53 protein-coding genes (2 of these 53 running past the window's edge) are annotated in these 56,263 nt (G+C 64.9%); 29 read left to right on the forward strand and 24 right to left on the reverse strand.

Annotation, left to right across the window (positions count from 1 at the left end; all coding sequences use genetic code 11):
* Positions 1 to 674 carry the 5' portion of a FecR family protein gene (locus ACSVDO_RS18690; protein ID WP_489593965.1) on the reverse strand. Its footprint begins 613 nt before the window's first position, so the window shows 674 of its 1,287 coding nt (coding positions 1–674); its start codon is at positions 672 to 674; the stop codon falls past the left edge of the window.
* Between the two features lie 509 nt (positions 675 to 1,183).
* Here ACSVDO_RS18690 and ACSVDO_RS18695 point away from each other — a divergent pair.
* Genes ACSVDO_RS18695 through ACSVDO_RS18740 form a run of 10 tightly spaced genes read left to right on the forward strand, consistent with a single transcriptional unit; the run spans position 1,184 to position 10,371 of the window.
* Positions 1,184 to 1,792 carry a Crp/Fnr family transcriptional regulator gene (locus ACSVDO_RS18695; protein ID WP_489593967.1) on the forward strand — a complete coding sequence of 203 codons (609 nt, stop codon included), beginning with the start codon at positions 1,184 to 1,186 and terminating at the stop codon, positions 1,790 to 1,792.
* A 20-nt stretch (positions 1,793 to 1,812) separates the two neighbouring features.
* A complete protein-coding gene (locus tag ACSVDO_RS18700) occupies positions 1,813 to 2,616 on the forward strand; it encodes an ABC transporter permease (protein ID WP_489593970.1) in 804 nt (267 codons plus the stop codon).
* Positions 2,606 to 3,823: an ABC transporter ATP-binding protein gene (locus ACSVDO_RS18705; RefSeq protein ID WP_489593972.1), complete on the forward strand. Its 1,218-nt coding sequence runs from the start codon at positions 2,606 to 2,608 to the stop codon at positions 3,821 to 3,823. The genes ACSVDO_RS18700 and ACSVDO_RS18705 overlap by 11 nt, the downstream gene beginning before the upstream one ends.
* A 6-nt stretch (positions 3,824 to 3,829) precedes the next feature.
* On the forward strand, positions 3,830 to 4,831 hold the full coding sequence (locus ACSVDO_RS18710; protein WP_489593974.1) for a GNAT family protein: 1,002 nt from the start codon (positions 3,830 to 3,832) through the stop codon (positions 4,829 to 4,831).
* 57 nt (positions 4,832 to 4,888) lie between these two features.
* On the forward strand, positions 4,889 to 5,635 hold the full coding sequence (locus ACSVDO_RS18715; protein WP_332549651.1) for a hypothetical protein: 747 nt from the start codon (positions 4,889 to 4,891) through the stop codon (positions 5,633 to 5,635).
* The gene (locus tag ACSVDO_RS18720; RefSeq protein ID WP_489593976.1) at positions 5,632 to 6,585 is read left to right on the forward strand and encodes an LpxL/LpxP family acyltransferase; all 954 of its coding nucleotides are present in this window, start codon (positions 5,632 to 5,634) and stop codon (positions 6,583 to 6,585) included. Before ACSVDO_RS18715 ends, ACSVDO_RS18720 begins: the two co-directional genes overlap by 4 nt.
* Positions 6,582 to 7,526, forward strand: a complete 945-nt coding sequence (locus ACSVDO_RS18725; RefSeq protein WP_489593978.1) for a glycosyltransferase family 2 protein — start codon at positions 6,582 to 6,584, stop codon at positions 7,524 to 7,526. Before ACSVDO_RS18720 ends, ACSVDO_RS18725 begins: the two co-directional genes overlap by 4 nt.
* A gap of 46 nt (positions 7,527 to 7,572) precedes the next feature.
* On the forward strand, positions 7,573 to 7,932 hold the full coding sequence (locus ACSVDO_RS18730) for a DMT family transporter (RefSeq protein WP_489593979.1): 360 nt from the start codon (positions 7,573 to 7,575) through the stop codon (positions 7,930 to 7,932).
* A gap of 2 nt (positions 7,933 to 7,934) precedes the next feature.
* Positions 7,935 to 9,290 carry a DUF2142 domain-containing protein gene (locus ACSVDO_RS18735; RefSeq protein ID WP_489593980.1) on the forward strand — a complete coding sequence of 452 codons (1,356 nt, stop codon included), beginning with the start codon at positions 7,935 to 7,937 and terminating at the stop codon, positions 9,288 to 9,290.
* Positions 9,291 to 9,294: 4 nt separating this feature from the next.
* Positions 9,295 to 10,371, forward strand: coding sequence for a glycosyltransferase family 2 protein (locus ACSVDO_RS18740; RefSeq protein ID WP_489593982.1), 1,077 nt, complete (start codon positions 9,295 to 9,297; stop codon positions 10,369 to 10,371).
* Positions 10,372 to 10,374: 3 nt separating this feature from the next.
* Here ACSVDO_RS18740 and ACSVDO_RS18745 read toward each other — a convergent pair whose 3' ends face one another.
* The 9 genes from ACSVDO_RS18745 to ACSVDO_RS18785 form a co-directional block, all read right to left on the reverse strand.
* Entirely contained in the window at positions 10,375 to 11,562 is a 1,188-nt protein-coding gene (locus ACSVDO_RS18745; RefSeq protein ID WP_489593983.1) for a PIG-L deacetylase family protein, read from the reverse strand.
* A gap of 21 nt (positions 11,563 to 11,583) precedes the next feature.
* Complete coding sequence (locus tag ACSVDO_RS18750; RefSeq protein ID WP_489593985.1) at positions 11,584 to 13,461, reverse strand: glycosyltransferase family 2 protein; 1,878 nt, start codon at positions 13,459 to 13,461, stop codon at positions 11,584 to 11,586.
* Positions 13,462 to 13,953: 492 nt separating this feature from the next.
* The gene (gene fabB / locus ACSVDO_RS18755; protein WP_489593987.1) at positions 13,954 to 15,174 is read right to left on the reverse strand and encodes a beta-ketoacyl-ACP synthase I; all 1,221 of its coding nucleotides are present in this window, start codon (positions 15,172 to 15,174) and stop codon (positions 13,954 to 13,956) included.
* Complete coding sequence (gene fabA / locus ACSVDO_RS18760) at positions 15,171 to 15,695, reverse strand: bifunctional 3-hydroxydecanoyl-ACP dehydratase/trans-2-decenoyl-ACP isomerase (RefSeq protein ID WP_159913106.1); 525 nt, start codon at positions 15,693 to 15,695, stop codon at positions 15,171 to 15,173. Before fabA ends, fabB begins: the two co-directional genes overlap by 4 nt.
* A gap of 163 nt (positions 15,696 to 15,858) precedes the next feature.
* Positions 15,859 to 17,439 carry an apolipoprotein N-acyltransferase gene (lnt, locus tag ACSVDO_RS18765; RefSeq protein WP_489593990.1) on the reverse strand — a complete coding sequence of 527 codons (1,581 nt, stop codon included), beginning with the start codon at positions 17,437 to 17,439 and terminating at the stop codon, positions 15,859 to 15,861.
* Between the two features lie 8 nt (positions 17,440 to 17,447).
* A complete protein-coding gene (locus ACSVDO_RS18770; protein ID WP_332539468.1) occupies positions 17,448 to 18,329 on the reverse strand; it encodes a CorC family transporter in 882 nt (293 codons plus the stop codon).
* Between the two features lie 146 nt (positions 18,330 to 18,475).
* Positions 18,476 to 19,204, reverse strand: coding sequence for a GNAT family N-acetyltransferase (locus tag ACSVDO_RS18775; protein ID WP_332539467.1), 729 nt, complete (start codon positions 19,202 to 19,204; stop codon positions 18,476 to 18,478).
* Positions 19,205 to 19,585: 381 nt separating this feature from the next.
* The gene (locus tag ACSVDO_RS18780) at positions 19,586 to 20,068 is read right to left on the reverse strand and encodes an Lrp/AsnC family transcriptional regulator (RefSeq protein WP_332539466.1); all 483 of its coding nucleotides are present in this window, start codon (positions 20,066 to 20,068) and stop codon (positions 19,586 to 19,588) included.
* Between the two features lie 137 nt (positions 20,069 to 20,205).
* Entirely contained in the window at positions 20,206 to 21,195 is a 990-nt protein-coding gene (locus ACSVDO_RS18785; RefSeq protein WP_489593993.1) for an esterase/lipase family protein, read from the reverse strand.
* A 195-nt stretch (positions 21,196 to 21,390) separates the two neighbouring features.
* Between ACSVDO_RS18785 and ACSVDO_RS18790 the strand changes: the two genes are divergently transcribed.
* Complete coding sequence (locus ACSVDO_RS18790; protein WP_332539462.1) at positions 21,391 to 23,076, forward strand: AMP-binding protein; 1,686 nt, start codon at positions 21,391 to 21,393, stop codon at positions 23,074 to 23,076.
* Between the two features lie 35 nt (positions 23,077 to 23,111).
* The gene (locus ACSVDO_RS18795; RefSeq protein ID WP_489596438.1) at positions 23,112 to 24,005 is read left to right on the forward strand and encodes an MBL fold metallo-hydrolase; all 894 of its coding nucleotides are present in this window, start codon (positions 23,112 to 23,114) and stop codon (positions 24,003 to 24,005) included.
* Between the two features lie 22 nt (positions 24,006 to 24,027).
* Here the strand turns inward: ACSVDO_RS18795 and ACSVDO_RS18800 are convergent, their stop codons facing one another.
* Positions 24,028 to 26,010 (reverse strand): lytic transglycosylase domain-containing protein, encoded by a 1,983-nt coding sequence (locus ACSVDO_RS18800; protein ID WP_332549113.1) that lies wholly within the window; start codon positions 26,008 to 26,010, stop codon positions 24,028 to 24,030.
* Positions 26,011 to 26,023: 13 nt separating this feature from the next.
* On the opposite strand from ACSVDO_RS18800, the gene ACSVDO_RS18805 reads away from it, so the two are divergent.
* On the forward strand, positions 26,024 to 26,614 hold the full coding sequence (locus tag ACSVDO_RS18805; RefSeq protein ID WP_332536493.1) for a 5-formyltetrahydrofolate cyclo-ligase: 591 nt from the start codon (positions 26,024 to 26,026) through the stop codon (positions 26,612 to 26,614).
* Here the strand turns inward: ACSVDO_RS18805 and queC are convergent.
* The gene (gene queC / locus ACSVDO_RS18810) at positions 26,611 to 27,312 is read right to left on the reverse strand and encodes a 7-cyano-7-deazaguanine synthase QueC (protein WP_332536495.1); all 702 of its coding nucleotides are present in this window, start codon (positions 27,310 to 27,312) and stop codon (positions 26,611 to 26,613) included. The two genes, ACSVDO_RS18805 and queC, sit on opposite strands and share 4 nt — an antisense overlap.
* A 196-nt stretch (positions 27,313 to 27,508) precedes the next feature.
* Here queC and ACSVDO_RS18815 point away from each other — a divergent pair, with 196 nt between their 5' ends.
* The 5 genes from ACSVDO_RS18815 to ACSVDO_RS18835 all read left to right on the forward strand — a co-directional run bounded on the left by ACSVDO_RS18815 (position 27,509) and on the right by ACSVDO_RS18835 (position 32,945).
* Positions 27,509 to 28,192 carry a glutathione S-transferase family protein gene (locus tag ACSVDO_RS18815; RefSeq protein WP_332536497.1) on the forward strand — a complete coding sequence of 228 codons (684 nt, stop codon included), beginning with the start codon at positions 27,509 to 27,511 and terminating at the stop codon, positions 28,190 to 28,192.
* A gap of 109 nt (positions 28,193 to 28,301) precedes the next feature.
* Positions 28,302 to 29,456, forward strand: a complete 1,155-nt coding sequence (locus ACSVDO_RS18820) for an iron-containing alcohol dehydrogenase (protein WP_489593996.1) — start codon at positions 28,302 to 28,304, stop codon at positions 29,454 to 29,456.
* A gap of 50 nt (positions 29,457 to 29,506) precedes the next feature.
* Complete coding sequence (locus ACSVDO_RS18825; protein WP_489596440.1) at positions 29,507 to 30,754, forward strand: multifunctional CCA addition/repair protein; 1,248 nt, start codon at positions 29,507 to 29,509, stop codon at positions 30,752 to 30,754.
* 66 nt (positions 30,755 to 30,820) lie between these two features.
* On the forward strand, positions 30,821 to 32,341 hold the full coding sequence (gene exaC, locus ACSVDO_RS18830) for an acetaldehyde dehydrogenase ExaC (protein ID WP_489593998.1): 1,521 nt from the start codon (positions 30,821 to 30,823) through the stop codon (positions 32,339 to 32,341).
* 217 nt (positions 32,342 to 32,558) lie between these two features.
* Positions 32,559 to 32,945 carry a DUF779 domain-containing protein gene (locus ACSVDO_RS18835; protein WP_489593999.1) on the forward strand — a complete coding sequence of 129 codons (387 nt, stop codon included), beginning with the start codon at positions 32,559 to 32,561 and terminating at the stop codon, positions 32,943 to 32,945.
* On the opposite strand, the gene trxC is transcribed toward ACSVDO_RS18835, so the two are convergent.
* The 3 genes from trxC to ACSVDO_RS18850 all read right to left on the reverse strand — a co-directional run bounded on the left by trxC (position 32,946) and on the right by ACSVDO_RS18850 (position 34,680).
* Complete coding sequence (gene trxC / locus ACSVDO_RS18840) at positions 32,946 to 33,380, reverse strand: thioredoxin TrxC (protein WP_489594001.1); 435 nt, start codon at positions 33,378 to 33,380, stop codon at positions 32,946 to 32,948.
* 84 nt (positions 33,381 to 33,464) lie between these two features.
* A complete protein-coding gene (locus tag ACSVDO_RS18845) occupies positions 33,465 to 33,659 on the reverse strand; it encodes a DUF2905 domain-containing protein (RefSeq protein ID WP_332536504.1) in 195 nt (64 codons plus the stop codon).
* 13 nt (positions 33,660 to 33,672) lie between these two features.
* Complete coding sequence (locus ACSVDO_RS18850; RefSeq protein WP_489596442.1) at positions 33,673 to 34,680, reverse strand: class I SAM-dependent methyltransferase; 1,008 nt, start codon at positions 34,678 to 34,680, stop codon at positions 33,673 to 33,675.
* Positions 34,681 to 34,897: 217 nt separating this feature from the next.
* Between ACSVDO_RS18850 and ACSVDO_RS18855 the strand changes: the two genes are divergently transcribed.
* The 6 genes from ACSVDO_RS18855 (at position 34,898) to ACSVDO_RS18880 (ending at position 40,090) form a co-directional block, all read left to right on the forward strand.
* Complete coding sequence (locus ACSVDO_RS18855; RefSeq protein WP_489594003.1) at positions 34,898 to 35,695, forward strand: SDR family NAD(P)-dependent oxidoreductase; 798 nt, start codon at positions 34,898 to 34,900, stop codon at positions 35,693 to 35,695.
* Positions 35,696 to 35,735: 40 nt separating this feature from the next.
* Positions 35,736 to 36,170, forward strand: coding sequence for a dihydroneopterin aldolase (locus tag ACSVDO_RS18860; protein WP_332536507.1), 435 nt, complete (start codon positions 35,736 to 35,738; stop codon positions 36,168 to 36,170).
* Entirely contained in the window at positions 36,167 to 36,541 is a 375-nt protein-coding gene (locus tag ACSVDO_RS18865) for a dihydroneopterin aldolase (protein ID WP_332536508.1), read from the forward strand. Before ACSVDO_RS18860 ends, ACSVDO_RS18865 begins: the two co-directional genes overlap by 4 nt.
* Before the next feature lie 7 nt (positions 36,542 to 36,548).
* Positions 36,549 to 37,514 (forward strand): tRNA 2-thiocytidine(32) synthetase TtcA, encoded by a 966-nt coding sequence (ttcA, locus tag ACSVDO_RS18870; protein WP_489594006.1) that lies wholly within the window; start codon positions 36,549 to 36,551, stop codon positions 37,512 to 37,514.
* An 85-nt stretch (positions 37,515 to 37,599) separates the two neighbouring features.
* Complete coding sequence (locus tag ACSVDO_RS18875) at positions 37,600 to 38,274, forward strand: DUF4136 domain-containing protein (RefSeq protein ID WP_332536512.1); 675 nt, start codon at positions 37,600 to 37,602, stop codon at positions 38,272 to 38,274.
* A gap of 466 nt (positions 38,275 to 38,740) precedes the next feature.
* Positions 38,741 to 40,090: a carboxypeptidase-like regulatory domain-containing protein gene (locus ACSVDO_RS18880; protein WP_489594008.1), complete on the forward strand. Its 1,350-nt coding sequence runs from the start codon at positions 38,741 to 38,743 to the stop codon at positions 40,088 to 40,090.
* Here ACSVDO_RS18880 and ACSVDO_RS18885 read toward each other — a convergent pair whose 3' ends face one another.
* The 5 genes from ACSVDO_RS18885 to ACSVDO_RS18905 form a co-directional block, all read right to left on the reverse strand.
* Positions 40,091 to 41,797 (reverse strand): dipeptide ABC transporter ATP-binding protein, encoded by a 1,707-nt coding sequence (locus ACSVDO_RS18885; protein ID WP_489594010.1) that lies wholly within the window; start codon positions 41,795 to 41,797, stop codon positions 40,091 to 40,093.
* A complete protein-coding gene (locus ACSVDO_RS18890; RefSeq protein ID WP_489594012.1) occupies positions 41,794 to 42,735 on the reverse strand; it encodes an ABC transporter permease in 942 nt (313 codons plus the stop codon). Before ACSVDO_RS18890 ends, ACSVDO_RS18885 begins: the two co-directional genes overlap by 4 nt.
* Before the next feature lie 15 nt (positions 42,736 to 42,750).
* The gene (locus ACSVDO_RS18895; RefSeq protein WP_332536519.1) at positions 42,751 to 43,716 is read right to left on the reverse strand and encodes an ABC transporter permease; all 966 of its coding nucleotides are present in this window, start codon (positions 43,714 to 43,716) and stop codon (positions 42,751 to 42,753) included.
* Positions 43,717 to 43,723: 7 nt separating this feature from the next.
* Positions 43,724 to 45,313 (reverse strand): ABC transporter substrate-binding protein, encoded by a 1,590-nt coding sequence (locus tag ACSVDO_RS18900; RefSeq protein WP_489594015.1) that lies wholly within the window; start codon positions 45,311 to 45,313, stop codon positions 43,724 to 43,726.
* A 177-nt stretch (positions 45,314 to 45,490) separates the two neighbouring features.
* Positions 45,491 to 47,080 (reverse strand): ABC transporter substrate-binding protein, encoded by a 1,590-nt coding sequence (locus ACSVDO_RS18905; RefSeq protein WP_332536523.1) that lies wholly within the window; start codon positions 47,078 to 47,080, stop codon positions 45,491 to 45,493.
* A 252-nt stretch (positions 47,081 to 47,332) separates the two neighbouring features.
* On the opposite strand from ACSVDO_RS18905, the gene ACSVDO_RS18910 reads away from it, so the two are divergent.
* The 4 genes from ACSVDO_RS18910 (at position 47,333) to ACSVDO_RS18925 (ending at position 50,477) form a co-directional block, all read left to right on the forward strand.
* Positions 47,333 to 47,968 carry a histidine phosphatase family protein gene (locus ACSVDO_RS18910; RefSeq protein WP_332681455.1) on the forward strand — a complete coding sequence of 212 codons (636 nt, stop codon included), beginning with the start codon at positions 47,333 to 47,335 and terminating at the stop codon, positions 47,966 to 47,968.
* Positions 47,969 to 48,025: 57 nt separating this feature from the next.
* Positions 48,026 to 48,220 carry a YqaE/Pmp3 family membrane protein gene (locus ACSVDO_RS18915; RefSeq protein WP_332536526.1) on the forward strand — a complete coding sequence of 65 codons (195 nt, stop codon included), beginning with the start codon at positions 48,026 to 48,028 and terminating at the stop codon, positions 48,218 to 48,220.
* Between the two features lie 189 nt (positions 48,221 to 48,409).
* Positions 48,410 to 49,960 (forward strand): TerC family protein, encoded by a 1,551-nt coding sequence (locus ACSVDO_RS18920; protein ID WP_442881470.1) that lies wholly within the window; start codon positions 48,410 to 48,412, stop codon positions 49,958 to 49,960.
* Positions 49,961 to 50,000: 40 nt separating this feature from the next.
* The gene (locus ACSVDO_RS18925; RefSeq protein ID WP_332536529.1) at positions 50,001 to 50,477 is read left to right on the forward strand and encodes a hypothetical protein; all 477 of its coding nucleotides are present in this window, start codon (positions 50,001 to 50,003) and stop codon (positions 50,475 to 50,477) included.
* 4 nt (positions 50,478 to 50,481) lie between these two features.
* Here ACSVDO_RS18925 and ACSVDO_RS18930 read toward each other — a convergent pair whose 3' ends face one another.
* Positions 50,482 to 51,237, reverse strand: coding sequence for a phosphoribosyltransferase (locus ACSVDO_RS18930; protein WP_489594018.1), 756 nt, complete (start codon positions 51,235 to 51,237; stop codon positions 50,482 to 50,484).
* A 257-nt stretch (positions 51,238 to 51,494) separates the two neighbouring features.
* Between ACSVDO_RS18930 and ACSVDO_RS18935 the strand changes: the two genes are divergently transcribed.
* Complete coding sequence (locus tag ACSVDO_RS18935; protein WP_489594019.1) at positions 51,495 to 52,952, forward strand: ankyrin repeat domain-containing protein; 1,458 nt, start codon at positions 51,495 to 51,497, stop codon at positions 52,950 to 52,952.
* Between the two features lie 7 nt (positions 52,953 to 52,959).
* Here the strand turns inward: ACSVDO_RS18935 and ACSVDO_RS18940 are convergent, their stop codons facing one another.
* The 3 genes in view from ACSVDO_RS18940 to ACSVDO_RS18950 are tightly spaced (at most 33 nt apart) and all read right to left on the reverse strand, a layout consistent with a single transcriptional unit that may run on beyond the window.
* Complete coding sequence (locus ACSVDO_RS18940; protein ID WP_489594021.1) at positions 52,960 to 53,916, reverse strand: N-carbamoyl-D-amino-acid hydrolase; 957 nt, start codon at positions 53,914 to 53,916, stop codon at positions 52,960 to 52,962.
* A 33-nt stretch (positions 53,917 to 53,949) separates the two neighbouring features.
* Positions 53,950 to 55,185 (reverse strand): Zn-dependent hydrolase, encoded by a 1,236-nt coding sequence (locus ACSVDO_RS18945; RefSeq protein WP_489594022.1) that lies wholly within the window; start codon positions 55,183 to 55,185, stop codon positions 53,950 to 53,952.
* Positions 55,182 to 56,263, reverse strand: the 3' portion of a protein-coding gene (locus tag ACSVDO_RS18950; protein ID WP_489594023.1) for a diaminopropionate ammonia-lyase. It continues 157 nt past the right edge of the window; the window shows 1,082 of its 1,239 coding nt (coding positions 158–1,239); its start codon lies beyond the right edge, outside the window; it ends in the stop codon at positions 55,182 to 55,184. Before ACSVDO_RS18950 ends, ACSVDO_RS18945 begins: the two co-directional genes overlap by 4 nt.

Genomic DNA, 56,263 nt, shown 5'->3' on the forward strand with positions numbered 1-56,263 from the left:
TGCTCTTCGGTCAGGGGCTTGTCTGTAGAGGCCACCAGCACGGCCGTGCCTACGTTCTGCGTCTGCCGCTCGGCCAGCGTAACAGCCTGCTGGGGCAGCGAGGCCACGGTCAGATCGGTCGACGGCACGATGCGTGGAGCGGTCTGCAGGCGGCCGAGCTCGACCACCTGACCTTTCATGTCTTCGGACAGCAGGCGACCGTCCTGGCACGGGCCCAGGCCCGCGCCGCAGGCGCCGAGCAAGGGCGCCACGGAGATGGCCCCCGTGAACACCGAGGCCGAGGTCAGATCGGACGTGGCCTTGACCAGGAAGTCGGTGCCCTTGACACCGATCGCCGCGACCGGCGTGTTCAGGCGGAAGCGATGGCGCGCGGCCGCACCCCACTCTCCGGTGATGGAGCGCACGACGCCTTCCTCTAGCTTGAACTTGATCGCGCTGGCCTGGGTATCGGTTTCCGAATAGCCGTAGCTGTCGATCTGCAGCCGGCTGGAGGGGCGCACGCTGACTCTTCCGCCATCGACGAAGCGCAGGTGCACATGGCCGCCCAGCTCGGTCTGCACCGTATCGCCGACGCGCACTTCGAAGCCGCGCGTCATGGCCGAAGCGCTGCCGTCGGCATGCACGACGCTGACCTGACCTATGACCATAGTCGCCTGGGCGACAAGAGGCTGCACTGTGAGCGCGTGCGCAGCTGCGCCACCGGCCAGCATTGCCCCGATCACCGAACACCGGAATATCCTGCTCATCGTCATAGTGCGCACCCCAACATAATTGACAGTAGTATTGCCGAGCAGTGATGGAAACGTCTGTGCGCCCGGTCACACAAAAAGTCACATCCACGGAATATCGAACCGTACGCCCTCACCGGCTCACCTCATATAGTGTTTCAATAGGACAAGCGGGTGCTGGGCTGCCATTCTGCGCGCATCCTAGGTTGGGTATGCAGCATATTGACACACTTTCACGCTGGTTTTCATCGGTCCCCGTGGCACGCGCTTCCATGCAGTGGTTCACAAGGCATTGCAATGCTCCTGAGGCATTTTGGCGGTTACCGAGGGTGGTGGCCTGCATCTGATTGATACACTCTCGGCCTATGCCCGTTTCGGTTCAACTCCTGACACAGTTCCCTTTGCTGCAGTCGCTGACACGTGAGGAGCTGGAAAAGCTTTCAAGCCGAATGAACTTGCGTTCGTTTGCACGTCGGGCCATGGTGCTGTCCAAGGATGCGAGCGTGTTCGAGCTGGGCTTTCTGGTCGATGGCCGTCTTCAAGGCCTGGACTTCACCGTGGACGGGCGCAGCGTGGGCCTGTACTTCGTCGATCCCGGAGATTATTTTGGCGAACTGACAGTGGTCGACGGCCAACCGCCGGCGGAGTTCGTCGTGGCCGCCATGAAGTCCACCGTGGCCTTTCTTGATGCCGACACCGTGCGCGAAGTGATTCTGAGCCACCAGGAAGCGGCCAAGGCGGTGATGCAGAAGCTGGCCAGGCGCATACGCGAAGTCACGGCGCAGCGCACGCTGCTGAGCCTGCCCAACCCGTTTCAGCGGCTTTGCGTTCTGCTCTTACAATTGCCGTCCAGCCAGCTCAAGGACCAGCGGGTGGTCGAGCAGATTCCGACCCATCAGGAGTTGGCGATCATGATCAATGCCAGCCGCGAGACCGTCACACGGGCTTTCCAGCTGCTGTTCACCCAGCGCATACTGGTGCGCGATGGGAACTCCTTGATCATCATCGACCCCGTGGTCATCAAGGACATTGCCGAGGGCCGCATGCCCCCGCCCAAAGCCTGACCCCTGAGCCACCCTGAACCTTGAAAAAGCTTACTTCCTATTTCTTTCCTCTCGGCCACTCGGATCTGATCCTTCAATTCGCCCGCCGCGACATTGAAGCCAAATACCGCCAGTCCTGGCTCGGGATGGCCTGGCTGCTGCTCGCGCCACTGCTGATGCTGACCATCTACACCCTGGTGTTCCGGCATATCTTCCAGGTGCGCTGGGCGCCGCCCGAAGAAGGCAATCTGGCTTTCGCGCTGCGGCTATACACGGGCCTGTTGATCTTCAATTTCTTTGCCGAATGCGTCAATCGCGCTCCCAGCCTGATGCTGGAGCAGCCACACCTGATCAAGAAAGTGGTTTTCCCGCTGGAAATACTCCCCTGGGCGACGGTGCTTTCGGCCTGCGTGCAATTGCTGATCGGCGCCGCGATCCTGCTGGTGCTGCATCTGATCGGCCTGGGCAACATTCCGCTGTCGGCACTGGCCTTGCCGCTGGTCTGGCTGCCGCTGCTGCCGCTGTGCCTGGGCCTGACCTGGCTGCTCAGCGCCGTAGGCCTTTTCATCCGCGACATAGGCCAGATCGTGAGCCTGACCATGAGCGCGCTGGTGTTCATCAGCCCGGTGTTCTTTCCCGTCGAAGTCCTGCCCGCCAAGGTGCAGGAGTGGATGTGGCTCAACCCGCTGGCGCCCATCATGACGCAGACGCGCACCGTGCTGCTGCAAGGCCAGTGGCCCGACTGGGGCCAGTTCGGGCTGAGCCTGGCCGTCTGCACGCTGATTGCCGCTGTGGGCGCGGTGGTGTTCAAACGCCTGCGCGAGGGATTCTCCGATGTCATCTGATCTCGCCATCGACGCCAGCGGCCTGTCCAAGCGCTATCCGCTGTACAACAATCCTTCCGACCGGCTGATGAGCCTGCTGTGGGGCCGCAAGCAGACCCAGCAGCAATCGTTCTGGGCCTTGCAGGACGTGAACCTGCAGGTCGCGCGCGGCGAGGTCGTGGGCCTGGTCGGGCGCAACGGCGCGGGCAAGTCCACGCTGCTGCAGCTGCTGTGCGGCACGATTCCCGCGTCTTCGGGAGCGCTGCGCGTGCAGGGCCGGGTCGCGGCCTTGCTCGAGCTGGGCGCGGGCTTCAACCCCGACTTCACGGGCATCGAGAACATCTTCATGAACGGCGCCATCCTGGGCATGAAGCGCCAGGAAATAGAGCAGCGGCTCGACGAAATCGTCGAGTTCGCCGACATCGGCGACTTCATCCACAAGCCGGTCAAGACCTATTCGAGCGGAATGTACGTGCGGCTGGCGTTCGCCGTGGCGACCAGCACCGACCCCGACATTCTGATCATCGACGAGGCGCTGTCGGTGGGCGACGGCGCGTTCGCGCGCAAGTCGTTCGACCGCATCATGCGCCTGAAGGAAGCCGGCAAGACGATCTTCTTCTGCTCGCATTCGATGTACCAGGTGGAGGCGCTGTGCGCGCGTGCGATCTGGATGGAAAAAGGCCGCATCAAGATGGATGGCAATGCGGCCGACGTCACCAGCGCCTACGCCACCAGCCTCAACGCACCGACCACGCCCGCGGCCGTGCAGGAAGCGGCACCCATGGCCAGCGGCACGGGCCGCATCGTCAAGGCCGTGGCACGCACCGGCGTGCAGGAAGGCAGCGAAGTGCATCTGGTTTCGGGGCAGTCCGATCTGGCCATCGACATTTCCTTTGAAATCGACCCGCATCTGCCCGCGCCGGGCGTGGCCGTCGGCATTTCCGACGCGAACGGCACCACCGTGACCAGCGCCATTTCCGTCAACGACGGCATCGTCATTCCCGTGGATGCCCAGGGCAAGGGTCAGGCCAGCATCCTGTTCAGGCAGTTTCCGCTGCTCAAGGGCACCTACTGGGTCACCTGCTTCCTGTCATCGGAGGATGGCCTGCACCCTTACGACCAGGTGCTGCATTGCCTGCGGCTCAATGTGCGCCAGGAAGGCACGGAGCAAGGCTTTGTGAGCCTGCCGCGCGACTGGGTGACCACCCCGCCGCAAGCGCCCCGCTGACCGACCATGCACAAAGATCTCCAGATTGCAGGCCAGCCCCTCGAGTTGCGCGACATGGTCCCAGCCCACAGGGACGATGTGCTCAAACTGCACCACCAGATTTTCAGCAGCGGCCTGCAAGGCGACTGGTTCGAATGGAAGTACGTCCGGGGCCAGGGCGAAGGCGTGGGCATCTGGAATGAACGCCAGGAACTGATCGCCTATTGCGGCGGCTTTCCACGGCGCATGCTGCAGCAGGGCCAGGCGACGAATTTCCTGCAGATCGGCGACCTGATGGTCAGCCCCGAATGGCGCGGCGTGTTCACGCGCAAGAACCCGTTCTTCTATGCCTGCGAGCATATGTACACGACGCGCCTGGGCAGCGACCGCCCCTACAAGGTCGGCTTCGGCTTCGCGCATGCGCGTTCCACGCGGCTGCATGTCAAGCAGGGATTGGGCCGCGACGGCGGCGCCGTGCCGTTCCTGCAGTGGCAGGTCGCGCAGCGCCAGCCCCTTCCCGCCTGGCTATGGCGTGTCGAGCCGCTGGCCGCCGATGCGCCGCACCTGCGCGCCACGGTAGACCGGACCTGGCAGGCCATGCGCCGTGATACGCGGGACTACACGATAGGCATACGTGACGCTGATTACCTGTCATGGCGCTTCATCCAGCGTCCGGACAAGGCGTACCGGCTGTACACGCTGCGGCGCATATGGGATCTGCAGCCGCTGGGCGTGATCGTGCTGTCCCAGCCGTCGCATCCCGGCGAAGCCGTGCAATGGCTCGATTGGGTCGGGCCCGCGCGCCATCTGGCGCATGCCTGCCTGGCCGCGCTGCGCGTCGCGGCCGAGGAAGGCGCACCGACGATGACGACCTGGGCCAGCGCCAGCGTGAGCGAACGGCTGGCCGGCACCGCGCCCGAGTTTCTTCCCCATATCGCCAACATCAGCATTCGCGCTCCCGCGGACATGCCCGCGCAGGCGCCCGATCTGAAGCTGTGGCTGATGGCAGGGGATACCGACTTCCTCTAGCCTTGATGGCTGCAGCGGCGCACGGCAGCCGTTGCACGGCGTCCTCACACCCTTTCCATGAACACCATGTCCAGGCCTTCCCACCTTCCATCCATTGCCGTCGTCACGAGCGTGAGCCGCATCGATGTGCTGCAGCAGCGCTTGGCACAGTCCGAGTGCATGCAGCGCGGCGGCCTGCCCTGGTCGGCCTGCTTCAACAGCCCGTCCGCAGCCGCGGCTTTCAACCCGGCGATGGACGCCCAGGCGGCGCAAGGCAGCGACTGGCTGGTCTGGGTGCACCAGGATGTGCATTTCCCGCCGGGCTGGGACCAGCTTTTCCGCCGGGCGCTGGGCGAGGCCTGCGCGCAGTGGCCCACGCTGGCCGTGGCCGGCCTGTATGGCGTGCGCGGCGTGGGAGAACAGAGCGTGCGCGCCGGCCATGTGCTGGACCGCGGCCAGTTGCTCAAGGAACCCGCGGCCCTGCCCTGCCTGGTCGACAGCCTCGACGAGTTGCTGGTCGCCGTGCGCGTGGATTCGGGCCTGCGCATGGACCCGGCCATGGGTTTTGACTTCTATGCGACCGACCTGGTGCTGCAGGCGCAGGCAGCGGGCATGTGCGCCGCCGCGCTGGACGCGTATTGCGAGCATTGGTCCGACACGCCCGCGCAGGGCGAGATGCCGCCCGGCCTGATCGAGCGCGTGAAAAACAACGGCCATGCCTTCGAGCAGAAGTGGGCCCACCGCCTGCCGATCAAGACCCCCTGCTTCGACATCCACCGCCCGGGCGATATCGCCGCGCTGGCGGCCAGCATGAGCACACCGTGAAGCCCTACCAATGGAAAGCGGCCCGCTGGCTGCACCACCTGGACTTCGCGCATGCGCTGCCGATGATGGCGCGCCTGCCTCTCGGACTCGGCTATACGCTGGCCCAATGGCGCGGCGCGCTCAATGGAGCGACCGGACGCGACTGGCGCTCGATGGCCCTGGGCTTCCGGCACATCTGGAAGCAAAGCCGCACGGCCTATCAGGAACTCGCTCCCGAGGCGTCCGAGAAACAGCTCGACCACTGGCGCAGCCAGCGTTTTGTGTCCGAAGCCATGGACGAGTTCGAGGCCCGCCTGCTGGCCGCGGGCCGGGGCCTGGAGCTGACCTGCGAGTTCGATCCGCCCGACGCGCTCGACCTGTGCCGCAACCGCGGCCGCGGGCTGATCATGCTGACTGCGCATTTCGAGAGCTTTTTCCTCGGCACCAGCTTTCTCGCGCGCTGCGGCGAAAGCGTCAACATCATGACGTCCGCGGTGACCCAGGATCCGCGCGTCGACAAGGCCGTGCGTGAGCACTTCAGCGCCAAGTACCAGGACATGGAGCAGTACCTCAACGGCGGCAAGGTCGTGGAAATGGAAGCCGGCCTGCGCCCGTTCTACGACATGCTCAAGCGCCGCGAGATCCTGATGATGCTGGGCGATGCGCCCGTGCTGCCCAACGGCGCATCCATGACGGTGCGGTTTCTGGGCGGCACCAGAACGATTGCCGGCGGCTGCCTGCGGCTGGCGCAGCGCACGGACAGCGACATCGGCGGCTTCATCTGCGTGCCGGTGCGCAAGGGGCATTACAGGATGGTGTTCTGCCCTCCCGGCCCCGCCCATGACCCGCAGACCATAGAGCGCATCTACGATTTCTTCACGCAGCAGATCATGGCCAATCCAGGCGGCTGGTGGGCCAGTGACCTGCTGCCCGCCATGCCCAAAATTGCTGAGCCGAGGACAGAAACATGATTGCCGTCGTCATTCCGTGCTATCGCGTCACCCGGCACATTCTGGGCGTGATCGCGGCCATAGGCCCCGAGGTTGCGCGCATCTATGTCGTCGATGACGCCTGCCCCGAAGGCAGCGGCCGCCTGGTGCAGGAAAGCTGCACCGATCCACGCGTGCATATTCTTTGGCATACAGAAAACCAGGGCGTGGGCGGGGCCGTGAAGACCGGCTACAGGCAGGCCGCCGAAGAAGGCATGGACATCGTCGTGAAGATCGATGGCGACGGCCAGATGGATCCGAAGCTGATTGCCCAGTTCGTCAAACCCATTTTGAATGGGGACGCGGACTACACCAAAGGCAACCGGTTCTACAACCTGGAGAAGATCCGCAACATGCCGGGCGTTCGGCTGTTCGGCAATGCGATGCTGTCCATGGTGGCGAAATTTTCCACCGGCTACTGGAACCTATTCGATGTCACCAATGGATATACCGCCATCCATGTCAAGCTGATCAACCATCTGCCGCTGCAGAAAATCAGCAACCGCTATTTTTTCGAGACCGATATGCTGTTCCGGCTGAACATCATTCGTGCCTGCGTCATGGACATCCCCATGAACGCGGTATATGCCGATGAAAAAAGCAATCTGAAAATCAAGGATATTTTCCTGGAGTTCACGGCAAAGCACATCAAGAACTCCGTGAAGAGAATCTTCTACAACTACTTCCTGCGCGACATGACGGCGGCATCGCTCGAACTGCTGCTGGGAATTCTCTTTTTCGGCTTCGGCATCTGCTATGGACTCACGCAGTGGGCGCATACGCTTTCCACGGGAACGCTGGCGCCTTCGGGCACCGTGATGCTCGCGGCCCTGCCGACCATCATGGGCCTGCAGATGCTACTGGCCTTCGTGACCTTCGACGTCTCCAACGTGCCGTCGCGCGCGATTCAGCAGAATCTGTGACCGCGCGCGATTCAGCGCGGTTGAACAAGCGGCAAGAAAAACCACCATGAGTCTGCAATCCATCATTCTTGCAATATTGACCGTGATCGGCCTGTCCACAGGCCAGATTCTTTTCAAGCTCGCGGCGCAGAATCTCCACGGCGACGGCTCCATCGTGATGCTGGCCTTGAGAAACACGCACCTGTGGATTGCACTGGTCGTCTACGGCATCTCCACGCTGTTCTGGATATTGCTGCTGCGCCAGGTTCCGCTCAAGCTCGCCTACCCTTTCGTGGGCTGCGCCTTCTTCATCGTGCCCGTGCTCGCGCACTTCTTTCTGGGTGAAAGCATCAGCTGGCACAGCTTCGTCGGAGCGGTTCTGATTGCATCGGGAATCTACGTGTCCCTGCTGGGCAGCAACGCATGAGAATGTTTGACTCCCGCTTTTTCATCAAATACCTCATCATTCTCCTGCTGGCTGTCGGTGGCTCGTATTTCATCCCGCCCATGCAGTCCCCGGATGAGAACCAGCATATCGCCAAGGCCTATCTGGTTGCGCAAGGCGACTGGCTGCTGACCACTGCGCCGGGAAAGATGTCGGGCGGCTACGTGGATGACGGGCTGCGCGATTTCATCCAGGGACACATGCAGCTTTCCGGCCGCCCGGACTTCCGGCTGTCGCCGCAGGAAAAGCAGAGGCTCAGGAGTCTTGCCTGGAGCGGCGCAGAAAACCGGTCCTTCATGGAAATTCCGGGAACCGGCTTCTATCTGCCCTTGATCTATCTGCCGCATGCGATGGCGATCAAGGCCGGAGAACTGGCCCAGCTATCCATTCACCACACCTATTACCTGGCGCGAATTTTCGTCATGGCGATCGCCATCGCCCTGATGCTGGTCGCTTTCTCGCTGCACAGCCCTGGCACACTGGCGCTGGGTATCCTGTTGCTGCCCATGGGCGTCTTTCAACTGCTTTCGCCCACGCTGGACGGCATCACCACCAGCCTGAGCCTGGTGGCCGTGAGCCTGTTCTTCGCCTTCCAGTCAAAGCCCCAGCGCCCCGCAACGTTCTATCTGCTGGCCTGCCTGCTGGTACTGATCGCGACCACGCGGATTCATCTGGCGCCGCTTTTGCTGCTGCTGTTCATCATTGGATGGCAGCAGAAGAATCGCAAATACCTGGGCCTGGGTCTTTTCGCCTCCTGCTTCACGCTGTTCTGGATCGTCTTTTCCATCAAAACCACCGTGGACAACAGAATTCCGCGCGATATCTCGTCGCTGGAAGCACTGCGGTATTACGTTATCCACCCTGTGGACTTCGCCCAGGTATTGTTCAATACCGTCACCAACAGCGAAATGATGAACTTCTACTTTCAGTCGTTCATCGGGAAACTGGGCTGGCTTGATACCAACCTGACCCTGTGGCATTACTCGGTCTTCGGTACATGCCTGATACTGTTTGCGCTGCTGAACGCATTTGCACCGTTCAACAAGGCAAACCACGCCATCGCACGATCTTCGCTGGCGGCCACGGCGCTGCTGTCGGTGCTGGCCATCTTTACCGCACTGCTCATTTCCTGGACGCCGCATCCCGCAACCATCGTGCACGGTATTCAGGGAAGATATTTCATTGTTCCTTTCCTGCTGCTGGCCTATGCGTTGCACGGCCTGTTCGACGTCCGGTCGCGCGCTTTGTCGTTGGCCGCTCAATTACTGCTGGGCGCATTCTTCGCGTTCAGCGCCTTCTCGCTGCTGAGCACGCTTCAGAGCCGATATTCCATCTTTTGATTCCATGATAGCCAGCATCATCGTCAACTATTTCGGCCACCGCCTCGTCCAGTCAGCCGCCGAGAGCCTGCTGCGCGACAGCCCCGGCATGGAAGTCATCGTTGTCGACAACAGCGTGAATGCAGATGAAAACCGGCGGTTGCGCCAGGTGCTGGACCCGCGCGTCAAGGTCATCACCAATGCCGGCAACACCGGCTTCGGCGCGGCCTGCAATACAGGCATTGCGAGCACGCAGGCGGAATTCATCATGCTGCTCAACCCCGACACCCAGGTGCTGCCGGGCTGCATGGCAAAGCTTCAGGCCGCCCTCGAGCGCATGCCTGAGCTGGCCGCCGTCAGTCCCGCCCAGCTGTGGGAGTCCTCGGGCCGCTTCCGCCTGCCTCCGGCCTGGCTGCCGACAGGAATCGAGATGTGGTGCATAGAGCAGGCATGGCGCAGCCACGCGGTCGCGGCAAGGATGTCGAACGCCTACCGCAATCTGGCCTTGCGCGTATGGCAGCCGGGCAGCGCGCAAGTCGTTGCCCAGCGCGCGCTTTCGGGCGGAGCGATGCTGCTGCGCCGCTCGGCAGCGCTGCAGGACGGCGGCGTGTTCGATCCGGCGTTTTTCATGTACTACGAGGATTCGGATCTGTGCTGGCGCCTCCAACGTGCGGGCTGGCAGCTGGGTATGGTGACCGATGCCTATGTGCTGCATGAATGGGAGCACACGTCGGCCAAGGTGGATTTCATGGAGAAATCCAAGCAGATCTATATCGACAAGCATTTCGCCGGGCGTGGCGCATGGCAGCAAAGAATGGCGCGCGGCATGCAGCGCCCTGCGCTGGCCGCGCCCCTGGCTTGCCAGGAACATGACAAGGCCTGCCCGGTGCTTGATGTGCCGGCTGCATGGCAAGGCGGCTGGCTGCTCGAGCTGAGCCCATCGGCCTTGCTCATTCCCGCGGTGGGCTGGCTGGGCAGCGGCCCCCAGGCCGAGATCCCCGCCCATCTGATCGCGCGCCTGGGCACAGGACCGCTCTATGCGCGCATCGGGCCCGACCGGCCTGTGACACGCACGCCGCTGCCGGTGTTCCGGCTGGCCTGACGCTTACCTGAACCAGCGGCGCAAGGCCCGCAGCGGGGCCGTGACGCGCCATGAAGTGGAGGCATGCAGTGTCTCGATCACCTGCAAGGTCTGCGTCAATTGCTGCTCATGCGCGCGCTGCTGCTGCTGCAAGGCTTCCTCCGACGCCAGCACCTGCTGCTGCAGCAGCTGAATTTCACGCTGTAGCCGCATATGTTCCTGCCGCTGCAACTCGCTTTCGCGCGCCTGCTGCTGCATTTGCTGCTGCATTTGCTGCTGCATTTGCTGCTGATATCGCAGGATTTCCTGCTGATGCTGCTGGCTTTCCTGCTCCTGCTGCTGCTCTCGCCGCTCGCGCTGCAGTTCCAGCTGGGCGCTGTGCTCCTTCTGCGCCAGCAATGCCTGCTGCAGGTCTTCGGCATGGACGCTGGCGCTTTGCAACGCGGACTCGACCCAGCGGTCCAGGTACTGCACGGCAAGATTGCGGCTCGCCGGTGCGGGGTCGGTGCCGCTGTCCATCGCGGCCATGTCGTCGGCCGACAGATAGTGAAACGCCTCCGCATAGCGCACTTCGCGCGGCAAGGTATAGGTTCTGTACGAGTTCAAGCCCTTGACGTGACGTATGTAGTCCTGCTGCTGCAGCTGCGAGGCAAAGCTCTGCATGGCCTGCTCTTTTATCGCCCAGACGGAGGTGATGTCGAGCAGCAGATTGGTCTTCAAGGGGCTGCCTATCTCATAAAGCATCAGTCCCACATCGGCCTGCGCCCTGCGCCGCCACTGGTTGACGGCCGCCGCAGCAGCGCGTGCGCAAGCCTGGTGATCGGGGTGGATTTCCCAGGGCGATGGCGCAATCACCAACTGGGGCTGGTGCTGCTCGAGCAGAGTCACCATATGCGCGATCAGGCTGCTCTCCTTGAGCAGCGCGCGGTCCTGGTAAGTGCCAAATGAGCTGTCGATGCCCGCGCCCAGATGGGCCAGCGCCCGGCGTGACTCCTCATGGCGCGTGACGCGGATCTGCTCGCGCTGCGCATCCGGCGCATAGCCGCCACCATCCGTGAGTATGTGCACATGCACCGGCACGGCCTGCCGGGCATACAGCGCCACGGCGCCGCCGCAACCGAATATCTCGTCGTCGGGATGGGGCGCCAACACCAGCACCTTGCGCGCAGCAGGCAGCGCGCCCGGCTGGGTGGGGGCAAACCAGGTCTCCATTTCGTCTCCTCGCTATGCGGCCTATCTGTTGCGTACGCGTCTCACGTAGTAGGCGAACTTTCTCAACGGATGGTACAGCCAGCGCAGACTGGGAACCTGCAATATGAACTTGCGCACCTGCTTTGCGGGAATCAAGGTCACGTAGATGTCGCGCGACAACTGCTGCGCCGCAGACAGCACTTCAACCGGGCTGATGTCGGCACGCAGCTGGGCATGCTTTTCCTGGGCCTTGGCATAGTAGTCATCGAGCATCTTCTGCCGCCCCACGGCCATCTCCGCCTTGGCCGGCACGCGGTACAGCGACGTGACCTTGTGCACCATCTCGAAATCGTGGTGCAAGGAGTAACGCACCCAGAGATTCCAGTCCTCCAGATTCTCCAGGTCAGGATCGAAGCCGCCGTATTGCTCGAACAGCGAACGCTTGAACAGCACGGTCTGGATGGGCAGATAGTTGTGGTGCCACATGACGTAGCGGTTGAACTGCTGCCGATAGAGCAGGCTGTGCTCGATTTCGCGGTAGATCCACGGCTCGGCGCTGATCACTTCGGTGCGCACTTGGTAGGCCAGCGAATAGACGGCGCCCAGTTCGGGGCGCTTTTGCCATGCATCCACGAGCACTTCGAGATGGTCGGCGTAGAACAGGTCGTCATCGTCCAGAAAGCACAGCAGCTCGCCGCGCGCCGCTGCCAGCGCGGCATTGCCCGCGGCGCAGCGCCCCATCTTGGGCAAGGGCAGATAGGTCACCTCCGACAGCACGCCATAGCCACGGACTTCGTCCATGAAAGCCTGTGCCGTGTTGCCGCCGTCCTCGACCACGACCAGCTGGATGTTGGAATAGGTCTGCGCCGCGACCGAGGCCACGGCCTCGGCCAAGCGGCCGGTCTTGCCGGGCGTGGTGCGGGTCAGTACGCTGACCAGTGGCTTGGGCTCGTCGCCGGTTTTCTCCGGATAGGCGTGGAACGAGCCTTCGCGCGGCATTTCGTAGTCCCACAGGCGGAACGGGAACGGTTGGTGGCTCTTGCGGCGCGTGCGCAGAAACACGGGCGCGGAACGCAGCAGTTTGAGGCCGTTCTTCAGCAAGCCCCGGCGCTGGCCTGGAAAGGACTGCGGCACGGCCAGCAGCCCCAGGTACATGATTGCACCGCCAATGACCTGATGGCGGCTGCCGTAGCGGCAGCGCAGCAGCACGTTCGCATAGGTGCTGCCCAGAAACTGCATGGGTTTGACCTGCGCAGCTTCCTCATAGGTGTAATGCCATACCGTGGCCTTGGGCACGTAGCGCAGACGGTAGCCGTTGTCGCGCAGACGATAGGAAAGCTCCACATCCTCGCCATACATGAACAGCAGCGGCTCGTAACCGCCCACCTTGCGCATCGCCTCGGTACGGAACAGCGCGCAGGCGCTCGAACACCAGAGCACATCGCCGTTGACCGGGTTGTAGTGCTTAGGATGCTCGTACGGTTTCTGGCGGCATTCCCATTGAGCTACATCCGGACCGTCGGCGCAGGCCTGTATCAGCAGCTCCACCAGCGTGTCCGGCTCGAACTCCAGATCGACATTCGTCACCAGAAAAAACGGGCTCTGCGCTTTCGCAAGATTGGCGTTATGCCCTTTGCCAAAGCCGACGTTGGCGCCGGCTTCCACAGAAATTTCCAGATAGCTGTGCTGCTGCTCCTGCTGGAAGTTCTGCAGCCAGGCAATGCTTCCATCCGTCGAACCATTGTCACGAACAAGGAGCCGAATCTGCTTCAGTGGGATGCGCTGCGAAGCCAGGCTATCAAAGAATTTCGCCAGCCACTTGAACGAGTTGTAGGTGACGATGGAGATATCCAGGGATACATCCGACAAATTTTCGAAAGATAGCTCTTGCCGAAGACTTAATGATTGCGGACTATTCATGAATTTGTTTTTCGACGAATCAATTAAATCAAAGCTTCTGGAAATCCATAGGCGTCGGCCACGACATGCGTCGGGCGGGTGGGCGCCGCCAGTGCTTTCAGTCTGACTATTGGGTTGCCTTCAGCCATGACTGTACCGGCATCGGATGCCGCGCAATGCCTGCGCGCCATCCACTGAGCGCTGTATCCTAGCGCAGGACGAGCCCTGCACATTAAGTTACAGCAGAAACGCACTGCTGCAATGGAGCTTGCGGGCAGCGCGCCCAAGTGGCCACTGATCACTTGTCGCTCAAACTTCATGCATTGGCAATCACAGCCGAGTCGCCCAGGTGCCACACGCGGCGTGCGCGCAGCGATTGCAGTCACCATGAGCATTCAGCCACCGTCGGGTGCGCCGGCCGCACAACGCCACGCGAGAAAATTCAGGGAAAAATGAAGGAAGCAGAGGATTCGCCCCGAAGCCTTTCAACCCCGGGGCGGTGGCGAATGGAACTTATACGCCTTCCCAGCGCTTGAGCACCAGGCTCGCATTGGTACCGCCGAAGCCGAAGCTGTTCGACAGCACCTGGCGCAGTTCGGCGTCGCGCGTGACGGTCACCAGCGGCATGCCTTCGACCGCGGGGTCGGGCGTCTCGACATTGGCCGAACCCGCGATGAAGCCCTTGTTGAGCATCAGCAGACAGTAGATCGCTTCCTGCACGCCGGTCGCGCCCAGCGAATGGCCGGTCAGCGACTTGGTCGACGAGAACGGCGGAATGTTCTCGCCGAACACTTCGCGGATGGCGCGCAGTTCGGGCACATCACCGACCGGCGTCGAAGTGCCATGGGTGTTGATGTAGTCGATGGGCCCGTCCAGGCCTTCGATGGCCTGGCGCATGCAGGCAATGGCGCCGTCGCCCGAAGGAGCGACCATGTCCTCGCCGTCCGACGTGGCGCCGAAGCCCACGACTTCGCCGAGGATGTTGGCGCCGCGCGCCAGCGCATGCTCCAGGCTTTCGAGCACCACGGCGCCGCCGCCGCCGGCGATCACGAAACCGTCGCGGTTGGCGTCATAGGCGCGCGCGGCCTTCTCGGGCGTGGCGTTGTACTTGCTGGACATCGCGCCCATGCCGTCGAACAGCAGCGACATGCCCCAGGACAGTTCCTCACCGCCGCCGGCGAACATCACGTCCTGCATGCCCCAGGCGATCTGCTGGGCCGCGGAGCCGATGCAGTGCGCCGAAGTCGAGCAGGCCGAGGTGATCGAGTAGTTGATGCCCTTGATGCCGAAATTCGTCGACAGGCAGGCCGAGACCGTGGAGCTCATGCAACGCGTGACCTGGTAGGGGCCGACGCGGCGAATGCCTTTTTCGCGCAGCGTGTCCGCGGCTTCGATCTGGTTCGCGGGCGAACCTCCGCCCGAACCCATGATCAGGCCGGTGCGCGGATGGGAAACCTGCTCGGGTGTGAGTCCGGCCTCGGCGATGGCCTGGGTCAGCGCTATTTGCGCATACGCCGCGGCATCGCCCATGAAACGCAGCTGCTTGCGGTCGATCAATGCCTCGACATCAATTTGCGGAATGCCGGCCACCTGGCTGCGCATGCCCAGTTCGGTGAATTCGGGCATGGCCCGTATGCCCGAACGGCTCTCGCGCAGCGAGGCCTCGACCGTTGCATTGTCGTTACCGATGCACGAGACAATGCCCGTGCCCGTAATCACAACCCGACGCTTCATTCTGCGGATCCTTCGGTTTTGCCCTCACGCATGAACAAACCCACGCGCAGGTCGGTTGCCGTATAGATGAGCTTGCCGTCGGCCAGCAGGCGTGCGTCGCCGATGGCCATGTTGAGTTTGCGCTTGATCAGGCGCTTGATGTCGATTTCGTAGGTCACCAACTTGACGTCGGGGCCCACTTCGCCGGTGAACTTGACTTCGCCGGCGCCGAGCGCACGGCCGCGACCGGGCAATTGCAGCCAGGTCAGGTAAAAGCCTATCAGTTGCCACATGGCGTCGAGGCCCAGGCAGCCCGGCATCACCGGATCGCCCTGGAAATGGCATTTGAAGAACCACAGGTCGGGGTTCACGTCGAGCTCGGCCACGATCTTGCCCAGACCATGCTCGCCGCCTTCGCTGGCGATGTGCGTGATGCGATCGAACATCAGCATGGGAGGCAAAGGCAGGCGCCCGGAATCAGGAGTGAACAGCTTGCCCTCGCCGGAGGCGATCAGTTGCTGGTAGGAAAAGGAATCGGCCATTGTCAAACTTGCTCCACAGCGGTGCACTCACCGCTTCGTTGTCGCGTGATTCGCAGCATTTCGCATGCGCCACAGGCGCGCATTATCCGGCCCACGGCGCTGCCGTATAACCGCAAAGACCCTGCAAATGCAAAAGAACACAGAAACTTCAAAAGACGACAGTCTACTTGCCCTGGCTGACCGTTCGCTGTCGCCAGGCCGCATAGGCCACTGCCAGCGCGGCCAACAGCCATAACGGCAGCTGCCCGGCCCAGCGCACCCAGCCGGCGAACGGCGTGATTCCGTCGCGCCCCTGGACGCTGCCCGTCAGCACGCCGCGCACATGTGGCGCGAGCGCCTGGGTCACGGCGCCATGGTGGTCGATGATCACCGTGGCGCCGGTATTCGTGGCGCGCAGCATGGGCCGCTCGAACTCGAGCGAACGCATGCGGCTGATCGCCAGATGCTGGTCGATGGCGACGCTGTCGCCGAACCAGCCGATATTGCTCACATTGACAAAGATCGTCGGCGCCGTGGCCGGATCGCGAAACCGCAGTCCGATTTCCTCGCCGAACAGATCCTCGTAGCAGATATTGGGCGCCAGCCGCTGGCCCGCCCAGTCCATCGACGCCTGGGCCAGACCGCCGCGATTGAAGTCGCCCAGCGGAATGTTCATCATTTCGGTGAACCAGCGGAACAGCGGCGGAATGAACTCGCCGAACGGCACCAGATGGTGCTTGTCATAGCGGTAGACCGGCGCCTGGCCCGGCAGCAGGCCGATCACGGCATTCGCATAGCCTTCGACCGGGTTGCCCAGCGGAATGCCGATCAGCGCGGCTTGCGGACCCTGGCTGAAATGCTGCTGCAGTAGCTGCATGTAGTCGAGCGGCAGCTGCTGGGGCAGCAGCGGAATCGCGGTTTCGGGCGCGACCACCAGCTGGGCATCGGTGCTGCGCAGCGCGCTCGAATACCACTCCAGCGCCAGCGGCACGCCGCTGCCGGGCTCGAATTTCTCATCCTGGGGAATATTGCCCTGCAACAGCGCCACGCTGATCGCGCCAGGTTGCGCGGCCGGGGCCTGGGCCAGGCAGGCGCGCAGCGCGCAGTCACGCTGCCAGAACAGGCCGGCGAGCAGCGCCGCGCCGCCCAGCGCCAGCGCCCAGGTACGCGCCTGGCGCAGATGCCCGGCCCGCAGGCCCGCGAGCCCATAGGCCAGCGCGGCCGCGACCGCGCCCGTGCCGTAGACGCCCAGCCAGCGCGGCAGCACCGACAGCGGCCCGTCGACATGGGCGTAGCCGCCCGCACCCCAGGGAAAGCCGGTAAAAAGACTGCCGCGTGCCAGCTCGGCCAGCGTCCAGCAGGCGGCGAACAGCAGCGCCGAGGCCAGCGCTCCAGATGGCTTGAAACGCGTGAAAGCCCAGGCCGCGAGCGCGTAATAGCTGCCCAGAAAGGCTGCCAGCCCGAGCACAGCCAGCACCGCCAGCGGCGCGGGCAGGCCGCCGTAGGTGTGCATGGAAATGAACAGCCACCAGAACGTGGCCGCGAGCCAACTGGTCGCGAAGACGAAGCCCAGCGCCGCGGCGCGGCGTGGAGTCGCGCTGGCACGCAGGCCATGGGCCAGCAGCGCCAGCGAGACGATTTGCAGCCACCACAGCGGCTTGCCGCCAACGGGCCAGGCAATGGACAGCGCCTGGGCCAGGCCCGCTGCGGCCATGACAGCCGCTCGCAGCCAGATGGCCGCGCGGCCGGGCAAGGACAAAGCCATGGAGATGTTCAGTTGCTGACCAGGCTGTCGGGCGCATGCTCGCGCACCACGCGGAACCAGCGCACGGCGCCGCCCTTGGTGTGCAGCACGGTGAAGCCCAGGCCCTTCATCTGCAGGTATTCGCCACGCTTGGGCACATGGCCCATTTCATGCGCGATCAGCCCGCCTATGGTCTCGAAATCGTCTTCAGGATCGGTGGCCTGCAGCACCACATCGAAAGCTTCGGCGACGCGCTCGACCGAGGTATCGCCCGAAACGCGGTAGCTGTTGTCGGCCAGCGCGAAGATGTCGCCTTCGTCTTCGGGGATATCGAATTCGTCCTCGATCTCGCCGACGATTTCCTCGAGCACATCCTCGATCGTGACCAGCCCGGCGACACGGCCGAACTCATCGATGACGACCGCCAGATGGCTGCGGTTGCCGCGGAACTCGCGCAGCAGATCGTGCAGACCCTTGCTCTCGGGAATGAACACCGCGGGCCGCAGCAGCGCACGCAGGTTCAGTTCGGGAGCGCGCTGGAGCTTGAGGAGGTCCTTGGCCAGCAGAATGCCGATGATGTTTTCGCGCTCGCCCTGGTAAACAGGAAAGCGCGAATGGGCGGTGGTGATGACCTGGTGCAGGATGACATCGAACGGATCGTCGATGTTGATCAGGTCCATGCGGGTCGAGGCGACCATCACGTCGCCGGCCGTCATGTCGGCCATGCGGATCACGCGTTCGAGCATCACGCGGGAATCGGCGCCAATGACTTGATTGTCTTCGGCTTCCGCCAGGGTTTCGATCAATTCATCGGCCGACTCGGGAGCGGGATGGATGAATTCAGCGACTTTTTGCAGAAAACTGCGCTTGTCTTCCTTTTCGGAAGAACGAGCAGAATGCGGGTCTGACACTGTCTTGGAATGCAGGACGTGCGGTAGTGGAACAAGCTGCAAGGATAGCGGATTGCCTGCACCTGGGGTGTGGCATTTGCGAGAAATCCCCGTGGCGCCCTGGCCCTCTGCGCAGCGGGGCACGCCGTTGCGGCGCATGGCCGGCGTTATGCCCCGGCCTTGTGGCGGCCTTCGCGCATGCCCTGGCGAATCTCCTGCATGCCCGCCAGGAAGCTCCAGAACTGCCTGGCCTGCTTCTTGAGCTGGTAGTCGACTTCGGCGAACTGCTCGTTGACCATCTGCTCCATGTGCGTGTCTATGCCCGCGGGCGGCAGCTGCAGATAGGCTTCGGATTCGGAGCCGTCGCGCGTGACCACGGCGCCGGCCTTGCGCGCGATCTTGAGCATCGCGGTGTTCTCGGACAGCGCATGGATGAACATCATGCTCACGCCACGGGTGCGCGCATGCACGATCGCATGGTCGAACAGGCGCTTGCCCAGACCCTTGCCGCGTGCCTGCTTGAGCACGGACACGCCGAACTCGGCGCAGCTCTGGTACTCAGGATGGGGGGCGTAGGCGACATGGGCCATGGCGATCAGCTCGAGGCGCCGGTTGTAGATGCCGAAAAGCTGGTCGCGCTCGAAATCGAGCTGCTGCACATAGCGCAGCACCTGCTCGTCGCTGGCCGCATAGCCGAAACGCAGATAGCGGTCGGCGGTGTCGAGCTTGAGCAAATGGCGGCCCACGCTGTTGCGGTGGCGCGCACTCAAGGTACGGATAGGAACCATGGCAGGACGGCACGAGGCGATGAAGCGAATTGATGGACTGGTCACCGGACGCAGCATGTGCTTGCCCGCGCGCCAGGAAGACTTCAACCAGTCAATAGAAACGTTCATGCTTCGAATATAGGGGATTACCCTAGATTCTTCAAGAAGAATGCTGCAGTGCAACATGGGAACGATGCAAGCTTGCAACGCTTTCATGCGCCAGGGGTTTGAGAGTTAGCCGTTCATCCTGCGACGCGGCCGGCCGGGCTCGGGACGCATGGGAAACCGTTCGTGGTGCGCTTGTCGCACCATGAACGCCCGTCTTAATGCCTGGAGAACTGGTTGCTCATCCTTTGACGCGGCTCGCCAGGCGGCCTCGGGATGCATGGGAAACCGTTCGTGGTGAGCTTGTCGCACCATGAATGCCCGTCTTCATGCCTGGAGAACTGGCTGTTCATCCTTTGACGCGGCTCGCCGGGCAGATGAGGACAACGGAAAAACAGATGCCGACTAAACCGGCACCGCCGTTGTCGCCTTGACCCGGTCCAGCACAAAGCTGGTCTTGCAGTCCTGCACGCTGGGGTGCTTGAGCAGCGTTTCCATGATGAAGCGGCTGTAATGCGCCATGTCGCTGACCACGACGCGCAGCAGATAATCCATTTCGCCGGTCAGCGACGCGCATTCGACGACTTCGGGCCAGGTCTGCACGCTCGCGCGAAACACGTCCATGGGATTGCGCTTGCTGGTCTCGGTGTATTTCTCGAGGCGCACGTTGAGGTAGGCGGTCAGGCCCAGGCCCACGGTCTCGGGGCGCACCAATGCGACATAGCGGTCGATCACGCCCGCTTCTTCGAGCCGCTTGACGCGGCGCAGCACGGCGCTGGGCGAAAGCCCGACCTGCTCGCCGATGACGTCATAGGTTTCCCGGCCGTTTTCCTGCAGGCGCCGGAGAATGGCCCGGTCCAGCTTGTCGATTGCTTGCGTTGCGCTCATGGCGGGGATTCTACGGACATGGGCCAAAAAACCCAGGGTTTCCCCGAATCACCCTTGAAAACTGCATGAAATGGGCTTTTTTTGCATTTTTCATGCGGGCCCGGCGCGCGCATGACCGAAGCCGACTTCGCTGCGCTCTACACCCCGCTGTGTGCACTGCCCGAGTTGGCCGCCGGCGGGCAGCCGGCCTGGGCGCGCTGCACCAGCGCCACGCATTCCTGCATCAGCTGCGGATCGAACACCAGCTGCACATGCGCCTGGTCGACGATCAGCCGGTTGTCAGCGCCGGGATAGGTGGCGGCGAGCGCGGGCATGATCAGGTTGTCGCAGTTCGAATACCAGCAGGTCATGTGCGCGGCCAGCGCCTGCGGCTCGCGCGCGAGGAGCGCGCGCAGCCAGTCGCTGTCCAGGCGCATCTGCCGGCCGTTGGGCGTGCGGCTGAAATTCGCGATCCAGGTGCCGCGGTGGGGCGTGGCCAGCGTGATCACTCGCGCCACCAGCGCCTGCAGCCGCCGCGCGGCCTGTGCTTCGGTCACGCCTTCGCCGACCATGGCCCCCCGGCTGCGCAGCCAGGCGCGTATCACCAGACCTCCCATGCTGTGGCCTATGAGCACCGGCGCGCGGCCGGTGGCCTGCTCCATGCGCCGCACGGCGGTGTCCAGATCGGGCACGCATTCGTCTATCGATCCCCAGGCGGGCTCGAGCGTCACGGCAATGCAGGAAATGCCGTGCGCCGCAAACATGCGCTGCCAGGGCTGCCAGAAAGCGCGGTTGCAAAGATAGCCATGCACCAGCACCACCCCCACCGCGCGGGCGCCGAGGTCATCGGCCAGCGCCTGCGTACGAAACGGCTGGCGCCAGCCGAAGATGCGATAGGCACAGCCGACTTCGGCGAGATAAGCGCGCAGCATCGCGCGCGCCGACACGGGCGGCAGCGCCCCCATGGCGCCGCGCGGTGCGAGCAGCAGGCAGGCGAATTGCGTTCCTATGCTCCACGCGGGAAACAGCAGCAGCACCAGCACCCCGCCCAGCGCCAGCATGGGCGAGCGCGGCCATGACCACCAGAGCCAGGCCAGCGCCAGAATCCATCCGCCCAAAATCGCGGCCCGCTGCCAGCGCGCATTCATGCCTTGGTCCTTGTCATGGCCCAGGTTTACCATGTCCTGACGCACTTGCCTGTCGGCGCAGCGCCCGCTGTCCTTCTCGGGACAATCCCTAGGACAAGCCCGGGGGACAGTCTGGGCTGACGGCGACAGAATGGACAGACCGCACCGCGGCCTGCCGGGCCAGGTGATTCTTCAGACATTCAAGGCTGTACTCGCATGGATCCTCTCTGGCTGCAGAACTATCCCGCTGGCGTTCCTCACGATGTCGATCCCGGCGCCTACCGCTCGGTGGCGCAGCTGATCGAGGAATCGCTCAAGAAGAACGCCGATCAGCCGTTTTCGGTCTGCATGGACCGCTGGATGCATTACCGCGATCTCGACCTGCTGTCGCAGCGTCTGGGAGCGTGGTTGCAAGGCCTGGGGCTGGAGCCGGGCGCGCGCGTGGCGATCATGCTGCCCAACGTGCCGCAGTTCGCCGTGACCATGGCCGCGGTGCTGCGCGCGGGTTATACCTGCGTCAATGTCAACCCTCTCTACACGGCGCGCGAGCTCGAGCACCAGCTCAAGGACTCGGGCGCGAGCGCCATCGTGATCCTGGAGAACTTCGCGCATACGCTGGGCAGCGTTCTCGAGCGCACGCCCATACAGCAGATCTGCATCACTTCGCTGGGCGATCTGCTGGGCCCAATCTACGGCCGCTGGATACGCTTTGCCGCGCGCCATCTCGCCAAGATGGTGCCGCCCTACACCCTGGCGCTCACGGGCGGCCGCCAGGTCACGACCTTTCCCGACGCGCTGGCACTGGGCGCGCAGCGCACGCTGCGCCCCAGCCCGGCCACGCTGGACTCGATTGCGTTCCTGCAATACACAGGCGGCACCACGGGCCTGTCCAAGGGCGCGATCCTGACGCACCGCAACATCATCGCCGCGACGCTGCAGGCCGAGGCCTGGTTCGCGCCCGCGCTGTCCAGCCTGCCCGACCGGCGCAACCTGCACAGCATCGCGGCGCTGCCGCTCTACCATATCTTCGCGCTCACGCTGTGCCTGCTGGCCATACGCCAGGGCTCGAGCCTGAGCCTGATTCCCAACCCGCGTGACATAGGAAAATTCGTCGGCGTGCTGAAGAAACGCCCGTTCCATCTGCTGCCCGGCGTGAACACGCTGTTCAATGCGCTGCTGCAGAACCCGCAGTTCCGCGCGCTCGATTTCTCCAGCCTGTGCCTGACCCAGGCCGGCGGCATGGCGGCCTCCGAGGGCACGGCGCGCGAGTGGAAGAAAGTCACGGGCAGCACCATGATCGAAGGCTGGGGCATGAGCGAGACCTGCGCCATAGGCACCAACAACCCGGTCACCAACCCCGAGTACACCGGCAACATCGGCCTGCCGCTGCCCGGCATCTCGATCGCCATCAAGGACGAGAACGGCCAGAACCTGCCGCTGGGCCTGCCCGGCGAACTGTGCATCCAGGGCCCGAACGTGATGACCGGCTACTACAACCAGCCGCAGGAAACCGCGCGGGCCTTCACCGACGACGGCTATCTGCGCACCGGCGACGTGGGCCAGATGGATGCCCAGGGCAATGTGCGCCTCATCGACCGCAAGAAGGACATGATCCTGGTCAGCGGCTTCAACGTCTACCCGAACGAACTCGAGAACGTGGTCTCGCTGTGCCCGCATGTGGTCGAATGCGCGGCCATAGGCGTGCCCGACGAAAAGCAGGGCGAGGCCATCAAGCTGTTCGTCGTGCGCAGCAGCGAGGCGCTCGACGAAGACGCATTGCAGCGCTATTGCAGCGAAAACCTCACGGGTTACAAGCGTCCCAAGTACATAGAGTTCCGCGACGCCCTGCCCAAGACCAATGTCGGCAAGATACTGCGGCGCGAACTGCGCAGCCCGCAGTGAGCCGCGCCCCTGCCGCCGGCACGCTGTGGCCGGAAATGACCGTGCTGGAGCGCGGCTGGCTGTCGGCGAACAGCGTGCTGTTCACCGGGAGCGACGGCGCCGCGCTGGTCGATACCGGCTACTGCATCCATGCCGAACAGACCGTCGAGCTGGTGCGCTCGGCGCTGGGCCGGGAGCCGCTGGCGCGCATCCTCAACACCCATCTGCACAGCGACCACTGCGGCGGCAACGCCGCGCTGCAGGCGGCCTGGCCGGAAGTGCACACCGCGATCGCGCCGGGCCAGGCGGCCCAGGTGCGCGACTGGGATGCGCAGGCGCTGGGCTATGTGCCCACGGGCCAGCAATGCCCGCGCTTTCGCATCGACGGCACGCTGGCGCCGGGCAGCGAAGTCTCCCTGGGCGGGCGGCCCTGGCAGATCCATGCGGCGCCCGGCCATGACTCGCATTCGGTGGTGCTGTTCGAGCCCGCGGCAAGGCTGCTGATTTCGGCCGATGCGCTGTGGGAAAAAGGCTTTGGCGTGGTGTTTCCCGAACTCGACGGCGAAGATGCGTTTGCCGAAGTCGGCGCGACGCTGGACCTGATAGAGCAGCTCGCGCCGCTGACCGTCATTCCGGGCCACGGCCCCATCTTTCGCGATGTGAGCAGCGCACTGGTCGCAGCGCGCGCGCGGCTTGCGGGCTTTGTGCAGTCGCCGCTGCGCCATGCGCGCCATGCGGCCAAGGTGCTGATCAAGTTCAAGCTGCTCGAATGGCAGCACATCGACGCGGATGCGCTGCAGGCTTGGACCGAAGCCACGCCCTATCTGGTGCAGCTGCATGCGCGGCATTTTGCCCAGTCGACACCCGCAGACTGGACGACAGCGCTGGTCGATGAGCTGGTCGCCGTGGGCGCGGCCCGGCGCGAGGCCGGGCAGCTGTACAACGCCTGAGGCGCAAGCCTCAGGCATTTGCTCAGGGCAGATCCTTGAGCGGCTCGGGCTCGTTGGTGGGACGCGGACCCACCGTGCCCAGGCGCGCCTTGAGCGACTGGGGCTGGCCCGTGATCAGCGCCGCATAGGCCGTGGTGTTGGCCAGCACCTTCTTCACGTAGTCGCGCGTCTCGGTGAACGGCACGTTCTCGGCCCAGATCGCGGCGTCGAGCACCGGACCGTTGCGCCATACGCGCGGACGGCCCGGGCCGGCGTTGTAGCCGGCCGCGGCCATGGCCATCGAGCCGTCGAAGTCGTCGAGCGCGAGCTTGAGATAAGCCGTGCCTATGGTGATGTTGACTTCGCGGTCGTTGATCATGCCGGGAGTGAAGTCGCTCATGCCGATCTTGCGCGCGGTCCAGCGCGCGGTCGCTGGCATGACCTGCATCAGGCCCGACGCGCCCACGCCCGAGCGCGCGTCCATGATGAAGCGGCTTTCCTGGCGTATCAGGCCGTAGACATAGGCCGGATCAAGGCCGATCATGCGCGAGCGCGCAATCACGGTGTCGTGGAACGGCATGGGATAGCGCTGGTTCCAGTTGACTTCGCTGCGCGTGCGCTCGCTGGTGTTGATGCAGCGGTCCCAGATTTCACGCTGGCAGGCAAGGTCGGCCGCGGCCAGCAGCGCGCGCTCGTCCATGCCGCCCGGCGTATGCAGGTTGGTCGCGTAGTTCCATTCGCGCACGCCTTCGCTGCGCAGTCCCAGCTGGATGGCCTGCAGACCGCGCTGCAGGCTGGGGTTGGCCAGCGCCGCGGCCTTTTCCTGCGCCGTGAGGGGCGCGGGCGCCGCGGGCACGGTCACGCGCTGGCCCAGCTCCTCGAGCGCCAGCTGCTCGTAGAAGCCGCCCGAACCCGCAATGCCTTCGAACAGCTGGCGCGCCTGCGCGCGCTCGGCGTCGCCGCCATGCGGCGCCAGCAGCGCCTTGGCCTTCCAGTAGACCCAGGTGCTGTCGGCCTGGCCCTGGGGGCTCATGGCATCGATGGCGCGCGTCACCTGGCGCCACTGGCTGGCGCGCAAGGCGGTGCGCACCTTCCAGCCCAGCAGTTCGTCGTTGAGGTCCTGGTCCTTGCGCACATTGGCGAAATAAGTCTGCGCTTCGGGCTGCAGCTTGAATGCCGCCTGCTTGCCTATGGCCGCCCAGGCCCAGTTGCGCTCCTCGGCCGAGAGCTGGCCGCTCCAGCGGCCTTCGAGCTGGGCCGCGGCCTGGGCCGGATCATTGGCCGCCAGGCGTATCAGGGCCAGCAGCCCCAGTTCCTGGCGTACCTGGCCGCGCGCCACGCGCGGGCCCGTGAGGAATTTGATGGGCGAGGCAAACAGTTCGTTGACCAGCGGCGCCGACTCGGGCGCGACCAGTTGCACCGCATCGCGCACCGCGCGCTGGCGGTTGGCGTCGGCCGCGAGCCGCGCCTTGCGCCAGATGTCGCTGGCCGGCATCTGCTTGGCCGCATAGAAAGTCGCCGCTGCATTGGTGCAGGCGTCCTCGGCGTCGCGCTGCGCGTACCAGAGGTCGCGCGCTTCCTGCGCCTGCGCCTCGCCCGTACGGCCTTCGATCTGGGCAATGGTCAGCGCATAGCAGCGCACCGCGCGGTCGTCCTGCATGCGGTAGCCCGGCAGCAACTGCGCGAATTGCGCCCAGTCGCGGCGCTGGCCCAGCAGCAGCAGCCAGTCGTTGCGCAGCCGGTCTTCCTGGTAGGTGCCGGCCCAGCGCTTGAGGAACGATTGCACCTCGTCGGGCTGCGCCTGGTCCAGCCGCAGACGCAGCTCCCAATAGGCACCCCAGGGCTCGAGCCCATGGCCGCGCACCGCGGGCAACAACTGTGCGAGCTGATTGCGGTCGCCTTTGCGGTAGGCTTGCTGCATTGCGAGCAACGCATCGTCACCACGGATTTGCGCCACCACCAGCGGCGAGGCTGTGGTCCAGAGGGTTGCCGCGAGAAGCGGTGTCAGAATCTTGTGCCAGTGCATGGAGGATTATGTGATGGACAAAGCAGCCTTACGGCGCGCATTGATCGAACAGCGGTTGAACCTTACGGATCGACTGGACCGCGCGGACCTGTTGCAACAGGTGATGCGATTTTGGCTCATTGATCGGCCTGATACCGTGATTGGCGCCTATTGGCCCATCAAAGGAGAGTTTGACCCCCTGCCCGCCCTGCACCGCTGGAAGGAAGACGGCGAGCTGCAGCGCGGCGGCCAGCGCCGGCGCATAGGGCTGCCGGTAATCGACAAGGTGCACAAGACGCTGAGCTTTCACCTCTGGTATCCGGGCTGCCCGATGGAAGAGGACGCCTACGGCATTCCCAAGCCCAAGGACACCGAGGTGGTCGTGCCCACGCTGCTGTTCGTGCCCTGCGTGGGCTATGCGCCCGGCGGCTACCGGCTGGGCTATGGCGGCGGTTTCTACGACCGCACGCTGGCCACGCTCACGCCGCGCCCGTTCACCGTGGGCCTGGGCTTCACCTGCGGCTACCTCGACGACTTCGTGCCCGAGCCGCATGACCTGCCGCTGGACGCCATCCTCAACGACAACGGCGTGGTCTGGCCCCAGGCCGAGCGACCGCGGCGCTAGCTTTTCCAGCGCGCCCAGCCCTTGGCGCGCAGATCGCAGGCCGGGCAGCTGCCGCAGCCATAGCCCCAGTCGTGCAGCGTGTCGCGCGTGCCCTGGTAGCAGGTGTGGGTGTCCTTGACGATGATGTCGACCAGCGGCTGGCCGCCCAGGTCCTGGGCCATCTGCCAGGTCTGGGCCTTGTCTATCCACATCAGCGGCGTGGCGATGCGCAGGCGCCGCTCCAGGCCCAGGTTCAGCGCGACCTGCAAGGCCTTCATGGTGTCGTCGCGGCAATCGGGATAGCCCGAGAAATCGGTCTCGCAGACGCCGGTGACGATCACCTGCAGCCCGCGCCGGTAGGCCAGCGCGCCGGCGAGCGTGAGGAACAGCAGGTTGCGCCCGGGCACGAAGGTGTTGGGCAGGCCGTCGGCCTGCATCGCGAAGGCCACGTCGTCGGTCAGGGACGAGCCGCCGATCTGCTGCAGCACGTCGAGCGACAGCATGTGGTCGTCGCCCAGGCGCGGCGCCCATTGCGGGAACTGGCGGCGAATCTCGGCGAGCACGTTCTGGCGCGCATCGAGTTCGACATGGTGGCGCTGGCCGTAGTCGAAACCCAGGGTTTCGACGCGTTCATAGCGCGAAAGAGCATCGGCCAGACAGGTGGTGGAGTCCTGTCCACCGGAGAAAAGGACCAGGGCGGTTGTATGCATGGCGGGCATTAAAGCACTGCGCGCCTGCAAGGCGATACAGGGAGAAACAGTTTCTTACCGCTTTACAGGGCTTCGCCAGCGTTCGCAGGGTTTTTCGCACCGATTTGCGGCCAAAGCCACGCCATCCCCATGACAAGCCGCACAACTGCCGCTAGCATGGGCGCACACCCGGCCACCCTGGTCTTACGACCTGACAGGAGTCAGCATGCTTGCGCTCTACATCGGCAACAAGAATTACTCATCGTGGTCCATGCGTCCCTGGGTGCTGATGCGCCAGGCCGGAATCGCGTTCGAGGAAGTCAAGGTGCGCTTCGACAGCTTCTCGCTGCAATCCGAGTTCAAGCAGCGCCTGCATGCGGTCTCGCCCGCGGGCAAGGTGCCGGTGCTGGTCGACGGCGACCTGGCCATCTGGGACAGCCTGGCAATCTCCGAATACCTGGCCGAACAATACCCCGACAAGCACCTGTGGCCGCTGCTCGCGCCCGACCGGGCGCATGCGCGCAGCATCTGCGCCGAAATGCACGGCGGCTTTCCCGAACTGCGCACGCACTGCCCGCTCAACGTCGAGGCCCATCTGCCCGCGGCCGGAGCGCAAATCTGGAACGAGCAGCCCGGCGTGCGCGACGAAGTGCAGCGGCTGATCGACATGTGGAGCGCGCTGCTGGCCACGCATGGCGGCACGCTGCTGTTCGGGCACTTCACCATTGCCGACGCCTATTTCGCGCCGGTCTGCCTGCGCCTGGCGACCTATGCCCTGCCCATTCCGCCGCAGATCGAAGCCTACGTGAAGCGCGTACAGGCCCTGCCTTCGGTGCAGGAATGGGTGCAGGACGCGCTTGCCGAGCAGGACTTCATCGACTTCGAGGAACCCTACCGCGAACGCCGGTGAATGGGAAGCCGCAGTAACTGCGGCCGCCCCACTCGGTGACACCAAGGCGCTGGACTTGGCCGCCAAGTCGCGTCAGGATGGTGCATTCCCACCACTCGCCTCCACTCGCATGTCGCCGTTCTCATTCAGCACCGTCGCGCAAGTCGTCATCCAGACGGGTGCCGCGCAAAACATAGGAGAAATCCTTTCGCAACGCTTCACGCCCGGGCGCGTGATGGCCGTGACCGACAAGTTCCTGGTCCGCAGCGGACTGCTGGAGCCGGCGTTTGCCTCGCTGCGCGCCCATGGCTGGGAGCTGCTGGTCTGCGATGACGTGGAAGCCGATCCGCCGGACCATGTGGTGGAAAAGGCCGCGGCGCGCGCCCGGGAGTTCGGCGCCACGCTGGTGCTGGGCGTGGGCGGCGGCTCGTCGATGGATGTCGCCAAGCTGGTCGCGGTGCTCGCCGCCAGCGACCAGCCGCTGAGCGCGATGTACGGCGTGGAAAAGGTCAGCGGCGGACGTCTGCCGCTGGTGCACATTCCGACCACCGCCGGCACCGGCTCGGAAGTCACCCCGGTCGCCATCGTCACCACCGGTGCCACCACCAAGAGCGGCATCGTCGCGCGCCAGCTCTACGCCGACCTCGCGGTGCTGGACGCAGAACTCACCGTGGGGCTGCCGCCCGCGATCACTGCCGCCACCGGCATCGATGCCATGGTGCATGCCATCGAAGCCTTCACCAGCAAGCGGCTCAAGAACCCGCTGTCCGACCATGCGGCCACGCTGGCCCTCAAGCTGCTGTCGACCCACCTGGAGCAGGTCTGCACCAACGGCAAGGACCTCGCGGCGCGCGAAGCCATGCTGCTGGGCTCCATGCTCGCCGGCCAGGCCTTTGCCAATGCGCCGGTCGCGGCCGTGCACGCCCTGGCCTACCCGCTGGGCGGGCGCTACCACCTGCCGCACGGTCTGACCAATGCGCTGGTGCTGCCCCATGTGCTGCGCTTCAACGCCCGGACCCACCCCGAAGGCTATGCCGAACTGGGCGCGGCGCTGGGCCTGGCGCAGACCGGCACGCCGGCCGAGCGCGCGGCCGACTTCATTGCGCATATCGTTGCGCTGATAGAAAGAACCGCCCTGCCCATGCGCCTGCGCGACCATGGCGTGGCTGAAGACATGATCGCCACGCTGGCCGCCGATGCCATGCTGCAGGAGCGGCTGCTGATGAACAATCCGCGCCCGCTCACGGTGGACGACGCGCTCGCCATCTACTCCGCGGCATTCTGACTTGCGCCCGGGGTCGCCCCAAATCCGGCGACACTTGGCGCATGAGTTCCATTCAAACCCTCATGGTCGGCGGCGCGGTGCGCGACCATCTGCTCGGCCGCCCCGTCCATGACCACGACTGGGTCGTGGTCGGCGCCACGCCAGAAGAAATGGTCGCCCAGGGCTTCCAGCCCGTGGGCCGCGACTTTCCCGTCTTCCTGCATCCCCGGACCCACGAGGAATACGCGCTGGCGCGCACCGAGCGCAAGAGCGGGCGCGGCTACCGCGGCTTTGCCGTGCAGTCTTCGCCCGATGTGACGCTCGAGGAAGACCTTGCGCGCCGCGACCTGACGATCAACGCCATGGCCGCGCCCGAAGGCTGGCCCGAAAGCGGCACGCTCAGCGATCCCTATGGCGGCCAGCGCGACCTGGAAGCGAAGCTGCTGCGCCATGTGACCGACGCATTCCGCGAAGACCCGGTGCGCATATTGCGCGTCGCGCGCTTCGCGGCGCGCTTTGCCGACTTCAGCGTCGCGCCCGAGACCATGGCCTTGATGCGCGAGATGGTCGACGCCGGCGAAGCCAGCGACCTGGTCGCCGAACGCGTGTGGCAGGAAATCGCGCGCGGCCTGATGGAAACCGCGCCCGCGCGCATGTTCGAAGTGCTGCGCGACTGCGGCGCGCTCGAGGTGCTGCTGCCCGAGCTCGCACGCCTGTGGGGCGTGCCCCAGCGCGCCGAATACCACCCCGAGATCGACACCGGCGTGCACGTGATGATGGTGCTGCAGCAGGCCGCGCGCCTGGACGCGCCGCTGGCCGTGCGCTACGCCTGCCTGGTGCACGACCTGGGCAAGGGCACGACGCCGGCCGACGTGCTGCCGCGCCACATAGGCCACGAACAGCGCAGCGCGCGCCTGGCAAAGCAGGTGGGCGATAGGCTGCGCGTGCCCAGCGACTGCCGAGAACTCGCCGACGTGGTGGCGCGCGAGCACGGCAATATTCACCGCAGCGGCGAGCTGAACGCGGCCGCACTGATGCGGCTGTTCGAGCGCTGCGACGCGATTCGCCAGCCCGCGCGCTTCGCGCTGGCGCTGCAGGCCTGCGAATGCGACGCGCGCGGCCGCCTGGGCCTCGAAGACCAGCCCTATCCGCAGCGCGCGCGCCTGCAGGCGGCGCTGGACCAGGCGCTGGCCGTGGTCACGGCGCAAGTCGCGGCCCAGGCCGCGGCCCAGGGCCTTGCCGGCCGCGCGATCGGCGAGGCCGTGGCCGCGGCGCGCACCCAGGCGATAGCGCACTGGCTGACCGCGGACCCAGGGTAAAACCGGGGTCCATTTGTCCGATTTCGGCCGAACATGGGACTTTCGTCCAACGTGAGGAGAAAGTCCATGCAATACGAGCCCCCCGGTTCCGCCAATGCCCCGCACAGCTTCCAGCCGCAGTACGACAACTTCATCGGCGGCCAGTGGGTGCCGCCCGCGGGCGGAGCGTATTTCGATGTGATCTCGCCGATCAACGGCAAGGCCTACACCAAGGCCGCGCGCGGCACGGCGGCCGACATCGAGAAGGCGCTGGATGCCGCGCACGCGGCCGCCGACGCCTGGGGCAAGACTTCGGCCGCGGCGCGCAGCCAGATCCTGCTGCAGATTGCCGACCGCATAGATGCCAACCGCGAGCTGCTGGCCTATGTCGAGACCGTCGACAACGGCAAGGCGATACGCGAAACGCTCAACGCCGACATTCCGCTGTCGGCCGACCATTTCCGCTACTTCGCGGGCGCGATCCGCACCCAGGAAGGCGGCATCAGCGAGATCGACGGCGACACCGTCGCCTACCATTACCACGAGCCCCTGGGCGTGGTCGGACAGATCATTCCCTGGAACTTCCCCATTCTGATGGCCGCGTGGAAGCTCGCTCCCGCGCTGGCCGCAGGCAACTGCGTGGTGCTCAAGCCCGCAGAGTCGACACCCATAGGCATTCTGGTGCTCGCCGGGCTGATCGCCGACCTGCTGCCCCCAGGCGTGCTCAACATCGTCAACGGCTTCGGCCGCGAAGCCGGCATGCCCCTGGCCACGAGCAAGCGCATCGCGAAGATCGCTTTCACGGGTTCGACCAGCACCGGCCGCGTCATCGCCCAGGCCGCGGCCAACAGCCTGATCCCGGCGACGCTGGAGCTGGGCGGCAAGTCGCCCAACATCTTCTTCGCCGACGTCATGGACAAGGACGATGCGTTTCTCGACAAGGCGATCGAAGGCCTGGTGCTGTTCGCGTTCAACCAGGGCGAAGTCTGCACCTGCCCTTCACGCGCGCTGATCCAGGAATCGATCTACGAGCGCTTCATGGAAAAGGTGCTGCGCCGCGTCGCGGCCATCAAGCACGGCAACCCGCTCGACACCGACTCGATGATGGGCGCGCAGGCGAGCCAGGAGCAGATGACCAAGATCCTGTCCTATCTGGACCTGGGCAAGCAGGAAGGCGCCGAAGTGCTGTGCGGCGGCAGCGTGGCCAAGCTCGAGGGCGATCTCGCGGGCGGCTACTACGTGCAGCCCACGCTGTTCAAGGGCCACAACAAGATGCGCATCTTCCAGGAGGAAATCTTCGGTCCGGTGCTGGCCGTGACCACCTTCAAGGACGAAGCCGAAGCGCTGGAACTCGCCAACGACACGCTCTACGGCCTGGGCGCAGGCGTCTGGAGCCGCAACGGCAACGTCGCCTACCGCATGGGCCGGGCGATCAAGGCCGGGCGCGTCTGGACCAATTGCTACCACCACTACCCCGCGCACGCGGCATTCGGTGGCTACAAGGAATCGGGCCTGGGCCGCGAGAACCACAAGATGATGCTCAACCACTACCAGCAGACCAAGAACCTGCTGGTGAGCTATAGCGAGAACAAGATGGGGTTTTTCTGAAGCGACCTGCGCTGGAGGACAGGCCGTTCATGGTTCGACAGGCTCACCACGAACGGTCTACAGGGCCCTCTGCGTGAGGACAGGCCGCTCATGGTTCGACAGGCTCACCACGAACGGTCTACAGGGGCCCTCTGCGTGAGGACAGGCCGTTCATGGTTCGACAGGCTCACCACGAACGGTTTTCGCGTTTGCCCGGAGCCGGTGAAGGAAATCCGCCATGGTCGAACCCGTCATTGCAACGCCCGCTGCCGAAGCACTCATTGGCGAGCTGAAGAAGAAGCACGGGCCGGGATTGATGTTCCACCAGTCGGGCGGCTGCTGCGACAACAGCGCGGCCAACTGCTATCTGCTGGACGAGCTGACCACGGGGCCGGGCGATGTCTATCTGGGCCAGATAGGCGGCTGCCCGTTCTACATCAGCCGCTCGCAATACGCGAGCTGGCGCCATACGCAGCTGATCATTGACGTGATCGACGGCCATGGCGGCGGCACGTTCTCGCTCGAAGGCCCAGAAGGCAAGAGCTTTCACACGCGCTCGCGCGTGTTCACCGCCGCCGAGCTCGCGGAACTCGAAGCCCAGGGCGAGGCGACGCCGCCCGCTTGATCAGATCACGGATTGGACCCAGCGCTGGATATCGGCCGCGCCCATCGCGCCCGAGATACGGCCCAGTTCCTGGCCGCCGCGAAACACCACCATCGTCGGAATGCTGCGGATGTTGTAGGGCGCGGCGGCCTGGGGATGGGCTTCGGTGTCGAGCTTGGCGAGCTGCACTTCGGGCGCCAGCGCCTGCGCGGCCTGGGCAAAGGCCGGTGCCATGCTGCGGCAAGGGCCGCACCAGGGGGCCCAGAAATCGACCACGACCGGCACCTGGCTGCGTCCCACATGCTTGGCAAAGCTCGCGGCGTCGAGCGCCACGGGTTCGCCCGTGATCAGCGGCTGGTGGCAGCTGCCGCAGTCGGGCGCATTGCCCAGCTGATCGCGCGCTACGCGGTTGGTGGTGTGGCAGTGGGGGCAGACGAAATGCAGGGCGTCGGACATGGCAGGCCTTTGTCGTGATGAACGGGAAGCGGGCCGCAGCCCGGGCACTGCCTTTACTTCAGGGCGTGGCTGCCATCTTCAACCCTAGACGAACTTGGCAATCAGTGCCGCAATGACGCTCAGTAAGACCGTGCTGGCAAACGGCAGGAAGATCTCGCGACCGAACACGCGAAAGCGGAAATCGCCGGGCAGCCGGCCCAGGCCTATGCGCTCGAGCAGGTTCGACAGGCCGTTGATGATCAACAGCGCCAGGAAAATGATGATCAGCCAGCGGATCATGGGGTGGCCCGGCTCACAGCCGGTGCGTGCGGTCGCCCTGCACGAAACCCAGCGCGGACCAGGGTTCGACGCCGCGGCTCAACCCTATCACCTTGAACAGTTCGCCCATCTCGTGCTCCATCATCAGTTTGGCAGCCATGGCGCGCGGGCCCTGCTCCATGCGTTCGAGCTGCTGCAGCAGGCCGCAGTTGATCAGGAAATGCGCCTGGGTCGTATAGCCCAGCACATCCATTCCCGCTTCCTGCGCGGCCACGGCAATGCCGGTGAAGTTGACATGGGCGGTGATGTCCTTGAGGCCCAGATCGACCAGGGGATTGTCATCCATGCGATGGGCGCGGTGACAGACCAGCGTGCCCATGTGGCGCTGCGGGTGGTAGTACTCGCCCTCGCCAAAACCGTAATCAATGAGAAACACCGCGCCGCGCTGCAGCCGCTCGCCCAGCGTGCGCACAAAGGCTTCGCCCTGGGCGTGGATTTCGGTCAGGTAGTCCTGCGGGCCGTCGATGTCCAGCGGCGGGCGCAGCGCCGTGGGGCGGTCCTCCCAGGCAAAGCCTGCGGCGGTTTCATCCCAGACCACGCCGCGCTCGAACCATTCGCCTTTCTTGCGCATCAAGAGCTGCACCGGCATCGCGTCCAGCACTTCGTTGCCGACCACCACGCCCTGCATGCTGTCGGGCAGCGCATCGGCCCAGTGCAGCTTGTGGGCAAACGGCGCCAGGCGCTCCTGCTGGCGCGCGCGCAGGCTGCCCGAAAGATCGACAATGGTGTAGCGCTCGACCTTATCGCCCAGCGTGGCCAGCAGCTGTTCGGCCAGCGCGCCCGTGCCCGCGCCGAACTCCCAGACTTCGCGCGTGTCCGTGCGCTCCATGGCTTCGGACACCTGGGCGGCCAGCAGCCGGCCGAACGCCGGCGAAATCTCGGGCGCGGTGACGAAATCGCTGCCCGAGGCCGGCATGGCGCCGAACTTGGGGCGCTCGTTGGCGTAATAGCCCAGGCCCGGGCTGTAGAGCGCCAGCGCCATGAACTGGTCGAAGCCCAGCCAGCCGCCGGCGTCCTCGACGCGGCCGCGGATCTGCCGGGTCAGTGCGCCCGATAAACTTGCACTACTGCTTTCACTACTGTCCGTCATTGGTCTGTCTTTCCGGCAACAAGCCGCCATTTTCGGCTGTAATTGCCGGTTGCCACTTTTGCGCATGGAAATCTCCGTGCGCCGGCCCACAAGATATCGAGGAACTTGCATGCATCAGCGCTGGGTATTGATCACGGGCGGCGGCCTGCGCCTGGGCCGCGAATTCTGCCTGGCGTTCGCGCGCGCGGGCTGGAACGTCGCCTGCCACTACCTGCGCAGCCGCGACGCCGCCGAAGCCACCTGCGCCGAAGTGCGCGCGCTGGGCGTGCAGGCGCTGGCCTTCCAGGCCGATCTGAGCGAGCGCGGCGCGGTCGCGCCGCTGATGGCCCGGGTCTACGCGGCCTGCGGCGCCCTGCCCCAGGCGCTGGTCAACAACGCCTCGCTGTTCGAGCCCGACAGCGCCCTCGATTTCGGCAGCGACCTGGCGCGCGTCGACCGCCAGCTGCACACCAACACGCTGTCGCCGCTGCTGCTGGCCAGCGACTGGGCCCAGCGCTGGCAGGCGCACGACCGCGCCCGGCCGCGCGCGCCGGGCAGCACCCGGCCGGTCGCCATCCATGTGCTCGACCAGAAGGTCGTCAATCTCAATCCCGATTACTTTTCCTACACGCTGTCCAAGCTGGCGCTCGAGCGCGCCGTGGCGCTGCAGGCCCAGGCGCTCGCGCCCCATGTGCGCGTGGTGGGCCTGGCGCCCGGGCTGATGTACCCCAGCGGGCCGCAAAGCCAGGACAATTACGACCGTGCGGCACGCGTGAATCTGCTGCGTGCGCCGCTGGCGGCGCAGCATGTGGCGCAGACCGGCGTCTTCTTCGCGGAAAACCCGGCAATTACAGGAATAACGCTATGCGTGGACAATGGACAGCATCTGGTGCCGTTGGAACGTGATGTCATGTTCATGATCGAGTGAATCGCACCGATCCCGTACACCCATGCCTTCGAACCTCACCATGACCGCCTCCCCGTCGCGCATTGCCGCGCATGATCTCCTGCTGCAATGCCGCCGGCTGTTCCTCCAGGGCCTCGAAAAGCAGGTCTCTATCGGCATCCACGACTTCGAGCGCGCAGCAAAGCAGCGCATGCGCTTCGACATCGACCTGTATGTGCCGCTGCACGCGACCACGCCCAGCGCCGACGCACTGCATGAAGTCGTCGACTACGACTTCGTGCGCGAAGCCGTGCAGCGCGAAGTCACGCGCGGCCATATCGCGCTGCAGGAAACGCTGTGCGACGCGCTGCTGCAGACGCTGCTGGCCCACCCGCAGGTGGTGGCCGCGCGCGTGGCGACCAGCAAACCCGATGTCTACCCCGACTGCGAAGCGGTCGGCGTCGAAGTCTTCACCATCAAGCCGAACGCGGCCGAACTTCTTTCCTTTCCATCATGAACTCAGCTGCTGTGGGCAGCCAAACCCTGAACCTGACCGGTTTGCGATTTGACGCCAACCTGGGCATTCTTGCCCATGAGAAGACCGCGCCCCAACCCATCCAGGTTGATGCCGAACTCAACCTCGGACCCCAGGCGCTGCGCCCCAAGGACGACGACATCGGCCATGTGCTCGACTACCGCAAGGTGCGCCAGATCATCATCGATGAATGCACGGCCGAGCATGTCAATCTGCTCGAGAGCCTGATCGGCAAACTCGCCCAGCGTCTGATGTTGTTACCTGGCGTGCACGGCGTGCGCGTGAAAATTGCAAAACTTGAAATCTTTGACGACTGCGAAGTCGCCATCCGCATTGAAACCGGACAATGGTGAGCCCCCGATGAACGCCACGACAGAACACAATCCCTGGCTCGACGAAGCCCCGAGCGCAGACGATGCCGCCGCGACCAAGGCCGCGGGCATCAAGATCGAACGCGAACAGCACAAGCTGGAAAAGCGCCTGTGCCGCGAAGTCGGCCGGGCCATCGTCGACTTCAACATGATTGAAGACGGCGACAAGATCATGGTCTGCATGTCCGGCGGCAAGGACAGCTACACCATGCTCGACATCCTGCTGAAGATGCAGCGGCGCGCGCCCGTGAAGTTCGAGCTGGTGGCCGTGAACCTCGACCAGAAGCAGCCCGGCTTTCCCGACCATATCCTGCCCGAGTACCTCAAGGGCCTGGGCGTGCCGTTCCACATCGAGACGCAGGACACCTACAGCGTCGTCAAGCGCGTGATTCCCGAAGGCAAGACCACCTGCGGTCTTTGCAGCCGACTGCGCCGCGCCATCCTGTACAAGGTGGCCGACCAGTTGGGCTGCACGAAGATCGCGCTGGGCCACCACCGCGACGACATCCTGCAGACGCTGCTGCTCAACATGTTCTACGGCGGCCGCATCAAGGGCATGCCGCCCAAGCTGGTGAGCGACGACGGCAAGCATGTGGTGATACGCCCGCTGGCCTATGTGCCAGAGAAGGACACCGAGCGCTGGGCCAAGTCGCAGAACTTCCCCATCATTCCCTGCAACCTCTGCGGCAGCCAGGACGGCCTGCAGCGCGTGGCCGTGGGCGAGATGCTGCGCGAGTGGGAGAAAAAGCACCCGGGCCGCATCGAGAACATGTTCCGCGCGATGCAGAATGTGGTCACGACGCATATGCTGGATCCGAAGCTGCACGACTTCAAGAACGCCAAGGCCACGGGCATTGCAAACCCCGATGGCGACATGGCGTTCGACCATGAGGAATTCCCGGTCGCGGCAACGCTGCCCGGAGTCCAGGTAGTCCAGGTAGTCCAGCTGTCCTGATCGGGGCAGCGTCCAGGTGGCAAGGGATGTCGGGCTCGCCGCCCTCCCGCCTGTGGTTTTGCACCGCGAGCGCGAAGGAAATTTCATGGCCTCCATCCGCTGGAAACTCTCCCTGACCGTGCTCGGCTGCGCCGCGCTGCTTGCCGGCTGCGCCAGCGTGCGCGAAGTGCAAAGCGATGTGCAAAGCTTCTCGACGCTGCCGGCCATGCCTTCGCCTCCCACCTACCGGCTTGAACTGCTGCCTTCGCAGCAGGCCAATGCACCGCAGTTCGCAAGCATCGAAGCCCTGGCCCAGCAGTCGCTGGCCAAGGTCGGGCTGCAGCGCGACGACAGCCAGGGCAGCCTGACCGTGCAGATCGGCGCGCAGGCGCGCTATACGCGCGACTTCGCGTCCTACTACGGCCCTTACGCGCCCTATGGTCCGCGCTGGAACTGGGGCCTGGGTTTTGGCCGCGGCGCGGGCTGGGGCATGGGCTTTGGCGGCTTCATGTTCGACACGCCGCCGCTGCTGCATTACCGCGCCGTGAGCGTCGTGATGCGCGAACAGCGCACGCAACGCATCGTCTACGAGACGTCTGCCGTGCATGAGGATGTCTGGACCAACGATCCCGCGATCTTCGGCGTGCTGTTCGACGCCGCGCTCAGCGGCTTCCCCAATCCGCCCCAGGGCACGCGCCAGGTGCGCACGCCCATGCCGGTCTCGGGGCCTGTGGCCCAGCCATCCTCCCCGGCCCCGGCGGCCGTGCCTGCCAAGCCCTGACCCGCGCAGCCCGGGTTCTGCGCCGCCGCGCCCCGGTCCGGCACGGCGGTGCGCGCGCCTGCGCGCGCGATAAAGCCCCGCGCACACGGAACTCGCGCCATTTCAGGGTTACCTATACGTGTCCAGCGCGGTGATGGATCCCATCGCCGAGATTTTCCCGGGACCATAGGATTTGCCGCGATCTGCAGGACAGGCGCGCGGCAGCCGCACGCAACCCACATTTTCACAGGGAGTGGCGATGAAGCTTACGGTCAGATACTGGATATCTGCGCTTGCGCTGACTGAATGGCTGGGTGCACCTGATGGAAAAACAACCGAAAAACCTCTTTCGGGAACATGCAGGTGGTATCGACGCAGCAAACCCAAACATTGCTGCCAGGGATTTGCGCCCATTCAGACAAATCACCAGAATCGGGGTCGCGAAAATGATTGACTCCGCTCACGAAATCAGCAGCGGGTGAAATGCATGAAGTTCAAGCACAGAACACTTATATATTCCCTGGCATGGGCTGGCTTGCTCAGCGCCTGCAGCATAGGCGAAGACAAAAACGCGCCCGTGCGCAACCCGCCGGAAGTTGCCGAAAACCTGATCCGCTATTCGGGCACCTTGCGCAGCGCAAATGGCGCCTCCGTTTCCGGATACCAGGTCCTGCTGGAAAACCGCATCACCGATGAAAGATTCGAAACGTCCATTGGTTCAAGCGGAAATTTCAACATTCAGGTCAAGCCAGGTGTTTACGATGTGTTGTTGACAAGCGGTGGCACATCCCCCCCCATCTCCCTGCAGAAAACCGCGGTCGATTTGCAGGCCGACAAAACCCATGACCTGCAGATAGGCAATCACCTGTCCAGGCTGCCGACCGAAATCATAGGGAAATTGCTGGACCCCGGACAAAGCCCTCTTGCCCGGCAGAAGATCATCCTGTTGCCATCGATTGCCCGTTCCACGGCCCGCATAGGTAAGGCCGAAGTACCGGATCCCGTCATGGTGGAGACCGATTCCCAGGGGAATTTCTCTGTTTCATTGGGCAAGCCTGGCATGGACATCGCTTTCGACGCGCTGCTGCTTGCCGCCAACGCCCCGGGTCTCGATGTGAGAAAAATGGCGAAGGATTACCAGTTTGCGTCGGAAGACGAAAAAACGAAATTCCAAAAACAGGCCGATACCTATTTGAAAACCCATGTCGTGGAGAGCATAAATATCGAGAAACCGAACGGTGCGATGCAGGCAGACCTCGTCTTTGGTGCCACGGTCCGCAACCTGCGTGGTGCCACCGGGGCACCCAGCGTGGTGCCGGCCGATGCAGCCAGTCTGGCCGAATATGAGAAAAATCCGGCAGGCACCGCTGCAGCAAGCCTCTGGCGCAAGGTGACAGACACCGCAGCCCATGCGATTTCAGGCGCCATCCCATCAGCCCATGCCGGTGAAATAATCGCCACATTCCTCCTGATCCCGGGACCCATCGATGGTCTTGGGAAAATCAAAAGCGGCATGCTCTTTGCAGGGAAGATGCGCCCGCAAAATTCAGGATGCAGACAGACTTCATTTCTCAACATCAACAATGGCGTTCAGCCTTTCGACAGCGGCAGCGCAGCCTACGCATCAAAGACCAGATTCTGTGCCACCCGGGAAAAATCCCCGCTGAAATACACGCACAAGATAAACCTGCAAACGGAAAGGCAAAGCCATTACCTTTTCAGAGATGAGGCCAATGGCACTTATGCGCTGAGAGTCCTCAACACCAATGCCGGACACACGCTCAGGTATGCCAGCGACAGCCCCACCATCGTGGACATTGAATATCACCTCAACTGATCAGTGCGCGTGCTGGATATCGGGCACGGCCGCCATCAGCGCGCGCGTGTATTCATGCTGCGGCGCATCGAGCACCTCCTGGGCGTCGCCGGCCTCGACGAGACGACCGCGCTGCATCACGCCGATGTCGTCGCACATGTGGCGGATGACCGCGAGGTTGTGGCTGATCAGCAGATAGGTCAGGCCGAACTCGTCCTGCAGGTCGCGCATCAGGTTCAGCACCTGGGCCTGCACGGACACATCGAGCGCCGACGTGGGCTCGTCGCAGATGATGAATTCGGGCTGGCTGGCCAGGGCCCGCGCAATCGCTATGCGCTGGCGCTGGCCGCCAGAGAACTGGTGCGGGTACTTGCGCGCGTCGTCGGGCGTCATGCGCACACGGCGCAGCGCCTGGGCCACGCGCTCGGCGGTCTCGTTCGGGTCGCTGCTCAGGCCCAGCACCTCCAGCGGCTCGGCAATCAGCCGGGCTACGGTCCAGCGCGGGTTCAGGCTGGCATACGGGTCCTGGAAGATCATCTGGATGCGCCGGCGCAGGTCGGTCTGCGTGCGGAAGCGGTCCTGGCCGTCGAACAGCACCTGGCCGCGCGTGGGCACCGTGAGGCCAGCGACCATGCGCGCCACGGTCGACTTGCCCGAGCCCGATTCGCCGACCAGGCCAAACGTGCTGCCCTGGCGGATCTTGAAGCTCACGCCGTCGACGGCCTGCAGCATGCGCCGCGGCTGCTGCGACACCAGGCGTTCGAGCCAGCCCAGCGACAGATCGAATTCCTTGCCCAGGTCGCGCACTTCCAGCAACGCCTTGCCTTCTGCGGCGGCGGCGTGGGGCACGGGCTCGGCCCTGACCGGCGCAGCCGTTGCCGGGGCCCCTATTTCGGGCACGGGCAGGCGTTCCAGCCGCTGGTGCACCGAAGGAATCGCGGCCATCAGCACGCGCGTATAGGGTTGGGTCGGGCGGTCCAGCACTTCGCGCACCGGCCCGGTTTCCAGCACCCGGCCCTGGTACATAACCATGACCCGGTCGGCGGTCTCGGCAATCACGCCCATGTCGTGGGTGATCAGCATTGCCGCAGCCTGGCGTTCGCGGCACACGCGGCGCAGCAGCGCGATGATCTGCGCCTGCACCGACACGTCGAGCGCCGTCGTCGGTTCGTCGGCAATGATCAGCTGCGGCTCGGCGCATAGCGCCAGCGCAATCGCCACGCGCTGGCGCATGCCGCCCGAGAACTGGTGCGGGTACTGGCCCAGGCGCACGCGGGCTTCGGGAATCTCGACCTCTTCAAGCAGTTCCAGCGCGCGCGCCCTGGCCTGGGCTTCGGTCAGCGGCAGATGGGTGCGAATGGTCTCGACCAGATGCCGGCCCACGGTATAGACCGGGTTGAGGCTGGTCAGCGGGTCCTGGAAGATCGAGCCTATGCGCCGCCCGCGTATGCGCCGCATGGCTTCGCCGCGCAGTCCGTCTATGCGTTCGCCGTTGAGCTCCACGCTGCCGCTGGAGATGCGCCCGGGCGGGTCTATCAGTCCGATCACGGCCGCGCCGGTCATGGACTTGCCCGCGCCCGACTCGCCGACCACGCCCAGGATTTCGCCCGCGGCAATCTCGAAGTTCACGTCGCGCAGCACCTGTACCGGGCCGCGGTAGGTGTCGAAGGTCACGCCCAGATCGCGCACGCGCAGCACCGGCAGGGGATGGGTGTCGGAGGAACTCATTGCAGCTTGGGGTTCAGAGCGTCGCGCAGCCAGTCGCCGACCAGATTGACGGACAGTGCCAGGGCCAGCAGCACCAGCGAGGGGAACAGCAGGATCCACCACTCGCCCGAGAACAGAAAGCTTTGGCCTATGCGTATCAGCGTGCCCAGCGAAGGCTGGGTCGGCGGCAGGCCCACACCCAGATAGGACAGCGTGGACTCGGCAACGATGGCATGGGCAAAGCTGATCGCGGCAATCACCAGGATGGGAGCGAGCAGATTGGGCAGGATATGCTGGCCCAGGATGGCCGTGCGGCTGCGGCCTATCAGTTGCGCGGCCAGCACATAGTCCTTCTGCTTTTCGACCATCACCGCGCCGCGCACCGTGCGCGCGTACTGCACCCAGTCGGACAGCGCGATCGCGAGAATGATCACCAGCACCGCGACCTGTTCGCGCACGCCTTCGGGCACGACGCCGCGCACTACGCCCAGGATCAGCATCGCGACCAGGATCACGGGAAAGGTGAGCTGCACGTCGGCAATGCGCATCAGCAGCGTGTCGAACCAGCCGCCCGCATAGCCCGCAACCAGGCCCAGCGGAATGCCTATGCACAGCGACAGCAGCACGGCAGAGACGCCGACCAGCACCGACATGCGCAGGCCGTAGAGAATGGCCGAAGCGACATCGCGGCCCTGGTCGTCGGCGCCCAGCGCGTAGAACGCGCCGGTACTGCCTTCGGACCAGGGCGGCAAAAAGGCATCGTTCAATTCGAGGCTCGCGGAATCGAACGGGTTCTGCCAGGCCAGCCAGGGCGCGAGCAGCGTGGCCAGCACGATCAGCAGCAGCACCGCGGACGCGACCTGCACGGTGCGCGAGCGCGCGAACGCGCGCTTCACGGGCGAGTCGCTCTGGCGCCAGCCGCGCCGCGCCGGCGCGGGTCTATCGATCACATCGGACATGTTGCATTTCCCTTGTTATCGGCGGCGCAGCCGCGGATCCACGGCCAGATAGAGGAAGTCGACCAGCAGGTTGATCACCACATACAGCAGCGCGATGAACATCAGATAGGCCGCAATCAGCGGCACGTCTACGCCCTGGATGGACGAGATGAACAGCAGGCCCACGCCCGGCCACTGGAACACGGTCTCGGTGACGATGGAAAACGCTATCAGCGTGCCGATCTGCAGGCCCGCAATCGTGATCACCGGAATCAGCGTGTTGCGCAGCGCATGGCCGAAGTACAGGTCCTTCTCGCGCAGGCCGCGCGCGCGGCCGAAGCGGATGTAGTCGGAGCGCAGCACCTCGAGCATTTCGGCTCGCACCAGCCGCATGATCAGCGTCATGTTGTAGAAGCCCAGCGTGATCGCGGGCAGGATGATCGCGCTCCAGCCCGAGGCCGTGAGCAGGCCGGTTTCCCAGCCCCCGACCTTGACGGTGGTGCCGCGGCCGAACGACGGCAGCCAGCGCAGCTCGACCGCGAACAGGTAGATCAGGCCTATGCCTATCAGGAAGGTGGGCAGCGAGACCCCGACCAGCGACCCCGTCATGACCGCACGGCTGAGCCAGCCCTCGCTGCGCAAGGCCGTGTAGACGCCCAGCACCACGCCTATCGCCAGCGCGCCTATGGAGGCCATCAGCGCCAGCTCCAGCGTCGCGGGCAGACGCTCCACGATGACTTCGCTGACCGGCCGCTTGAGGCGGTAGGAGATGCCGAGGTCACCCTGCACCACCTTGCCCACATAGTTGAGGTATTGCAGCGGCACGGGCTTGTCGAAGCCCAGCTCGCTGTTCAGCGCCGCGCGTTCCTCCAGCGTCGCATCCTCGCCCAGCAGGCTGATGGTCGGGTCGCCGATATGGCGGAACACCATGAAGGCGATGAGGGAGACCGCGACCAGCACCAGGGCCGACTGGCCCAGGCGCCGCAACAGATAGGCGAGCATGTCTGCCTCACTTCGCGCCGAGCTTCACATCCTTGAAGAGCACGGCGTTGTCCGGATGCACGGGCACGTCGATGCGCTTGATGGAGGCGAAATGGATCACCTGGTCGTGCAGCGGAATGTAGAAGCGCTCCTTCTGCACCACGTCCCAGATGCGGGCAATGGTCTGGTCGCGCTTGGCCTTGTCGGCCTCGGAAGCCAGGGCGACGATGTCGGTGTCGACGGCCGCATTGCTGAAGCCCGTGGCATTGGTCGGGCCGCGCCCGTCCTTGCCGCGCGTATGCACCAGGAAGTCGAAGATATAGGCCGAGTCATAGGTCGGCACGCCCCAGCCATAGAGGTAGAAGTCGATATCCGCGCCGTTGATGGCCACGCTTTGCTGGGCAATGGGTCGCGCCACGACGGCGGTCTTGATGCCCACGCGGCCCAGGAAGCCGGCGATCGCCGTGCTGATGGCCTCGTCGTTGACATAGCGGTCGTTGGAGGTGTGCAGCGTCAGGTCGAAGCCGTCGGGATAGCCGGCGTCGGCCAGCAGCTTCTTGGCCTTGGCGACATCGACCTTGGGATAGGCGGCCATGGCCTTGCTGTAGCCGTTGACGAACGACGGCGCGATCATTCCCGAGGGAATCGACAGGCCGCGCATCACCGAGCGCTTGATGGCGTCGCGGTCTATGGCCAGATGGATGGCTTCGCGCACGCGCGCATCGGCCAGCGGGTTCTTGCCCTTGACGCTCGAGTACTTGAGCTCCTTGCCGCCCACGTTGAGGCCCAGGAAGATCGAGCGGTTTTCCGGACCCTCGTTGATGCGCAGGCGCTGGTCCTGCTTGAGACGGGCGACGTCCTGCGCGGGAATGTCCTGGGCGAAATCGACTTCACCCGACAGCAGCGCGGCGACGCGCGTGGCCGGGGACTTGATCGGCAGATAGATCAGCTCGGTGATCTGCAGCGGCGCCTGGCCCTTGCCCCAGTACTGGGGGTTGGCCTTCATGACCGTCTTCGCATCCTGCTCGCGGCTCACGAGCTGATAGGGGCCGGTGCCGTTGGCGTTGCGCGTGGCGAAATTCTCCGTGGAGCTGGCCGGGTCCTGCGTGGTTTCCGCGCCCTTGGACTTGGCCCAGGCCTCGTTCATGATGAACAGGTTGGTCAGGTTGTCGGGGAAGATCAGATTGGGGCCATTGGTCTTGACATGCACCGTGAGGTCGTCGACGGCCTTGACTTCGACCATCGAGGCCAGCAGCGACTTGACCTGGGCCGTGGGACCCTTGGCGCGCTGCAGCGAGAACACCACGTCCTTGGCCGTGAACGGCGCGCCGTCATGGAACTTGACGCCGGGGCGCAGCTTGAACTCCCAGACCGTGGGATCGGCGGTGAGCTTCCACGACGTGGCCAGCGTGGGCACGAGCTTGCCCTTGGCATCGCGCGTGACCAGGGTCTCGTACATCTGGTGCGACAGCACGAAATTGGTGCCGGTGTTGAAGGAATGGGGATCGAGCGTGGTCGGGTCGGAAGCCCGCGCCCAGCGCACCGTTTCGGCCTGTGCGCCACTCACGGTCAGCAGGCCTGCGGACAGCAGGGATGTAAACAGCAATTTCAGCAGCATCGGGTTTCCTCAACAAACGAAGTGGGACAAGCTGCGCCGCGCGCCGCGTTCCTGCCGGCGGTCACGTTCGCACATTGCACAGATGCAAGATCCAGGCCTGGCGTTTCTTGCGAAATCCATCTTGACGGCGCAGCGCACGGCAAACAATGGGGGGAAACATCAAGCGCGCCGCGCGCATCACCGCCCTTCGAATTTCACATCCTTGAAATGCACTTCGTTTTCGGGGTGCACGGGAATATCGAGCCGCCGCACGGAAGCGAAGTGCACCATCTGGTCGTGCAGCGGAATGTAGAACCGCTCCTTCTGCACCACGTCCCAGATCCGCTGGATTGCCGCGTCGCGTTTCGCCTTGTCCGACTCCGACGCCAGCGAAGCGATGTCGGCATCGACCTGGGCATTGCTGAAGCCCGTGGCATTGGTCGGCCCGCGCCCGTCCTTGCCGCGCGTGTAGACCAGGAAGTCGAAGATATAGGCCGAGTCATAGGTCGGCACGCCCCAGCCGAACAGGTAGAAATCGGCGTCGGCGTTGTTGATGGCCACGCTGTGCTGGGCAATCGGCCGGGCGACCACGCTGGTCTTGATGCCCACGCGCCCGAGAAAGCCCGCGACCGCGGTGCTGATGGCCTCGTCGTTCACATAGCGGTCGTTGGTCGAATGCAGCGTGAGGTCGAAGCCGTTGGCATAGCCCGCGTCGGCCATCAGCTTCTTCGCCCGCGCCACATCGACCTTGGGATAGGCGGCCATGGCCTTGGTGTAGCCGTGCACGAAGGGGGGCGCAATGATGCCCGAGGGAATCGACAGCCCGCGCATCACCGAACGCTTGATCGCGTCGCGGTCTATGGCCAGGTGGATGGCTTCGCGCACGCGCGCATCGGCCAGCGGGTTCTTGCCCTTGAGGCTGGAGTACTTGAGCTCCTTGCCGCCCACATTGAGGCCCAGGAAGATCGAGCGGTTCTCGGGACCTTCGTTGATGCGCAGCCGCGGATCCTGCTTGAGCCGTGCCACGTCCTGGGCCGGGACGTCCTGGGCGAAATCGACTTCGCCCGACAGCAGCGCCGCCATGCGCGTGGCCGGCGACTTGATCGGCAGATAGACCAGCTCGGTCACCTGCAGCGGCGCCTGGCCCCGACCCCAGTACTGGGGATGGAGCTTCATCACGGTGCGCGCATCGGGCTCGCGGCTGGCGAGCTGATAGGGGCCGGTGCCGTTGACATTGCGCGTGGCGAAGTTTTCCGTGGTGCTGGCCGCGTCCTGGGTGGTCTGCGCGCCCTTGGCCCTGGCCCAGGCCTCGTTCATGATGAACAGGTTGGTCAGGTTGTTGGGAAAGATCAGGTTGGGGCCGCTGGTCCTGACCTGCACCGTGAGGGCGTCGACGGCCCTGGCCTCGACCATGGACGACAGCAGCGACTTGACCTGGGCCGTGGGGCCCTTGGCGCGGTTCAGCGAGAACACCACGTCCTTGGCGGTGAGTGGCGCGCCATCATGGAACTTGACGTTGGGCCGCAGCTTGAACTCCCAGACCGTGGGATCGGCGGTCATCTGCCACGACAGCGCCAGCGAAGGCACGAGCCGGCCCCTGGCGTCGCGGTTGACCAGCGTCTCGTACATCTGGTGCAGCAGCGTGAAATTGGTGCCCACGTTGAACGCATGCGGATCGAGCGAAGTCGGATCGGAGGCGCGTGCCCAGCGCAGCGTTTCGGCCTGGGCCGCCGCCCCCGTGAACAGGCCCGCGACCAGAAGCGATGGGAGCAGTAGTTTGCGCAGCATGGCGATCTCCTTGGCAAGGGGTGAAAACGACAACCGTCCTGCTCACCATGGTGGCTGGCCTGGCCGGCGGGCGAAAGGATGAATCCATCCCCCGCCCTGTCAGCCGCTGCCGGGCGCCCATGCACGCCCAGCGCTCGCCGCGCGCCGCTCGCCGCGCGCCGCGCGTCATCCAACCCTTTGCCTGCCCTGCCAGGCCAGTTGCCGCACAATCGGCAGTTGCCTTTGTCATTGCCCCCATCGAAGTTCCGCCGCATGCAAGCCACCCGCATCATCGCCATCCGCCACGGAGAAACCGCCTGGAACGCCACGGCGCGCCTGCAAGGACACCAGGACATCCCGCTCAACGAACTGGGGCTGTGGCAGGCCGCCCAGGCCGCGCAGGCGCTGGCCGACGAGCCCGTGGCCCAGATCTACAGCAGCGACCTGCAGCGCGCCTTCCAGACCGCGCAGGCGGTGGCGAATGTCACAGGCGCGCCGCTTGCGGCCGAGCCCGGACTGCGCGAGCGCAGCTTCGGCATCTATGAAGGCCGCACCTTTGCCGAACTCGAGGCCGAACTGCCCGAAGTCGCGCTGCGCTGGCGCCAGCGCGAGCCAGGGTTCACGCCCGATGGCGGCGAATCGCTGATCATGCTGCGCGACCGCGTGCGCGCCACGGTCGAGCGCCTGGCCGCGCGCCACGCGGGCGAACTGATCGTGCTGACGGCCCATGGCGGCGTGCTCGACACGCTGTACCGCCTCGCGACCGGCCAGGAGCTGCAGGCGCCGCGCACCTTCGCGCTGGGCAATGCGGCGATCAACCGGCTGCTGTGGACGCCGCAAGGCCTGGGCCTGGTCGGCTGGGCCGATACCAGCCATCTTGAAAATACCGCAAGAGACGAGATATGTTGATGACGGCCTGCGGCCGTCGAACTGTTCACCGCCCTACCTGACGAAAGCCTGCCGATAATGCGATTGCTTCTTGCCCTGCTGCTGCCCTTTTCCGTGTTCTTCACCATAGGCCGGCCGTTCTCCGGCCTGTTCTGCCTGCTGCTGCAGATCACGCTGATCGGCTGGATTCCGGCCGCGATCTGGGCGGTCTATGCACTGAGCCAATACAAGACCGACAAGAAGATCGAACGCGTCCTCAAACAACGCCATTGAGACCCCAAGCGCGCCGCCCGGACGCGCGCCTTGGCGGCGCGTTTGTGCGCACCGCGTGAACTTTCTTGCAGAATGCGGCTCAGAGAACCTCCTCAGCAACCTGCAAGAACATGCCTGAAAAACCTGCCCCCGCGGCAAACGACGACTTAAAACCGGCCTCCATTCGCGCGCAAAGTGGAGGCCGTCATGATTGAACTGTTCAGCGATCCTTCCATCTGGATCGGCCTTCTGACACTGGTCATTCTCGAGATTGTGCTGGGCATAGACAACCTCGTCTTCATCGCGATTCTTTCCGAAAAACTCCCGCCGCATCAGCGCGACAAGGCCCGCATCATAGGCCTGGGCCTGGCGCTGTTCATGCGCCTGGGACTGCTCAGTGTCATCTCGTGGATCGCCACGCTGACCACGCCGCTGATCAATCTGGGCCCGCTGTCGCTCTCGGGCCGGGACCTGATCCTGCTCATAGGCGGACTGTTCCTGATCTTCAAGGCCACGACCGAGCTGCATGAGCGCATGGAAGGCGTGACGCATTCCGCCGATGGCAGCAAGGCGTACTCGGGCTTCGTCGCCGTGGTCGCGCAGATCGTGGTGCTTGACGCGGTGTTCTCGCTCGACGCGGTGATCACCGCCGTGGGCATGGTCGACGAGCTGCCGGTCATGATGGCCGCAGTGGTCATCTCGATAGGCATCATGCTGGTCGCCTCCAAGCCGCTCACGCGCTTCGTGAACGCGCATCCCACGGTCATCGTGCTGTGCCTGAGCTTCCTGCTGATGATTGGCTTCAGCCTGGTCGCCGAAGGCCTGGGCTTCGATGTGCCCAAGGGCTACCTGTATGCGGCCATTGGCTTCTCGATCCTGATCGAGGTCTTCAACCAGATCTCGTCGCGCAATGCCAAGGCGCAGGAGCTGCGCATTCCGCTGCGCGAGCGCGCCGCCAACAAGGTGCTGTCGCTGATGTCGGGCGCGCGCGCGGGCACGGCGCACGCGGCGCAGAGCACCGACCTCGCGGCGCAGCCCCCGGCCTTCGCGCCCGAAGAGCGCATCATGGTCTCGGGCGTGCTGTCGCTGGCCGAGCGCAAGGTGCGCTCCATCATGACGCCGATGTCCGAAGTCGACTGGGTCGATCTCAACGGCGACGTCGAAGCCATCAAGCTGTCGCTCAACGACAACCCCCACAGCTACCTGCCGGTGTGCAACGACAGCGTCGATGAACTCGTAGGCGTGGCGCGCGCCAAGGACATGCTGCGCGACCTGATGCAGTTTGGCGCCATCCAGACCACGACCATCAAGCGCCCGCTGTTCGTGCAGGAAGGCACGGGCGTGATCGCGCTGATCAACGACCTGAGAACGTCCAGGGGGCGCATGGTCATCGTCAAGAACGAGTTCAACGTGATGTGCGGCGTGGTCACGCCCATAGACGTGCTCGAAGCCATCGCGGGCGAATTTCCCGACGAGGACGAAACCTTCACCATCCAGAAATCGCCCGACCATGAGAACACCTGGATCGCCAGCGGCGCCACCGATGTGCACCTGGTGCAGCAGCTGCTCGACACGCAGCAGCTCATCAGCTCGAACGACTTCTATGCGACGCTCGGCGGCCTGCTGACCGAGCACCATGGCGCGGTGCCGGCCCAGGGCACGCAGATCGACATCGGCGACTGGCGCTTCACCGTGCTCGAGAACGACGACGACGTGCTGCGCAAGGTGAGCATCGAAAGAATCCTGCCTGAACCGCATTGACCGCAATGCCATGCCGACACCCTCGGCCTGGCATTTTTTTATGACCAAGACATTCCTTCCGTGCGCTGTGCTCGCGTTGTCGACGCTCACCGCCTGCTCCGATTTCCGTGAACGCGTGGTCAGCGGCTACCCGACCGACGATGTCGTCATCGACACCCGGACCGCGTCGCCCAACCAGCTCGCGGACGCGCTCAACCAGATTGCCAAGCTGTCGCTGATCGGCGACGACTGGGAGTTCGAAAACGAGAAAGACCGCTGCACCATCACCGTGGTCGAAGGCGACACGCGCCAATCGCGCCTGCTGGGCCTCAAGGACGCGACGTTCGCGATACGCCGTGACAAGGACAGCGGCAAGTACTACGCGACGCTCAAGAACAACGGCCAGGTACGGCTGGACCACGACGGCAGCGCCTTGCGCCTGTTCGAGACCGATTCCTACCATGGGCTCTCCATCGCCGAAAGCTATCTGATGGCGCTGGCGCACAAGTGCACGGCCAGCCTGCCGGCCGCAGCCTGAAGCATCACGGCTCGGGCACCCAGCCGTCGGGTGCACGCACCATCAAGGGCGCATCGAGCGCGCCGAGCACCGGAATCGGCCGGCCGTCGACATGGCGCAGCCGCTCGCGCCAGCGCGTGCCCTGGCGCATGGCCACCGCAATCGCCACCACCTGCGCGCCGCAGCGCCCCAGCAGCCGCACGCCCGAGAGCATGGTCGCCCCCGTGCTCACCGTGTCGTCGACCACCAGCACGCGCCGGCCCTCGAGCAGGCTGATCTGGTGCGGATCGAGATACAGCCGCTTGTCCTGGCTGGGCGAGGTGATGGAGCGTACCGGTTCGGACAGCGCGTCGCGGTACCAGTACTTGCGCGAAAAACCGAGCGGGATGAAACGCGCATGGCCCAGCCCGTGGGTCACGGCGGGCGCAAACGACAGGCCCAGCGTCGGCAGTCCGACCACGGCGTCGACCGCATAGTTGTGCGCCTGTTCGACCATGGACTGGGCCAGCGCCTGCACCACCTCGAGCGCCGCCTGGTTCGCGACCAGCGAGGCCATGCAGCGCGTCGCATCGTTCGGCAGCGCGCGCAGCGGCAGCAGCAGATAGCGGCCGTCGCGCAGACGCGCGGGATAGTTGCGCTGGTACGGCGGCACCGTCGGCTGCGCGAGTTCATCGGCGGCCAGGATGCGCTGCCAATAGCCGGTGGTCGCGTCAAAGCCGGGCGCCGCGCCACCGGACAGCGCATCGGCGGCCACCATTGCCTGCGAACTGAGATCCGCCATGCCTGTCCTCGCGTGCCGGAAGCGCCGGCGGCGCGCAGATCATAGCCAGCGCGGCGCTCGCAACCACGGCCCGCCCCTGCAGTGATCGCAGGCATTGCGGTTCCCTGCTGGAGGACGTCCAGTCAAAAAATTTTTTGAACCTATCTATTTAAAAAGTTACTTAGTTTTTTGCTATTTATCTTCATTTCCAATTTCAGGCAAGAAAACAGGCGGATTCCGGCGCATTCGGAGGCTGATGATCTTGCACTCCACGCCCCATGAAACCCAAAAAATCTGCCTTTCCTTTCTTGCCCACTGCGCTGGCGGGAGACTCCGTCCAACTTGTCATCAACGGAAAAGCGCTGACCTATAAACTGCTGCCGGCTCAGCCCACTTTCAACCAAATGGCGCGGGATTGCATCGAAGCGAACTATCTGCGTGAGGCCGCGCGCAATGGTGACCTGCACCTGGCAAAAACCATCGCCGAAAGAGGCAGTCTCGCGGCGCTCAACGCTCCCGGGCCCGCGTCTTCCAGCGCGTTGGTGCTGGCGGCAGAACATGGCCACGCCCCCATAGTCGACTTGCTGCTGCATGCGAGAGCCGCCAGCATTGACCTGTGCCGCGACGCAATGGCCGCCATGGAGGCCGCAGTGAGAAACGGTCATCCCGAGGTCGTGCATACCTTGCTGCAAGCGGCAATCGACTTCAAGGTATCTCTTGAATCCAAGGATTTGCTGTCATATGCGGCGTATCACGGGCATGAAGCTGTGATCGCCAAGTTATTGCACTGGGGTCTGGACCCCAATCGCGTTGATTCCAACGGCACTAACCCGGTGACGGTCGCTGCAGCACGTGGACATGTGGATGCAGTGCGCACCCTGGTGCATGCGGGAGCCGACCTGAATGTCCGGGTGGTCGACGATGTCAACGCTTTGATGGCCGCAGTCTACAGTGGTGACGCGCGCACAGTGAACGCTTTGATAGTGGCTGCCGCCGATACGCAGCGCCCTCTGGATTTCAACGCCCCGCAGATATTAGGACTGACCATTCTTGCAATCGCTGCCGTCTGGGGATACTCGGACGTGGTGCAGGCGCTGATACAAGCGGGAGCCGCTCCCAACCTCCAGACAAACACCGGCTCCAGCCCCTTGATGTTCGCGGCAGCCAAAAACCATAAGGGCGCGATGCATGCATTGGTGCTGCAAGGGGCCGATACCGACCTGCAAACAAACGATGAAGGCGCGACCGCCTTGATGATAGCGGTAAAGCATGGGCACCCGGACGCTGCACAGGTATTGTTGCAGGCAGGTGCCGACCCCAACATCGCGAATTTTGCCGGCAAGACCGCGCTGATGCTGGCGCAAGACCAGGGGAACCCGGAAATGATTCGGATGCTGATGCAAGCGGATTCCGGCGCCGCGCAGATGGATGCCGCCGACTCCGATGCAGTGAACGCGTCGTGCCCGCCAACGCCCGCGCTCCAGGCTGCCGAAGCGAACGCGCTGGAAGCGGAAGTTCTTCCGGTAGCGACCATGGCCCACGCCGGCGATCGGCCCATGCAGGCAGAGCTTCCAGGAAGCCATGCAGGCTATTGTGCCGACGACCACGACATGCTGAATGATCAAGGCGCGTCGGCCCATGTGCCTGCGCCCGGCAACGGCGCGGACGGCGAAGCCGCGAATGCGGCGCCCGCAATCGCCATCACCGGCGCGGCCGAAGAGCCTCCGCAAGCATGATGGTGGGCTAGCCGGCGTTCAGCGGCCTGCCGTCCGCGGCCAGAGTCTCGCCCTTGCGCGCGGTGATCAGGCCATAGCACTCGGGGTGGCGGTGCAGGTCGAAGTTGAAGGTCGTGCGCTTGTAGACCGCGCAGAAATCGAGATCGCAGCGCCCGACCACGACTTCGTCGTCCTTGGTCACGCAGCGCGTGACGACTTCGCCCGAAGGCGCGACCAGCAGACTGCCCGCAATGCTTTCCACGCCCTCCTCGAGACCGCCCTTGGCGACGCTCGCCACCCAGCAGCCGTTCTGGTAGGCGCCGGCCTGCACGGCAAGCTGGTTGTGGAACAGCGACAGGTCGTCATGCTGGGGCGCGGGCGCATTGTGCACCGGCGTGTTGTAGCCTATGAAGACCATCTCCGCGCCCTGCAGCGCCATCACGCGGTAGCTCTCCGCCCAGCGCCTGTCGTTGCACAGCGCCATGCCGATGGTGCCGCCAAACGCCTGGTGCACGTCGAACGATTTGCCCGGCGTGAAGTAGCGCTTCTCCAGGTGCTGGAACCTGCGCCAGGGCTCGTGCTCGAAATGCCCGGGCACATGGATCTTGCGGTACTTGCCGACGATGCTGCCGCTGCGGTCGACCAGGATGGCGCTGTTGTAGCGCATGCGCCGGCCGTTCTCTTCGGCCAGCTCGGCATAGCCCAGATAAAAGCCCACGCCGAGTTCGCGCGAGAGTTCGAACAGCGGCAGGGTTTCCCGGCTGGGCATGGTCGGCTCGAAATAGCTGTCGATCTCGGCGTCGTCCTCGATGTACCAGCGCGGAAAGAACGTGGTCAGCGCGAGTTCGGGGTAGACGATCACCTGCGCGCCGCAGCTGTGCGCCTCGCGCATCATGGCGCACAGGCGCGCCACCACGGCCGCGCGGGAGTCGGCGCGCTGCACCGGGCCCAGCTGGCCCAGGGCGACATTGACGATTCGGGACATCCTGGAATTCCTTCGATAAAAACGGTGAGGGGATCAGCGGTCGGCGCGTTCAAGCAGCACCTGCAGCAGCACATTCGCGCCCTGCACCAGCTGCTCGGGGGCGGTGAATTCGCGCACGTTGTGGCTCAGGCCGTCGCGGCTGGGAACAAACACCATGGCCGTGGGGCACACGCGCGCCAGCATCTGCGCGTCATGGCCCGCGCCGCTGGGCAGGCGCAGCGTCGAAAAGCCCTGGGACCGGGCCGCGCGTTCCACGCTGTCGACCAGCGCGGCGTCGAAGGCCACGGGTGCGAAATCGGCAAGCAGCCGCTGGCTCAGCAGCACGCCATGCTCGGCCGCGATGCGGCGCGCGCCGGCCAGCAGCTCGTCCTGGGCCTGGCGCAGCCGCGCGCCATCGGTGTTGCGCAGATCGACGGTCATCAGCGCGCTCTGGGCAATCACATTGACGAGGTTGGGTTGCAGCGTGAGCGCGCCCACGGTGGCCAGCTGGCGCCCGCCATGGCGCTGGCTCAGTTCATGGGCGAAAGCCGCGACGCGCGCCGCGGCCATGCCCGCGTCCTGGCGCAAGGCCATGGGCGTGGTGCCTGCATGGTTGCTGCGGCCGGTGAAGGTCAGCTCGGTCCAGCAGATGCCCTGCACGCCTTCGACCACGCCGATGGCAATGCCTTCGCGGTCCAGCACCGGCCCCTGCTCGATATGCAGCTCGACAAAGCTGTCGACGTGCGGACGGCCCACGGGCGCGCGTCCCGCATAACCTATGCGCGCGAGTTCCTCGCCCAGCAGCGCGCCGTTGTCGACGGCACGCACGGCCAGGGCTTCGTCCAGCGGCATTCCGCCCACATGCACCAGGCTGCCGAGCATGTCGGGCTGAAAGCGCGCGCCTTCCTCGTTGGTGAAGAAAGCGACCTGTATGGGCCGGCGCGTGCGCCAGTCTGCGGCGCGCAGCGTGGCCACCACTTCAAGGCCGGCGAGCACGCCGTAGTTGCCGTCGTAGAGGCCGCCGGTGCGCACGGTGTCGATATGGCTGCCGGTGGCGACGGGTGGCAGATCTTCGCGGCCCGCATAGGTGGCAAACACATTGCCGATGGCGTCGATCTCCACGGCCATGTCCAGCGCCCGCATCTGCGCCACGGTCCAGTCGCGCGCCGCGCGGTCGGCGTCGCTCAGCGCCAGCCGGTTGGTGCCGCCGCCGGGCTGTGCGCCGAATTGGCCCAGCGCCTGCAGGCTGGCGAGCAGCCGCGCGCCGTCGATGCGCAGATCGGCGCTCATGCGGCCTCCGCGCGCAAGGCCACGGCGGCCGCGCTTTCGCCGACCAGCTGCGCATAGAGCGCGGGATCGGTTGCGGCCTCGCTGCCGAAGAACAGGATGCGGCTGTCCGCGCCCAGGCCCAGCTGCGCGCGCGCCTGCGGGCTTTGCAGCGCGGCAATTGCCGCGGCCACGCCGGCCACGGCCGATTCGCCGGCAACGATGGCGCGGTCGCCGGCCAAAGGGTGGGCCAGCAGACGCATGCAGTCCACGGCCGCGGCGTCGGGAATGGCGCAGAACGCGTCCGCGCCCTTTTCGAGAATCTCCCAGGCCAGCAGCGAGACTTCGCCGCAGGCAAGACCCGCCATCAGCGTGTCGAGTTCGCCTTCGACGGCGCGCAGCTCGCCGGCGCGCGCGCTTTCCAGCAGGCAGGCCGCGCGCTCGGGCTCGACGACGATGAACTGCGGGCGTGCAGCGCCGTCGTGCTCCCAGAAGTAGCCGCAGACCGCGGCCGCGAGTCCGCCCACGCCGGCCTGCACGAAGATATGCGTGGGCCGTGCGCCGATCTGCGCCGCGGCCTCCTGCACCATCAGCTGGTAGCCCTGCATCACGTCGCGCGGCACGTCCATGTAGCCGGGATAGGAAGTGTCGGAAATCACGAAGCGGCCCTGCTCCCTGGCGTCGGCATCGGCGCGCCGCACGGCGTCGTCGTAGTTGCCGGGCGTGCGCACCACCTGGGCACCATAGGCGGCAATCGCCTCGGCCCGGCCGGCGCTCACGGTGGCATGGACATAGATCACGCAGGCGCAGCCGAACAGCTGTGCACCCCAGGCCACCGAGCGGCCGTGGTTGCCGTCGGTGGCGCAGGTGACGGTGATGCCGGCGCTGAGCGCGCGCATGTCGGGCCGCTGCAGATCGCGGGTATCGAGCGTGCGGCCCAGGCGCGCGCCCAGCTCGCGGCACAGCAGTCGCGCGACCGCATAGGCGCCGCCCAGCGCCTTGAAGCTGCCCAGGCCGAAGCGGCTGCCTTCGTCCTTGTAGTGCAGCGACTGCACGCCCAGTTCCCGCGCCAGCGCGGGCAGCGCATGCAGCGGCGTGGGCG

The sequence above is a fragment of the Comamonas sp. DB36 genome, assembly GCF_057914905.1.

Bases quoted from the DNA above. Each gene is read 5' to 3' on its own strand.
- ACSVDO_RS18940 (WP_489594021.1), bottom strand. From the start codon at position 53,916: ATGTCCCGAATCGTCAATGTCGCCCTGGGCCAGCTGGGCCCGGTGCAG.
- ACSVDO_RS18780 (WP_332539466.1), bottom strand. From the start codon at position 20,068: ATGAGCGCAACGCAAGCAATCGACAAGCTGGACCGGGCCATTCTCCGG.
- ACSVDO_RS18735 (WP_489593980.1), top strand. From the start codon at position 7,935: ATGTTTGACTCCCGCTTTTTCATCAAATACCTCATCATTCTCCTGCTG.
- ACSVDO_RS18905 (WP_332536523.1), bottom strand. From the start codon at position 47,080: ATGCTGCGCAAACTACTGCTCCCATCGCTTCTGGTCGCGGGCCTGTTC.
- ACSVDO_RS18845 (WP_332536504.1), bottom strand. From the start codon at position 33,659: ATGATCCGCTGGCTGATCATCATTTTCCTGGCGCTGTTGATCATCAAC.
- ACSVDO_RS18935 (WP_489594019.1), top strand. From the start codon at position 51,495: ATGAAACCCAAAAAATCTGCCTTTCCTTTCTTGCCCACTGCGCTGGCG.
- ACSVDO_RS18730 (WP_489593979.1), top strand. From the start codon at position 7,573: ATGAGTCTGCAATCCATCATTCTTGCAATATTGACCGTGATCGGCCTG.
- ACSVDO_RS18705 (WP_489593972.1), top strand. From the start codon at position 2,606: ATGTCATCTGATCTCGCCATCGACGCCAGCGGCCTGTCCAAGCGCTAT.
- ACSVDO_RS18915 (WP_332536526.1), top strand. From the start codon at position 48,026: ATGCGATTGCTTCTTGCCCTGCTGCTGCCCTTTTCCGTGTTCTTCACC.
- lnt (WP_489593990.1), bottom strand. From the start codon at position 17,439: ATGGCTTTGTCCTTGCCCGGCCGCGCGGCCATCTGGCTGCGAGCGGCT.
- ACSVDO_RS18820 (WP_489593996.1), top strand. From the start codon at position 28,302: ATGTCGCCGTTCTCATTCAGCACCGTCGCGCAAGTCGTCATCCAGACG.
- ACSVDO_RS18865 (WP_332536508.1), top strand. From the start codon at position 36,167: ATGAACTCAGCTGCTGTGGGCAGCCAAACCCTGAACCTGACCGGTTTG.
- ACSVDO_RS18785 (WP_489593993.1), bottom strand. From the start codon at position 21,195: ATGAATGCGCGCTGGCAGCGGGCCGCGATTTTGGGCGGATGGATTCTG.
- fabA (WP_159913106.1), bottom strand. From the start codon at position 15,695: ATGGCCGATTCCTTTTCCTACCAGCAACTGATCGCCTCCGGCGAGGGC.
- ACSVDO_RS18910 (WP_332681455.1), top strand. From the start codon at position 47,333: ATGCAAGCCACCCGCATCATCGCCATCCGCCACGGAGAAACCGCCTGG.
- ACSVDO_RS18925 (WP_332536529.1), top strand. From the start codon at position 50,001: ATGACCAAGACATTCCTTCCGTGCGCTGTGCTCGCGTTGTCGACGCTC.
- ACSVDO_RS18860 (WP_332536507.1), top strand. From the start codon at position 35,736: ATGACCGCCTCCCCGTCGCGCATTGCCGCGCATGATCTCCTGCTGCAA.
- ACSVDO_RS18855 (WP_489594003.1), top strand. From the start codon at position 34,898: ATGCATCAGCGCTGGGTATTGATCACGGGCGGCGGCCTGCGCCTGGGC.
- ACSVDO_RS18725 (WP_489593978.1), top strand. From the start codon at position 6,582: ATGATTGCCGTCGTCATTCCGTGCTATCGCGTCACCCGGCACATTCTG.
- ACSVDO_RS18750 (WP_489593985.1), bottom strand. From the start codon at position 13,461: ATGAATAGTCCGCAATCATTAAGTCTTCGGCAAGAGCTATCTTTCGAA.
- ACSVDO_RS18835 (WP_489593999.1), top strand. From the start codon at position 32,559: ATGGTCGAACCCGTCATTGCAACGCCCGCTGCCGAAGCACTCATTGGC.
- ACSVDO_RS18740 (WP_489593982.1), top strand. From the start codon at position 9,295: ATGATAGCCAGCATCATCGTCAACTATTTCGGCCACCGCCTCGTCCAG.
- ACSVDO_RS18850 (WP_489596442.1), bottom strand. From the start codon at position 34,680: ATGGCGCTGGCGCTCTACAGCCCGGGCCTGGGCTATTACGCCAACGAG.
- ACSVDO_RS18800 (WP_332549113.1), bottom strand. From the start codon at position 26,010: ATGCACTGGCACAAGATTCTGACACCGCTTCTCGCGGCAACCCTCTGG.
- ACSVDO_RS18875 (WP_332536512.1), top strand. From the start codon at position 37,600: ATGGCCTCCATCCGCTGGAAACTCTCCCTGACCGTGCTCGGCTGCGCC.
- ACSVDO_RS18745 (WP_489593983.1), bottom strand. From the start codon at position 11,562: ATGGAGACCTGGTTTGCCCCCACCCAGCCGGGCGCGCTGCCTGCTGCG.
- ACSVDO_RS18930 (WP_489594018.1), bottom strand. From the start codon at position 51,237: ATGGCGGATCTCAGTTCGCAGGCAATGGTGGCCGCCGATGCGCTGTCC.
- ACSVDO_RS18710 (WP_489593974.1), top strand. From the start codon at position 3,830: ATGCACAAAGATCTCCAGATTGCAGGCCAGCCCCTCGAGTTGCGCGAC.
- ACSVDO_RS18890 (WP_489594012.1), bottom strand. From the start codon at position 42,735: ATGTCCGATGTGATCGATAGACCCGCGCCGGCGCGGCGCGGCTGGCGC.
- ACSVDO_RS18885 (WP_489594010.1), bottom strand. From the start codon at position 41,797: ATGAGTTCCTCCGACACCCATCCCCTGCCGGTGCTGCGCGTGCGCGAT.
- ACSVDO_RS18790 (WP_332539462.1), top strand. From the start codon at position 21,391: ATGGATCCTCTCTGGCTGCAGAACTATCCCGCTGGCGTTCCTCACGAT.
- queC (WP_332536495.1), bottom strand. From the start codon at position 27,312: ATGCCCGCCATGCATACAACCGCCCTGGTCCTTTTCTCCGGTGGACAG.
- ACSVDO_RS18880 (WP_489594008.1), top strand. From the start codon at position 38,741: ATGAAGTTCAAGCACAGAACACTTATATATTCCCTGGCATGGGCTGGC.
- exaC (WP_489593998.1), top strand. From the start codon at position 30,821: ATGCAATACGAGCCCCCCGGTTCCGCCAATGCCCCGCACAGCTTCCAG.
- ttcA (WP_489594006.1), top strand. From the start codon at position 36,549: ATGAACGCCACGACAGAACACAATCCCTGGCTCGACGAAGCCCCGAGC.
- ACSVDO_RS18805 (WP_332536493.1), top strand. From the start codon at position 26,024: ATGGACAAAGCAGCCTTACGGCGCGCATTGATCGAACAGCGGTTGAAC.
- trxC (WP_489594001.1), bottom strand. From the start codon at position 33,380: ATGTCCGACGCCCTGCATTTCGTCTGCCCCCACTGCCACACCACCAAC.
- ACSVDO_RS18795 (WP_489596438.1), top strand. From the start codon at position 23,112: ATGACCGTGCTGGAGCGCGGCTGGCTGTCGGCGAACAGCGTGCTGTTC.
- ACSVDO_RS18945 (WP_489594022.1), bottom strand. From the start codon at position 55,185: ATGAGCGCCGATCTGCGCATCGACGGCGCGCGGCTGCTCGCCAGCCTG.
- ACSVDO_RS18775 (WP_332539467.1), bottom strand. From the start codon at position 19,204: ATGAACGTTTCTATTGACTGGTTGAAGTCTTCCTGGCGCGCGGGCAAG.
- fabB (WP_489593987.1), bottom strand. From the start codon at position 15,174: ATGAAGCGTCGGGTTGTGATTACGGGCACGGGCATTGTCTCGTGCATC.
- ACSVDO_RS18715 (WP_332549651.1), top strand. From the start codon at position 4,889: ATGAACACCATGTCCAGGCCTTCCCACCTTCCATCCATTGCCGTCGTC.
- ACSVDO_RS18895 (WP_332536519.1), bottom strand. From the start codon at position 43,716: ATGCTCGCCTATCTGTTGCGGCGCCTGGGCCAGTCGGCCCTGGTGCTG.
- ACSVDO_RS18900 (WP_489594015.1), bottom strand. From the start codon at position 45,313: ATGCTGCTGAAATTGCTGTTTACATCCCTGCTGTCCGCAGGCCTGCTG.
- ACSVDO_RS18815 (WP_332536497.1), top strand. From the start codon at position 27,509: ATGCTTGCGCTCTACATCGGCAACAAGAATTACTCATCGTGGTCCATG.